Below are 57,671 nucleotides of genomic sequence, written 5' to 3' on the forward strand. Positions count from 1 at the left end.
AGCCCATGCAATATTATTATTTATATAATCTTCCCGTTTATCATTAGCGTTTTTATAAGAATCTCCAAGACTCTTTTTATTAAATTTAATATTTGGTTCAGATTTTTTAATCAACAATGCTCCAAACCTTGGAGCATAAACTAGATTATATTTTGAATTTAAAGTAATCAACCCATAATTTATATCATCTAAATCAGGCAAAGGTATTTTAGATACTGGATGGGAATGCCCAGTTAACCCAAAATATGAACCCTTAACCTGTTTAATATACTCATTAGGAACTTCAATTGAAGTTGCATCAGTACCTTTAATGATACCAAATACATTAAAACTTCTATCAGAAGCAATTACACATTCCTGAGCATGATTTTTAGCTACTTGGATAAACTCAAAAATATTATTAGAAAGCATTTCTAAGTCATCACTTTCATCAACAAAATTTTTAAGACTATTTTGGATATTATCTTGATTCCATTTATTATCATCAACACCAGTTTGATTAGTGTTACCAAACTCATCATGGAATTTTTTCATAACATAATCAGATAAATAATTATTAGGAGTTAAGTTTATAATGTATGGGTCTTTAGGTGGTTCTCCTTTAGATTCCCAAACAGTTAAGTAAGTACATCGGCAATTAGGATGGAACGGAGGGAACTTACCTCCTTTAATTAACTTAATAATATTATGAACTTTTTCTCTTTCCAATAACTCCGGTGAGAAAAGTTTAAATTGAATGTTTTTGATTGAAATATTCAAAACTCAAATTCAAGATTATCATTCTCAACTATAGGGTTGAAGTCAATGCCTGAGTCTTTAATGGAAATCAATATGTATTCATCGCTATCTCTAACAATAATATCAATCGTATCGACATTTTCATTAATGTTAATGATATTGGTTAGCATTTCTTCAATAGCCATACTAACCAATGTTGCAGACTTGTTTTCAGACAAGAACTCCTGAATTTCAGCAGATAGATTAACTGCATCATTAATATTCCCATTAATTGTGTACTCGAATATTTTTCCATTATCATTTTGTTTTATCAAAAAGAAACCTTCATATTCATCATTATACTTTCTATTGGCATATCTTGAGTATAAATATATGAATAGCAGTGTCACAACTTCGCTTACGCAAAATGAAATCCAAAATCCATTTGCACCTAAAAAATAGACCAGGATATTTGCTAATAGTATAGGAAGAATCAGCCCTTCAAGAACAGTTATTGCATTTGATAACCTATTATACTGTACTGATTGAGTGTAAAAAATGTATAGGAAATTAAGTGCATAACCTAAAATACTTAAACTGTTAGTGGCGAATCTGTAATATTTGTCATCAACGGCAAGACCACAACTGCTAAAACAGATAAAAACGGAATAACTAAAATAAAAATAACAGATATTCCTAAAAAATACACTGTAACAACTATTTACAATGGTAAAACCTATGCCAATAAAGTTACAGTAAAACAGGTCTTAACAGCCAGTAAAGTTACTGTTAAAAAGACTGCCAAGAAATTTACCTTAAAAGCAAAGCTTAAAATCAACGGTAAGCTCCAGAAAGGTAAAACAGTAACATTCAAGTTCAACGGCAAAACTTATAAAGTTAAAACCAACTCCAAAGGTATTGCTCAAAAGTCACTTAAGAAGAATGTTATCAAAAAGCTTAAAAAAGGCAAAACTTACACTGTTAAAGTGACTTATCTTAAAGACACAATAAAAACAACAGTTAAAGTAGAATAGTATGATAAGTAAAAAAAGATAATAAATGGATGAGTTTTTCTCATCCAGTTTATATAAAAATATATATGAGTGATAAAATATGTCAATGAAAAATAAAATATCAGACTATATAACATTTCCAACAACTTTTGAGAACTATGCATGGTACAAACCATTAATTGTCATAATAGCAACTATGTTTATAATGCTCCTAATTGGAACGGCAATAATAATGATTACTTATCTGGTAGGTGGCGTTGATTTAGCTAGAACTGTTATGTCTGGAAAATTTGAAGCATTAAACTCTGCGATGCCTATAATTATCTCAGATCTTATTTTAATCATGTTCATTCCTTCATTGTATTTGGCATCAAAAATTGTTAATGACAGACCATTTTCCTCCTACTCATCTTCACGCGGAGGATGGAATTTCAAACTCTATTTCAAGGCATTAATAATACCGTTAATAATGTACATAGTATATCAGGGCATAGATTCTGCTCTTACTGGAGCAAAAGGAACATCTCAAATCTCAATAATGTTCTTAATAGCTATTTGCATCTTCGTGCCTCTCCAATCCATTGCAGAGGAATTCATGTTTCGAGGAGTTCTTTTGCAGACATTTGGATCATGGTTTAAAATACCTGTTTTAGCAATTGTCATTCAGGCAATAATATTTGCCCTATTCCATGGATATAACAGTTTCGGACTCTTTGGAATACTAGTTATGGGTCTTATCTACGGATTTTTCGCTTGGAAAACAAATGGTATTGAAGTAAGTTCTGCCATACATACCGCAAATAATTTTACTGTTGGTTTATTCGTCATGCTTGGACTCCACGCATCAACATCCACTCCGCAATTAGGGAGTGTTGTGGGAACAATTATTTTTGAAATAATACTAGTTATTGTACTGTATTTGGTGGGCAAGAAAACAAATTGGTTCGGAGAAATACCTGAAAGTTCTTAGAATCCATAGATTATTAATAATAAATAACATGAACTTATACAAATGGCTAATAATTAAACAAAGTTGATAATATGACAGTAATAGATAGATTTAAATTTGAAGATGAAGGTTATGATTTTCCGTTTTATAATAAGAATCCATATATTCCCAAATGGGGATGGGTTGTCTTATTTGTTGCATTCATTGCTGGAACATTACTAGCAGTAATCTCAGGAAATCTACCTTTTATAATATTAGGCTGCATAGTGTTTATTGTGCCGGTTTTATATTTTTTAAAATGGGATTATAAAGCAATATTCTGGATGCCGTCCCGTAAAGATCTTGTCCTTATAGTGGCTCTTTTTGTAGGATATATTGTATATGGAATGGTAATGGAGATGATATTGAAGCAATTTGGAATAGTCAGCCCCGGAACTATGGGTTCAGAACCAGTAACAATCATGACATTAGTTACATCAATATTTTCACTGATGGGTGAGGAATTCTTTAAGTTCATCCCATTCATATTTTTCTTAAGAGTGATTTATAAATTATCAAATAATCGTAGATTGGCTGTGATCATTTCCGTTGCTATAATAATGGTGATGTTTGCCTGTTTCCATGCATATAACCCTACCATGTTAATATTTGCACTTTTCGTACAGGGTTTTGGTTCAATATTCGAGTTTTATGGATATATTAAAACCAAAAACCTAATTGTTCCGTACCTTACTCACTTATTAACGGACGAAATTATTTTCATTATTGCATTACTTGGAATTCCATTATGAACTACCCCCAGATTTACAGCTCGAAGATTTTTATTTCACGGGCTGTAAATACTAATGCATTTAAAATAAATAAAAATATTATAATATAACTCAAAAAAATAACTGAAATATAATTTGTGATATAAATTTAAAGTGATACTTATGTTGGATAATATTAAATATTTTGCTGATAAATCAGAATCGTTAAAGGAAGCAAGAATTAATGTTAAAGAGATGTCAACAATAAAAGAGGTAGGCATTTTCATTGGTTTATTTTTGGTGATGTTTGTTATTTTGAACATATTTGAATTCATATTCATGTCAATTAGTCCCATTCCAGATGTAGTATTTTTTTCTATGGGCGGATTCATCATTGTTCCTTTTATAATATATTTCTATGTCACTAAAATAGAAAAGCGCAGTTGGAGAAGCATAGGATTTTCTAAAGGCAATGCACTTTCATCTACATTAAAAGGTTTATTGATTGGTTTTTTAATGTTTTCTGCAGTAGTGGCAATAGGCATGCTTCTTGGGCAGTTCAGGTTCAATGGATATAATTTGTCCTCATTAGTTTATCTGATTCCAGGTTTCATATTATTTGCTATCCAATGTTTTGGTGAGGAAATATATACTCGTGGCTGGACAATGACCTATTTCTATAAACGGCATGGAATATTTGCTGCGATGGTAATCAGCAGCATTGTTTTTGTTATTCCACATTTACTCAATACTGGAATTGATTTATTATCAGTTGTAAATATTTTCATTGTTGGAATAGTATTTGCAGTCCTTTTTTTGAGATTTGACAATATTTGGATTTGCGGCGGTGTTCATACAGCATGGAATTTTTCACAGGGAATCATATTCGGATTCAATGTAAGTGGCATTTCAACACCATCATTAATGAATTTTAGTCAAGCAGGCCAAAATTTAATCAATGGAGGTTCTTTTGGACCTGAATCCAGTTTAATTGCAACTGTTGTATTTGTTATTGTATTGATTTTAGTTATTTACTATCCTAAAAAATAGTCATATTTTCTACCATATCCCTTTTTGTCCGGATATTAATTAAAAAAATTTTTAGAGGATTTAAAAAGAGGATGTGGTGCAAAATTTTAAATTGATTCTCTATTTTTCATGATTATTTTGTCATGTGCTCTTTTTAAGTTGTATCCGGTTGAATATCTCCTTAAAAAGAAAAAAAGATTATTCATAATTGAATAATCATACGTTTTGAGTGTTTTCTGGGATTTCACCAAACCAATTGAATTTTTTATCCAATGCAAAAACAATTATGATTGGGATTACCAGGAAAACTAAATTCATCACAAAATCAATTGCACTGTTTGGTGATACTGTCTGCTGAAGACCTATTCCCAATGCAAGAAATGAAAACGTATTATTTACCGCATGCATTGCTGATGCTGATTCAAGACCTTGACCATACCAGGTTATCAAACCATATAAAAGTCCTACGCAAAATACTCCTATGGCTGCTATTATCGCGTAATTATGCACTATGGAAAATATTGCTGCCTGAAGGATGATTGCCACAATAGGTATTTTAAACCATGATCCGAAGGTTTGCATCAGTAGTCCACGGCACAGGTATTCTTCCGCAAAACCCTGAAAGATTGGCAAAATCAAACACAATATGAGAACTGTAATTGAAGTATTGGTTATGCTTGGCATTCCTGAAGTTAACATAGGTATTAGTTGTAATGCTCCATAAACAATTAAAGTTATAATATATACTTTAATGTAAATGCTCCAATTCCATTTCCTGACAGGCGCTATCTGTGTGGAAAACGGAATTTTATAGACCAATTTAAATCCAATATAAATGCCTGGAATCAATGCAATCATGGTAATTGCTGCATAAATAATTTGTTCTATTTTACTTGCAGTAGGGTTTGCTCCTGTAATTTTTAATGCTGCAAATGATATCACGAAATCAATTATTACTGCTATAATTATTATTAAAAAAGGTTTATACCACGCATATGTTTCTAGAGTTGTTGGGAATGTTGTAAATTCTTTTTCTTCATTTTTTTCAAACAGTTTTGATAAGTTCATAAAATTACTCCATTTTTTTCAAATCAAATAGGATTCACATTTAAAAATAACTTAAACGAACATTGTTATTTTCAATTTTATGTATGTATCACTTTTTAATTTAAATTATATAAAAGTGACTGAAAAATAGATAAATTTCATAACTTAATGTTTAACTGTATGTTTTCAATTAAAAACAGCACAATTAATGGAATCTCCTAATATTACCATCACCTTAAAAAATCACTTTTGGATGACAATCAAATATCTTTTTAATGTTCGAAAACAAAAATTAAAATATGAAAGGGATTTTTGAATTTATTGAAAAATATTTTTTCATTGTAATATTGTTGGCGGTAGCTATTTCTGTTTAAATTGAATGTTTTTGATTGAAATATAAAAAACTATCACTACAACAGGAATGGCGAGGTTTTGATGTTTTCAAAATACGCCATGACGGTCGCATATCTTGCGAATGTTTCCAATGCCATTGTCTAATATTGTTTCATTTACCTTAAAAAATCAGGCCCATGCTCTTTTTGGATGCCGGTCCTGAAGAGTCCCTAATAAGAATCCCATCCCAGAATGGGGAAGATTAAATTTTTTTGATGACTTGAGAAAGATACGTTCAAAGATTGCAAAATTCTGCAATCAGATTAGATAATTATCTTTTCCTTTCTTAAATGGATAAAATTTCTTACATGCCCTTTTTTTTGGTATTAGGTTATGCCATTTTTCATCACAAAATTTTAATTTTATTCAGTTATTTTAAATTTTATTATAAATTAAACCTATTTTTTTAATATCATTGCTTATTTCATCTTCAAATCATCCAGATTGAATTCAAAATGTATAAATAGGTTACTTAATATAATAAATACCAATGTAAATTTAGTTTAAATTTATATTAGAAAATGTTTTAATTACAATAGATTTATTGTAGGGAGTAAATATGAAGAACAAAAAGATTTTAATGGTCAGCATTCTTCTGCTGGCCATTTTAACAATAGGTGCTGTCAGCGCGTCGGAGGATGCCGAGGTGCTGGCAGGAAATTCAACGCTTATAGTCGATGATTCCATAGTTATCGACAATAACGATGTTGAAGAAATAGAAGGTAATTTCACTTTTTCTGATAGTTATATTAGTTTAGACAATGGATATAATACGGTTGCCACTCTTAATCTTAAGGAAGCAACTGAAGGCAGGATTGTCCTGACTAATGACGGCGATGATGTTATAGGTGAGAAAGATCTTACGGTTAATGATTTCACCAAAGTATCTGGAAATTATATCTATAACCTTCAGGTTAGTCATTTGGTTGTTTCCAAGTTCAATAATGGCAATCAGCTGGTAAACTTCATGTTCTACGGTTCCCAGGATGGGACCCCGGCGATTCATGAAGTGTATGATGTTGAGAAAAGTCCTCAGACCAATTCCATTTGGATAACTAATAAACGATATATTGAAATATATAATGGATTTGTCACTGAGGATTATGACGGGCCTATTATTGTCGTTTATTCAGAGGCAAATACAGATGACTTTTCAATTACTGATATTGATGAAGATAGTTACGACATTAAGTATAGCTACTATAGTACCCTTAAAGACTTGAATCAATATGACCATGGAATATACAGTAAAAACAGTAGATCCGGATGGTATTATTATGGAGTCACTGCCAGTGATTTTATTAATAACGGAAATGACTTTAATGAAATCGATGACGGCGATACCTTAAGTTTTCTTGTAAAGAGTACTGATTGGGAAAAGACAGCATCATGTGAATGCAACATCGACCTTGAAGGGGACGGATTCTACTTGGGAGACCATAACGATGAACCTGTAGGTCCGACAGCTATTTTAGAAATTTATGGCAATGAATACACACCAATTTCATATGATAATGGAATGGTTTTCACAATAATCGTTTCAGGTGATGAAAAGAGCGGTTCATGGAAACCTGTCGACGAATTGAGCAATGCAGTGCTTTCCGTCACTTCAGGAGATTACACAACCACCTTATTCAATTCCAAACTCAGCAATTTGGATTTTATAATGCGACCGGCTATATGGGCAACATTGAACACGTGTTCTATCTGAATGACGTGAACAATTTCCAAGGCCTAAGCAATAACGATACAGTCATATTCCAGATTGTAAGGTCCGGTGTTCAGGATGCTTACGAGGAACGTATCATCCGTTTCAATAAGGACAATATAATGTTAAGTGATGCAGATGATGGCAATGACTTTGAAGCCATATTCATGGATGGAAATGTTCAGGAGAGTACTAATGTTCTCATTATTCCTAAAGACCAAATACCTGAAGGAGTGGATGAAACATTCACTATCACTGTTGATGTTTGGGGCAATGTAAGGAGCAGAACATTCTACACTTCAGACTATGAGTGGGACGATGTTTGGCAATGGAGTACTCTTGAATTAGAAATTGAAGACATAATGCAGGATATATTCCCTTCTGCCGAATGTGACATTGCCGTTCAATTCTATAGGGATGGTGAAGAAGCAGAACAGGCCCATGGTCAGGTCAAGATTTACAATTCCCCATTTGTTGATTCACAGATGACATTAGATGCTGATTGGCCTGTTATTACAATTGCATATTTCCCTGAGGATATGGAGGAATTTACAGTTGTAGTTTATAATGAAAATTCTGTTCTATTAAATAACTTTACATTTAAAGTAAGTGAAATGGACCAGTATCTATCACTAGACGACTGTTATGAATTATACTTGAGCGATATTGAAATAGATGAGCTTGGGGACTATGGCGTGGAAGTCGAGTTTCCGAGATTCAGTTGGTACAACCGTGTATCCGTTGTTCCTTTTGTGATTAATATCTATCATAATTGGGATGAGATGACTGAGCCTTTATGCAGAATCGCTTTGCCTGAAGGCAGCGAAGGTAATGTAACAATTGAATTGAATGGAAATAAAGTATATGAAAAAGCCCTAGAAGACATATATTATGATGAGTATTTCAGGGGCCCTGGATATTATGTTGATGTAAACAGTTTGAATATCACAGAGTCAGATAGGTATGTTGTATATATAACTGTAACAACCGAGGAATACAGCAGAACTGTTAGTTCCTTGGAGTATGTTGAAGTATCTGATAACACATTCAGTTTCATGGATTCAATATATGGCGACTTCAATTTCGATGTACATATAGGAACTGCAATTTCACAGGATTCAGTAATAATATTATACCTTAACGGCGAACCTGCAGCCACAGGCGGAACTGACCACGGATTCTATTTCGACTTTGATGAAAGCTACACAGACATTTATGGAAGCTTATTGCCTGGCGAGTATCAGGCCAGACTTGAGATAGATGATGAGGTTGTTGCCGAAGACATGTTTGCAGTTTTGGATGATTCTGGAGATGCCAATGTTGACGTTGTTGAAGATGAAGGCGCAGTCAGCGTTACCTTTAAGGCACCTATGCCATTAGACGCTACTTTGGATGGATATGGCTTAGACATTTATGTTGACGCAACAAATCCTTATTACTGGAATCCTGAAGATGAACCTGTTGCCAGCTACAGATATGAAGATTTAAGGGATTTGCTGGATTATAAAACACATGCAATAGAATTGGGTGAATTGGACCCTGGTGAACATATCATATATGTCGTATACCGTACGGATATGGACTACCCATTGGAAGAACAGGACTTCTTTGTAAGGATTTACAACATCACAGTTGAAGCTCCTGAACTTGTAAACACTGCCTTAACCGCTTCCAAAGTCACTGCGGACTACAACAGCACCAAAAAGCTCACCGCTACTTTAAAGGATATTGACGGCAATGTCATCAGCGGTGCAAAGGTCAAATTCGTTGTCGGTGATATTACAAAGACTGTAAAAACTAATGCAAACGGTAAGGCTTCCTTGGCCATTGGTACTTTACTGCCTGGCACTTATACCGCAACCATCACTTATGCTGGTGATGAGACTTATGCGGCTTCAAAAACTACAGCCAAAGTCGTTATCAATAAACTCAATACTGTTTTAAGTGCCAATGATATTGTTGTTGTTCATAATGAAAGTTCCAAGCTTTATATTTACTTGAAAGATGCAAACGGCAATGCCATTACAGGCATTAAAATCAATGTGGTTTTAGGTGACATAACCAAGAGCATAAAATCCGATGCCAACGGCAGAATTACCGTATCCACTAAAACTTTGGATGTAGGCAATTATACAGCTTTCATTTCATGCGACGGCAATGAAATTTACGCCCCTTCAAGCACCACTGCAAGTGTTGTTGTGACTAAGATGCCTACTGTCTTAACTGCAAAGGATGTTGTCACAGATTATGATGCAAGTTCAAGGTTATATGTTTACTTGAAGGATGCCAACAGCAATCCGATCACTGGCGTTAAGGTGAAAGTGGTTTTAGGCGACATTGTCAAGAACATCAAAACCGATGCCAAGGGCAGTATTTCCGTATCCACCAAGACTTTAGATCCTGGTAATTATACTGCCTTCATTTCATGCGACGGCAATGACTTATATGATTCCTCAAGCACCACTGCAAATGTGCTTGTAAGAGGATTCCCTACAGTGCTGTCCGCCGATGATTTGGTTGCAGAGTATAATGTAGCCTCAAAGTTCTACGTTTACCTGAAGGATGCGGAAGGAAACCCAATCACCGGAGCCAAGGTTAATCTGGTTTTAGGCATCATCAACAAGACAGTCAAGACAGATGCCAAGGGAAGAATCTCAGCATCCACCAAGAATCTTGAATCAGGCACATACACAGCCGTGGCCACATATGCAGGAAGCGACTTATATGCGCCTTCAAGCACCACAGCCACAGTATCTGTAAAATACAGCACAGTGCTGACAGCCAATGATGTCAACGCCATTTATAACGTCGGTTCCAGATTGTATGCAACCTTGAAGGATGCAGACGGCAATCCTATAGCCGGCGCCAAGGTCAATCTGGTCTTAGGAAACATCAACAAGACTGTCAAGACCGATGCCAACGGTAAAATATCAGCATCCACCAAAAATCTGGATATAGGCAGTTACGTTGCAGTTATTACCTTTGCAGGTGATGACATATACTCACCTTCAAGCACCACTGCAAATGTGTTTGTAAGCAATGAATATTCTTTCTTATCCGCCAATGATGTCGTTGCCACATACAATGTCAGTTCCAAAGTCTATGCCACCTTGAAGGATGCAGATGGCAATCCTATTGTCGGTGCCAAGGTCAATATGGTTTTAGGAAACATCAACAAGACTGTCAAGACTGATTCCAAAGGCAGAGTCTCAGCATCCACCAAGAATCTGGCTCCTGGAGATTACACTGCTTCCGTATCATTTGCCGGTGACGGATATTATGCGCCTTCAAGCACAACCGCCAGTGTTGTGGTGACAGACAAGATACCTACCACTTTAACAGCCAAAGATATTGTCGCCACATATAATGTCAGCTCCAGGCTCTATGTCACACTGAAGGATGTTGACGGAAACATTATCTCAGGCGTCAAAGTCAATGTGGTCTTGGGAAACATCAAAAAGACACTTAAGACCGATGCCAAGGGCAGAGTTTCAGTATCCACACTGCCGCTGGAAAGGGGCAGTTATACAGCCGTAATCACATGTGAAGGCAATGACATATACGCGGGATCAGACACTACAGCCAGCGTTGTCGTACGTTAAACTGTGCAAAAAAAATAAGTTTCAATTAAAAGGGAGATTATAAATTTCTCCTTACTTTTTTATTTTTAAAAAAAACAATCAAAACTGGTTTTAAACATTCATGAATGAATTTAAGAACTGCTTTTGAGAACGAATCAAAGATTTTTCCTGTTTTTGACTTCCATGCATTTCATGCTTGCCATGGAGTGAATTGGGGAAGGAAGTATTAAGTCCTTTTTTAAGTCTATTGTTAGCATTGATTGTGTCAATATTGACACGTGCCATAGCTTCAACCCAGGTTCATGTATCTTCTAAGATCGATATCCATCTTGAAGGATGCGATATCGTCTTTTGGAATAAATCAGATGGGATGCGATACTTGTATTGTATCTCCTATTGGATATATAGGGCTTTGAAGTAATTGGTCTAAATTCAACAAAAGCAGCAAAACCATGTTCCGTTCATGTGGGGATTATGATGATGTGGAAAATCCTATTCAGTCTGGATAGATTCTCTTGATATTTTATTAAATTCTATTTTCAAATTTGATTTCGGTTTTCAGAAAAAGAGGATATCCATAAAAAAATTCAAAAAAAAGAAAAGGAAGATGGTTTATACCATCTTATCCATTGATTTCTAAAGTAACATCCTGGGATTAATCAAATTCACCGTTACCGTATAATTCATACCATCTGTCAGGGGTTATGCCTGTCACACCGTTAGGTGAAGCAGTAACCAAACCAGTGTCGTAGCTTACCCAACAAGCAATTTCAGGAATGAAGTACTGATGGTTAGGAGGCATTGGTGTATCAGGTCCTGATGAATTTGAAGAACCGCCTGAAGAACCGTTTGAATAGTTATTATTGGAATCAGTGCTTGCAACTGAAGAACCGGAAGATTGTACAGCTATGTTGTCAGTAAGATCGCTTTCAATAGTTATGGTAGCCTGGGTAGTGGACCCTTTATATTTATCATTTCCATTGAATTTTGCTACAATATTATATTTTCCGGCAGGTTCACCGGAAATCATCAGATAACCTTTACCAGTACTATCAGTAACAACGGAATATTGTTCATTATTATAATTAATATCAATTTTTTCATTCGCAATAGCATTACCTTGAGCATCTTTCAGTACAAATTGAACTTGTTCCCCATTGTGAAAAGTTCCGTTATTTATAATATTGATTTGTGAATCCATTTTGCCCGGTTGAGCAAACATGACTGCAGCAACAACTGCAATGATAACAACAACCAATATTGCTATAATAATATTTTTATTCATAATTTCCACCTATCTCATGTTATATTAGTATAACACTATTCTTAATATATGAATGCACATATTTAAATATTGCTATTATTTTGTTAAGCATTTCCTGTTTAAACTGATATTTTGTACGTAATGTATAAAACAATATTCCATCAACCTCATTCAAAGAATAGGGGCAATATAATGAAAAGTTGTGCTCGAAATAAAATTGAATGTTCGATTGAAATATTCAAAACTATTCGAACCTGCGAAAAATGAAACACAAACTCTTTACTGATTTGAATGTCTAGTTATGATAGTAGATATTAAAATCACCGCAATTCTTGATCTTATGGTAATTTTCCAAATCCTTATCTTCACTGATAATGACATATGAGGTGCTATTGTCGAAATTTTCGAAGTCATGGTCAAGTTCGCTTATGGCCGTTACATTAACATTCAAGTACCAGCGTATTATTCTGGATTGATGATTGAAAGAGGCGAAAGTTTTGTTGTGATAATCCGAATCGTTATTTATAATAAAGTCACATGCATCAATCAAGTCACCCTTATAACCAAAATAATTTATGGCATAAATAACATCATTTGAACGTTCATATTCAATTGGGGCAAGGAAAGTTGCTGTTGAAATCATGAATATGGCTATTAGAATAATTGGAATGCCTTTGTCAAGTTTCAGTTTTGATATGCTATTGAAATTAATGTTTTCAACAATGCCCTCCAAACCTAAGATTATGAAGTATATGACCGGTGGAATGAAAGGCAATGCATACCTTTCCACTTTGATATGATATATGGATGCGAAAATGAAATTGACCAAAAGATATGCCAAGAACAACAGATCCAGAGACAAAAGTTTATTGTCAATCTCATATTTTTCCAAAATAGAATAAATTAACGTGAATGCGATTAAAATACAGATATTTGAAGCCATATGGTTAGTGATTACTTTAAAAGTTAAAAATGAAATAAATAGCAAAGCAACAATTGAAACAATTAATATTTTATCTAGATGCTTTGTTTTAAAAGACCTTTTTTCAGATTTAAATATGGAAAAATTTTTAACGCACTTTATTATCAAACCTATTCCGCAGATTCCATATGCCAGATAGGCTAGAATTGGGCTGATTTTTCTTGATCCAAACAACATGTCCGTAAACCTATCCAAATAATAGGATTTATCAACAATATAATCAATACCCCCTTCTGTAACAAAATTGGTCTTGAAGGAATCTGCAGTTTGGCCAAGGAAGCTTAAAGAACCTCCAAAATCTAAAATTAATGTTTTGCAAATGAGTATGGCTAAAATCAAACTAACCAGCAACGAAAGTATGATATACTTGAATTCCTTGGAAGACAGGTAACTTTTGAATTTTTGATTGAAGGATGTTCTGTCGGTTAGCAAGCAGTCAAATTTATCAACTATATCTCTTCTCATACAGTAATACAGTAAGACCAAAGGCAACATAAAGCCGGAAACATATTTTGTAAAAAAGGCCATTACCAACAGGGGAAATGCAATAAGGAAATATTTGGGGTCCTTGTCAATCGCCTTTATTGCAAATAGCAATGCCCAAATGGAAATGGAAACTGCAGGAATATCAACCATTCCCTTTGACAAATTAAATATTACCAAAAGCAAGCTTCCATATATGATCACTCCGGTTAAACTTAATAATGAATCGAATCGGCTTTTCAACAGGTAATATAAACCAACATATCCTATAAAACTGAAAAAAGCTGTTACAATGATGATTGCATTTTTATCAACATATCCCATCTTAAAAAATAAAGATGTGAAAAAAGATATGACAGGAGTATAAAACAAATCTGCAGGATAGGCCACATTATAAAAATCCAAACCAGCATATTTAAGGGCGCTTAGCAAATAAATGGCAATATCCGGATCCAGAATACAACCAGACATTGCAAACAATGCCATCTTTGCAGTGCATAGAAACGAAAATATAATAACTATGATTAAACAAACCCAATCTTCCTTATTTAAGTCTAATTCATTGAAATTCATATAAAAACCTGTTTATTTCTTTTAAGGGGAAATTATTATATTTTCTTTATTTGTTATCCTGTGAAATTAAATAATTTACAATTAATTTTATTTAATTATTTGATAATAAATTTTTCTAAAATCTATTTTTTCAATTTTATTTGCATTTTTTCAAAATCAGCTTTTTCAGCTTATCAATGTTTCAGATAATCAAGATATTATCTTATTAGTTAACTGAACTGACTATACATAATGCTGATTTAATTTCAAATCAAAAAAAAAGCATTTTGAATTCAATGAAATAGACATACGTGCCCAATCCCTGAAAGCGGGAAAAAGTAATGAACAGATTTGGTGAAATGGTTTGTTCATGATTGTTTTGAATATCTCACTAGAATAGATTCATTTTAAACTATAGGTGCAAGCGAACAAAACATATAATCATATTTTCATTTTAAACTTTTTTAAAAATAATAGAAAAAGGGATTTGAATCCCCCATTTATTTATCTTTTACGATAATAAATAACTATGCTGCATAAGGCCAATCCTAAAAGAGCTAATGGATTGCCTGTTGCAGGCAAGGTTTTAGCTGAAGCATGTTTGGCTCCTCCGGATATGTTTTTTGCAGTTTTAACAACATTTTCTCCAGAAAATCCCTTAATTACTTCATCCACCACATCATGAGAACTATCTTTTGCAGTTACAGTTGGACTTGTAGCAGTGTCTTCAGCCAGATTTGAATCTTCATCCAACTGATCAGGAGCATTAGCCGGTTCCCTATCAGAAGATGAATCATCGCTTGCTGCACCTGCCCGGTTTTGAGAAGTATATTTCATGGACATCCCTGAACTTACAGCATCATACCAAACTAAAATAGCATCTTTAACCACTTGAGGAGGTGTATTAACGTATAAATCAGCTTCATCATCATCATAATCCTCATCATCTAAATCAGAATCATCATCCTCAAAGTCCTCATCATCTAAATCAGAATCATCATCCTCAAAGTCCTCATCATCTAAATCAGAATCATCATCATCAAAGTCCTCATCATCTAAATCAGAATCATCATCATCCTCAAAGTCCTCATCATCTAAATCAGAATCATCATCATCCTCAAAGTCCTCATCATCTAAATCAGGACCATCTAAATCAGGATCACCTAAATTAAAATCATCAATAGAGTATCCATCATGATTGGAATCATCAATTGTATCTGATGCAAAAGCAGCACCGCAACACAACATTAAAACTGTGAAAATAATAAAAATACTTAAAATTCTTTTTATATTCATTACAACCATCCAATGTAATATATTTTAACAATAATATTAATTTTAATTTTATTATATTTAAACCTAATTTAATTCCTCTTTGTGGTTAAAAACATTTTTTAGCAAATGTTGTCAGCAAACTTTTATCAATCAACTGCTTTTATTCATTTTTAGTGAACATTTATAAACATCATGCCCCTCAGTTTGAATATTTCAATCCAAAACATCCAATTTAAACATGGCAGTTAATGTCAAATACTTTTTATATTATAAGAATAAAAATAGGGCAATTAATTTAATTAATGTTAAAAATCAATTATTTATTAAGGAATAAATATATCATTAAATGAAAATTTTCAATAGATTCGCACAGCAGATGACGTTCCAAATGAGGACGGCATCATTTTTGTGCCGTGTGTTATGAGATATAAGGAAATGACAATATGAACATGGAGAATAATCAAAAAGAAACAATGAAGGAAAAATTCAAAAAAATGTTTTCATTATCAGAGGATTCGGCATCAAATGAGGAGATTCGTGCACGTCTTCTGGATGGTGGGAAAGTCACTGGAACTAATATGTGTGTACTGGTATGTGCAATGGTAATTGCTTCTGTCGGACTCAATGTGGGTTCAACGGCTGTGATTATCGGTGCAATGCTAATTTCACCTTTGATGGGAAGCATTCTTGCCTCTGCATATGCAAGCGTATCCACAGATTATCCGCTGCTTCGAAAACATGCTCTCGGTTTTGGAGTGCAGATTGCAATCAGTGTTACTGCAGCAATGATTTATTTTCTTTTATCTCCCGTCAAAGAGCCAACGGTTGAATTGCTTGCAAGAACATCACCAAATTTTTTTGATGTTCTCATTGCCTTTTTCGGCGGACTTGCAGGAATCATCGGACAAACCAGAGAAGACAAGGCGAACACCGTTATCCCCGGTGTTGCAATTGCAACTGCACTAATGCCGCCACTGTGTACCTGCGGCTATTCGATAGCAAACGGCAGGTGGGATATGCTCCTTGGAGCGGGATATCTTTTTATCATCAATACATATTTCATTTTCCTGTCTGCGGGTATTATTTTAAGTGTCTTGAAAATTCCGAAAGTTAAGGAATTGACAGAAAAACAATGGAAAAGACGTCGTTACAGGATGATTCGAAATACAATCATCATTGCGATTCCAAGTATATTAGCTGTATATTCCATGTTGCCTTAGGAATAATTCAAATTTCACCTGCAATTATTATTCCTGCAACGGAGGGCACAAAGGGGTTCTGAAGTGGAAGTTATTTCTTAATTGAAAAATCATGACTTCATACACAAGCAGCAAGCATTGTGGATTCAAGACCTCTTGCTTCAGCCAGAGTATTTGAATTCATAGAAGTATGATTGTCTAGGGGTCCAAGCAGGCGGACTTGATTTAATAACAATTATTGGAAAAGGACTGAAATTTAGAAATGAATATATTAAATTAAATTTATATTAAAAAACATGAAGGGAGTACTAGAAAAATATTTGAACCAACAAATAAAATTAAAAACAAAAAAGAATGATGATACTGGATACACATATACTTTAATTTCAGTTGCCGATAATTATTTTGCACTAAATAACCATGCCATTACATATGAGGAGCATAATTATTATATTCCTTACACTTCAATTTTCCAAATATCTGAAAAGGATTTTGGAATAACCATAGAACTCAATAATTTGGACGATTTAATAGAACTTACCAATAAATTAACAGATGACTTGAATAGTGTAAAAGAGGAAATATGCAATGTTAAAGGCTGCATAATAGGTAATTCAGCGGCTCTTGGTGAACTCATGAGGCAATCAACTGAAATTAATAGCGAATTAGATAATATACAAAATAAAATGGATAATATTAATCGAAGTATAAACAGTGTAGAAACTTCAATTAGGTATATTTAGATGATTTATTGTAAATTCAAATACTGATTTATGATTATGATCTAAAAACTGTTTAAATAGTGGTTACTACAGCAGGATGGTCTGGAGCATCATCTGTAACCGTTATGGTATCTTGAGCACTGCATCCTTCATATTTATCATTTCCAGCGGATTCCTCGCCAAATATATAAATTTTATTATTTATCTGCAACTATTTTTTCTTTTATTCGACGAATCTCAAACTAATTATCATAAGAAGTAATGAGAGCCTATTAGAATACTCTTTACCGAGTTACAGACCTCATTTTTTACAGACTACCCCCTATGTAAAAAAAATATGACAAAATTATAAAATATGATGCAATTCAAAATAACAACATGGAGAATTATAAAAGGAAGGATATCATAGGCATGACTTTTTTCGCATTGAGTATTCTAACGTTATGCTACATGTTCTTATCTCCATTGAATCACCTCATTGTCCATATTGATGAGTATTTTACATTGACACTTCTCAATATGCCTGTAGGTGACCTGATAACCGTCACTGCCGGAGATGTGCATCCTCCACTTTACTATCTGATGGGAAAAGCCTTCGTAAGCATCACCGAACCGTTGGGATGGGACCTTCTATTCAGCTTGAAGATTCTCTCAATAATTCCATACATCCTTATTCTAATCGTTTCAGCAGCCAAAATAAGAAAGGACTTCTCATGGTTCACTGCAGGTTTGTTTGCATTTTCAGTGGGAATAATGACCGAATTCTTTTCACATTTTGTGCGTGCAAGGATGTACAGTTGGGCAATCCTATTTATAGTGCTTGCCTTTATAGCATTTATGGATTTGATTGAAAGCAAGGATAGGAAATCTTGGATCCTGCTCACAGTTTTCAGCGTATTGTGTGCATATGCCCAATATTTTGCTGCAATTACTGCAGGAACCCTTTATCTAGTTCTCCTGGTATATCTGATGAAATTCGAAAGGGAAGAACTTAAGGCTTGGGCATTGTCAGTGGCAGCGGCAATAATCCTATATGTCCCTTGGGCATTTACCCTGCTAAACCAATTGGAAACGATTCACCATACATACTGGATTCCAGCTGTAAACTTTAATGAGATCATTAGAGCACTAGGATATTTCGCATACAATAACGATTTGCTATTCAGTGCGGCGGCAATAATAATTTTAGCGATTATCGTATTTATCCACTCAAAGGATGCCAAAAACACTGATGAAAGGAATCGATTTTTAATCTTAAGCGGAATCGAAATATATCTGGGAACCATCATTCTGTCAGTCATAATCTCAGTTGTATTCAGACCGATACTTGTGATTAGATACCTGATTCCTGCCTCAGCAGTTTTGTGGTTAAGCATTTCAATCCTCCTGAGCAAAATCGAAAACAGAAGGATGTTTCTAATTTCATTTGCATTGATTCTGCTGCTTTTAGTTAACGGAATGGCAACAACAGTTTCCGTTAATGATGACCTATATAAGAATGGCCTTGAACAAAAAGAGGTATTGGACAATATCACACAGGATCAGGATTCAATACTTATCGTGACCAATCCACATCTGATAATGTATTTCCTGCATCTGTCCAAACAGACTGACATGTATTGCCTGAATATGGCCCAGCTATTCGGAGAGAACATGACACGGCTTCACCAGATATATGATTTTGAAAGCTATAACGGAAATGACATCAATAAATTAATTGCAAACAGCACTGCTGAAAATGTATATATCATTAGCTGGAATGAGCCTGTTTTGAATTCACCTACAGTTGAAATAGACAAACGTGGAAATATCGTCTTTTCAAAAGTCAACCGTACACTAAGCCAATAGCCGCCCGATGTGAAATATGGAAATGTCAAGAAACTGCAAAGATTGCTGGCAATCAAGATGAAAACGAACTATAGTGATTATATGGAAAAATGTATAAAAATCAATTCAAATCTTCAAATCACCTGCCGGCAATGTCCTTTATCACTTCGCCTGCAATTATCAGTCCCGCTACAGAGGGCACAAATGAAATGCTGCCCTTCACTTTGAATTTTCTGTTTTGGTTTATGGCACAGTCATTTGTGTTTATCGGATTTTCCTTGGAATAGACAACCTTCAGTTTTTCTATATTCCTTTTTCTCAAATCCTTTTTCATTATTCGGGCAAGCGGACATACAGAGGTCTCATAAATGTCAGCCACTTCAAACATTGAAGGGTCTAATTTGTTTCCGGTTCCCATTGATGAGATGACGGGAACATCGATGGCATCGCAATTGCATATGATTGCAATCTTGGCCATTATCGTATCAACACAGTCAACAGCATATGACAAATCCTCTGTAATGATATCCTCCTTTGAATCCGCCATGTAAAATTCCCTGTATACCTCAACGTTCGCATTAGGATTAATCTCAAGGACCCTTTCCCTCATCAAGTCAACCTTATATTTCCCTATGGTTTTTTCTGTTGCAATCAGTTGCCTGTTGATATTGCTTTTGTCCACTTTGTCATAGTCGACCAGAATGAAACTGCCTATTCCGCTTCTTGCAAGTCCCTCGCAGACAAAAGAGCCAACGCCGCCAAGCCCGAAAACCGCAACCTTGGCATTCTTTAATTTTTCCATTCCATCAGTTCCAATCAACATTTCTGTTCTTGAAAACTTCTCATCCATAGCAGCTCACCAAAAAATATAATTTAATTCGATTAATTATATAATAATTGAAGTCAAAAGAATAAAAACTTAATGCAAAAATCCTTTTAAATGATGATTTTCATGATAATAGATGCACATTGCCATGTTTATAAAAGCGAAATGGAAGATGCGGAAGAAATAATAATGCAGGCCGCAAAAAATGAAATACATATGATATTGAACGGCACTGACCCTGTAAGCAATGAGGAAGTGCTGGAATTGTCAGAAAGATATGAAAATGTTCATGCCGCTATAGGATATTTTTATTCCCTTGCAGATGAAGTAACCGATGAAGACATTCTTCTATTGGACGGGCAGCTCAGCAATCCCAATGTGGTTGCAGTGGGAGAAATTGGAATCGACTATTACCATACAAAGGACAATAGCGATAAGCAGAAGGAATTGTTTGAAAATATGCTGAATCTTGCACAAAAGCATGATTTGCCGGTGATAGTTCATTCAAGAAAGGCAATGCAGGACACTTATGACATATTGAAAAGGCATGATGTGGTTGGATTCATGCATTCCTATCAGGGTTCGGCCGAAATGGCACGGGAGTTCATCAAATTGGGGTTCTATATTGGAATAGGCGGAACAGTCACTCGCAAAAACAACAAGAAAACAAGAAGAATGCTTAAAGAAATTGATATCAACCATGTGCTTGTGGAAACGGATTCCCCTTATCTGACGCCGGAAGAAAAACTGGGCGAACCAAATACCCCGCTAAACATAAGGTATACAATACGAAAAATAGCAGAGGAACTGGATATGAAAGAGGAAGATGTCATGGAAATTACCGCAGAGAACGCTAAAATGCTATTTAGGATATAACATCTTGAATGTTTGCGCTAAACATTCCAGTTACTTAATATTTTTCTAACTCCTCTATTACATCATTTAAATCTTCAATAAAGTTTTCAATCATACTCCTTTCAAAATTCTCTTTGATAACAATCCTGAGTACCTCCATATCCTCGGCATTAGGAGGTAACGTATAAGCTGGTACGACCCAGCCTTTAGTTTTTAACATTGAAGAAACATGATACGCAGTATATTTTTCGGAATTCTTTAGAGTTAACGCAATGACTGGAAATGGAGGGTTTTCATCAAGCAATTCAAACTTATCCAATTTTTTTATGCATTCCTTTAAATATTTCGCATTTTCCATAATATTGGCGATTATATTTTTATATCCATATTTTCCCAGTCTCAGGAAATTGTAATACTGTGCAATAATATGGGTACTCGGTTTGGAAAAGTTTAAAGAATAATTTGGCATGTCTCCACCCAAATAATTAATATTGAAAATCAACTCTTTTGGCAGATATTTTTCATCTTTAAAGACTAACCAGGCTATGCCCGGATAAACAAGCCCGTATTTATGTCCGGAAACATTAATAGATTTTACCTGTTCTAATTCAAAATCCCATTTTAAGTCAGGATACATGAACGGTGCAATGAAACCCCCGCTAGCCGCATCAACATGGATAGGTATATCCCAACCCTTTTCTTTTTTAATCTTTAGCAATTCAGTGTTTATCTCATTTATAGCATCCATTTGACCCACATATGTTGTTCCTAAAACCGCACCCACACATATTGTATTTTCATCAACATTATTCACCACATCTTCGGCATTGATGGTATATTTTCCATGTTCTAAGGGAATCAATCTTAATTCAACATCAAAATACAGGGCAAATTTCTCCCAAACAGTATGAGTGTCAGCACCCATAACAATGTTCGGTTTATCAAAGCTCTTATTATTCTTTTGTCTATTTTTCTTCCAAGACCATTTATGGGCAAGCAAACCCAACAATATGGCTTCAGAAGATCCGATTGTAGAAGCGCCGATAATTTTTGAATCATCTGGTGCATTGAATAAGTTTCCAATTATATTGATGCAATATTTTTCAATTTTATATGTTTGAGGATATTCATGAAAATTTATAAAATTTTTACCAATATTTTCTAATATTAATTGATTTGCTTCCTTTTCCATCCAAGTTGTTACAAAACTTGCTAAATTGAGTGAAGGATTACCATCCAAACTTAATTGATCATGTAAGAGTTCATATGCAAGTTTAGGTGGAATTCCATTGTCCTGTAACTTATCTTTTGGAATCTTATTATCATAAAATCTAGAAATATAATCATTATTCTTACTTATATTTTTTTTATCCATATGAATCATTCTTAAAATTTTGAATATTTGCAATTTAACATTCAATTTAGAGTTAAAACATATTCTCCTTTGTTTTTATTATGTATAAATCTTTTGATATTACATTATAAAAAAACTATAATTCTGCCTTGGGGATTATTTATTTGCAAACCTTCCCTTTAAACAAAATGATATAAGGAACAACCAGCATTAATAAACCAAGGTTGTCACTGCGAATATTCTCATACATATGAATACTAAAGTCAATACCACCAGATAATAATCTATTTCCGATTTGTCGCCCTCCATATGATTAAAACCTAAAAAGATGGGAATCAATGCTATCTTCAATAATATTTTGTTGCAAAGGCAAGTACTAAAGCACCCATAAATCCAATTATCCAGACAACAGAATAATAATCAATTTCTTTTAAGTCCGTCCATTTATTAATACCAAAAATAAGTGGAATCAATGCTAAAAGCGGAAATATCTGGTACTCATTCCAAGATTAATCTTGCCTACACCTGACCAGGTTAACAATTGAATCCAACAAGTCCCAATATAAACAACCAATATTATAAATAATGCACCAAGTTTGGCTTTTAAATCGAATTTAACTTTTCTTGGATACAAGAACCATACAAAAAATAAAAATAACTGCAATAGTGTTGTAATTAATAAATAATTGTCATTATAATGTTCACCATTAGGTCCCCATCCATAAAAATTAAATACACCATTTATTAATGGGATAATTTTAACTGTTGCAATATCAAATAAAAAATTGCCTAATCTTTCAGAACTACTTAAAAAGTACTGTGCCTGTGCAGTTGAGTTAACCTCAAAATATTGTGATCTCCAAGAATGCATTAATTTAGGAGTTGCATAATTACTCCACAAGATTCCGATTACTGCAACAGTTAATATGCACATTACAATTAATTTTTTTGAATTGGTTTTGTCTCTATAATTCTCAAAAGGCACAAATAGAAGTAAAAATATGAATGCAAGGTAAGGAAGTTTACATAATCCTAACAATAAGCTTATAACTGCAAATATCACAATATCCCTATTTTCAACTGGAGATTTTAGCATATAAATGAAATAAGCAACAGCAAGAATGCCTAAACCAAAAATCATAGAATCGATACTTGTAGATGCTGCTTGATAAATCGTGATTGGAATGCAGGCAACAGCCAAAAGAGGTATTTTAAGATAAGGTGTTTTTTTAATAGCAAATGAAATTAATGTAGCATAACAAAAAAGATTAAAAATTCTTCCCAACCACAACATCCAAATTACATTCAAATCAAATAATTTAGCCATTGCAATTCCTATTGCTTGTGGCAAATATCCATAGAATGGATTTTGTTCAAAAGCAGAATGGACGATTACAGGAGTATAATCGATTTTTGCATCATGTCCATCAGTTTCAAAAACAGGTTTGCCAAGATTGTTTGAAAAGAAGTACATGGCTTTTGGAACCGTATAGCCCGCCTGACTATTAAAACCATCCCTTAAATTACCATGGGTGTAGTTATATAATCTTGTTAGATTATAATCTTCACCAGTCCAATGAGGGAATATAACTCCCTCTGAAGTAATTACAGCACGGTTCATGTGTTCAATCTCATCACTGACATCACAAATCAGCACGATGACTGATGTAATCACTCCAAAACACAGAATTATTACAAAAGCAACCTTATATAATTCCTTATCATCATTATGCCTGAAGTAATATGTAATGCAAAATATTCCTAAAAGGACTATGATTGCAAACATTCCCAATTCAAATTGGGATGTGCAAAGTTTTTATTTGTCAAAGTGGATGCGAAGGATATTCCTATGAATATGATGTAGATTAACCAATATTTCTTTGTTTCGAATAGTGTTTCCTTATATCCATTTATTTTTTCATTAAGACCAGTTTCCATCTTCATCCTCAATTAAATATTTATGAAATATGCCCCATTAGATTTTATGGCTTTCATTTAGAAGTGATTCATAATATCATTAGCTGCCCTTTCGCCCATTTCTTTAGACTCATCGCTTAACACGGCAAAGATTATGTCAATATCATAACCTGAATTATTGGTTAAAAAATCCTTGCATGCCCGAACTGCTATTTGCCATGCCTGACTTTTTGGATATCCGTATATGCCGGATGAGATTACTGGAAAACCAATTGAATGACATTCATTTTCTTTTGCCAAAACCAATGATTGTTTATAGGCACTGTATAGGAGTTCCTCTTCGTTTTCATCTCCCTCATGCCAAATGGGGCCAACGGCATGAATGACATGTTTCGCCGAAAGATTAAATCCGGGAGTGATTACTGCATTGCCAGTTTCACATCCTCCAATCTCCAAACAGGCATTTGCAAGTTCAACCGAACCGGCCTTTCGAAATATTGCTCCGCATACACCGCCCCCTTCAAGAAGTTTGCTGTTTGCAGCATTTACGATTACGTCAACATCCAATTCTGTTATGTCAATCTTTCTAATTTCAATACCGCTTTTCATTTAAATCAAACCGTATCCGATTTACCACTCCTTTAAATCATGGTAAGTCATATTGGCATTTAGGGGAGTCAGACTAGGGCATTTTTCAACAATCAATGCATATCCGTCGCTGCCTTTTTCGTATTCCCTGACAAGATTGGAAGTGATCATGACCAGATCGTCACTATCCTGATTTTCATCCAGGGGATAGTTGAATATCTCTGAGTCTTCTGTGTTGTCAATGACTTTCTTATCAAGCATTCTGTGTGACAGATGTGTTATCTTAATGTCCTTAGAGTCATAATTTGAGGGTACATTCAAATTGAATAGGTCAACCCCATCCGGAAATCCTTTATTGATTATCTTTAAAACAAGGTCATGCAAAACTTCCTTTGCCAGACTAAAATCATAATCAATGTACCATTCACCATTTTCATCCTGTTTGTATGAAGTTTTTGGATCCATGAACAATGAAACGGCTATTGCAGGAATGCCTAAACTGACTGCTTCCAGTGCTGCGCAAACAGTCCCTGATGTTGTAATGTCGCAACTTATATTAACGCCGGAATTTATTCCGGTTATGACCAAATCGGGCTTTTCATCCATTACGTAATTTGCGCCAACTATGACCGCATCCGCCGGACTTCCGGAAACCGAATAAGCCGGACTTCCATCTTCAAGTTCACATGAATCCAATTTCAAATGCTTGAATAAGGTAATGCGTCGCCCGACACTGCTGTTATTCTTATCCGGCGCCACGACATAAACATTTGCCAAATCTTCAACAGCCTGTTTTGCAGCCAATATCCCCGGAGCCCTAACGCCGTCATCATTGGATATTAAAATATTCATAATATCAAAACCTTAAAAGACAAAGAATTTTTTTATTCCTAATTCTCCTTTTCTAAAAAATCAAATCCCCACAAACTCCCAGAATATCCCTGTCAATATGGGAATCGCACTTAAAACAGGATAGGCGTATGCTGCGTTTTAGAAACATCCAAAACCCAGAACGATTATCCATGCATTAAAGGGACTGTTTTTCTAACATGACTAACAATAGTTTTATCGATTATAATTTTTATAATTTATTGAAAATTTTCAATTAAAAACTAATGGGGGATTAAGTTGAATATATAAACACATGCATTGGATAAATATCTCCAATGTTCCAAATTCTCTTTTGCAGGATTTCACATCCTAATCATGATGATAGACATTGAAATTGCCATATGTTTTAATTATATGATAATTTTTAAAATCAATATCATCATCAAGAATGACATATGTCGTATTGTCGAAAGTTTCCAGATTAGGGTCGCCGATACCCAAAGTGGTAACGTTAACATTCAGATACCATCGTATGATTCTGGAGTGACCGAAATATGCGGCAAAGGATTCGTTGTGATAATCCGAATCGTTATTCATGATGAAAACACAGGACTCATCCAGGTCATTGCCAAACTCCATCGAATATATGGCGGTTGCTGTCGGAATTAAAAAGATTATCATTAGAATAATGGGAATGCTTTTATCCGGCTTTATTTTTGATAACTTATTAAAGTCAATGTCCTCGACAATACCATCCAAACCCAAAATTACAAAGTAAATAATCGGCGGGATAAAAGGCAATGCATATCTAAGTACTTTGACAGGATATATTGATACGAAAATGAAATTTATCAGAAGATATGCTAAAAATAGCAAATCCAACGATAGGATTCTATTGTCAACTTCAAATTTTTGTAAAATCGAATGGATGAATGTCAATGAAATTAACAGGCATATGTTTGAAACCAAATGATTGGGAATCACATTGAAGGTTAGAAACGAAGCGAATATCAAAACAGCACTGGCAACGATTAAGATTTTTTCTAGATATTTTGTCTTGAAAGGCCTTTTTTCAGATTTAAGGATATTAAAATTTTTTATACCCTTCATTATCAGACCTAAACCGCAGATTCCATATAGCACTACCAAAATATAGCTGAAGTCCATATATTTGAAAAATAAATCGTAGAGATGATCCAAGTAATAAGATTTGTCAATGTTATAGTCAAACCCTGAAGTTGAATAAGCATGGCCATTGAAGGTTTCCGTTGACTGCTGGAAAAATGATAAAGAACCTCCGAAATCTAAAATTAATGTTTTACAGATTATTAAAGCTAAGATTAAACTAATTAATAATGAAAATATGATATATTTAAATTCTCTGGAAGATAAATAACATTTGAGTTTTTGTTTGAAAGCTGTCCTGTCATGAAGGAAACAGTCAAATTTATCAACTATGTTCCTGCTCATGCAATAGTAAAGCAAGATCAAAGGCAATATGAAACCGGCAACATATTTTGTAAAGAAAGCCATTACTAATAAAGGGAATGCAACAAGGAAATATTTAGGATTTTTATCAATCGCCATTATCGCAAACACCAATACCCAAATGGAAATTGAAACAACAGGAACATCAATCATTCCTTTTGATATGCTGAATATCACTTCCGATAAACTGCCGAATATGATTACTCCAGTTAAACTTAATAACGAATTAAATCTATTTTTTAATAAAAAAAACATGCCAACATAAGCAAAAAAACTAAAGAAACTTGTTACAAAAATAATTGCATTTTTATCAACATATCCCATTCTAAAAAATAATGAAGTTAAAAATGAGATTACTGGAGTGTAGAACAAATCTTTAGGGTCGGCCACATTATAAAAATCCAAACCGGCATATTTGAGGGCACTGATTAAATAAAGAGCAGCATCAGGGAATAAAAGACCCCCAGGCATCCTCGATAACATCACTCCTGTAGTGCATAAAAATGAAAATGCAACAAGAATAACCAAATAAATCCAATCCTGCTTATTTAAATTAAAATCATCGAAATTCATTTTTAAAACCCTGCTGTTACTAATAAATATTATTTAATCATTTTCTAATAAATTTTTCTAAAACTTCAATTTCGATTTAATAATTATAAAAAAATAATGGTACGCCGTTCATGCAATTCATCCCAAAATTCAGATAGGATTCAATCATGATTTTCTATGATGATTTCGGCATAACGGCATATTACCCTATTGTTTTCACTTGGATTTGATGAGAAATGTTGGAACACTTTTTCAAAAAGTTTCTATTTGCGTCGTCTAATAAACCTCACAAATCTAAATGCTCCATATGAAACCGCCCCGACAAAAACAATGCAAACCACAATCGCCATAATGTTTAAAGGTGAATCTGCACCCGAAAAATTTAATTTGCCAATGCTTTTGTATTGAGGTGCAATTGGAATGTCCTCCGCTTTGACCTGTTCATCATTGATATAGACATCATCAACACAACCGGTATAGTTGGCACCCAAAAGAGAACCGTCCTCATTGGAAACATATACATCTGCATAGGCATTATCACCTGAATGGTAATCGTAAGTTATTATATCTCTCCTATCAAGTCCGTATTTATCAGATTGTGCCAATTCAACCATCTCTTTTATTTTATCGTCACCATCAAGTGAAAGTTCACCCGCCCTGGATAATGAATAGTCATTTGGCAGGGAAATGTAGTGGCCCGGTTGCAATTGGCCTGTCTTAACCTTATCGACTGTAGCAAAACCATAATTTCCATTCGGTGCCTTAATGATGAAGTGGCCTCTTCCATAGGGTTGCTTTATCTTTTGAATCTCTTCCAGTTTTTCTTCAGATATTGTGAAATCATCGCTAATCATCCCCGAAGAGATATTTTCACATTTTTCACTATCAGCACCATCATCTATTCCGCCGAATCCAATCATCCAACCGTCTTTAGTGATGATTACATGAGAAAAGTATTTCCCATCAGTTTTATATTGCTTAATGGCCGGAATCCCATGCCAATCAATATTTTCTATTTTAATATCGGCGGTTACATTTGAATCACGCCTAAAAGTCATGATGCTGTCGATCCCGTCTTCCTGCAGGATTATTGAACAGCAGCCAAATCCGGCCGCATCATCAACGATTGCCTGTTGATTGTTTTGATAATCTGAAGCACCGGAAACCCCAATTACTGAAACTAAAATAATTGCAAAGCCAATTATCAAGATTTTATTTTTTAAGCCCATAAAAATCATTATTTTAAATAAAAAAAAGAATTATGAAATGAACTTTGTAATCATTCCAAATAATTCCAATGTTTTGCTGGTGGCAGTGTCATTCGTAATGTCTTCAGGCATTTCATAAACGAAAGTTGGATATCCTGCCTGAGCTATCGGTTTTGAAACTAGAACCGCTGAAGTGGATTTGTATGTTTCCTGACCAGTGACCGGATAATAATTAAAATCACTTGAATTTTTGACTTTTTCAGCTATCTTCACAGATGCATCATCCATTTCAGGTGTGGCCAAATAAAATCCTTGTCCATATTCAGGTATATGGGAGTGGCTGATAATCACTGCTCCTGCATCGGATTTTGTAACATCAGGATTGACATGGTCATGTATCAACTTTTCACCATTGTCCCTTCCAATCTTATAATCCTGAGGATGGTCTGTAACATTTACCCGGTAATGAATAACTTTAACAGTGTCATTGCCGTATTCTTTAATCGCCTTTATTACAGGTTCAATTGATAACGGTTCTCTCGGATGAATCCCTGTAATTACGGCAATTGATGTGGCGGCATTATCATTTCCATAAACACCCTTTTCAACTGTACCGATGCTTTCATTTGCAAGTACTTGATATTGTGCTTCCTGAGAAGAAGAGCTATTGTTTTCAAAAAAGAATAATCCTGCAATAACAAGCAAGATTGCTACAATCAATATAATCTTCATATTCCTATGCAATTTATCACCTTATTAACAATTATATTGAAACTTATTAAAATAATTATATTGAAGAAGAGTTCTGTTAAAAAATAGTATTTGCACTATCTAGTAGTGCAAACAGATTCACAATAAATCATATAATTCAGGAATCACCTGTTCAAATTTGACTCCGTATTTATGATTTTCATCACCGACAGTCTTTTCTATTGCCTTTCTAGTAAATTCGCCGGCAACTTTTGCAGCCTCTGTAGGTGATTTGCCTACCATGGTGGATCCAACAAAAGTTGAAGCGAATACATCCCCTGTTCCATGGGACACGTAATCTATTTTGTCATTGTATACAAATTCACAGGTTGACTCTTTTTTATCCAAAACAATCATTCCCAATTCGTTTTCCTTATGTGTATCCCCTTTCAGGATGACATATCTTTTCGTGAACTCGGCAAGTTCATTTGCCATTTCCAACATTTCTTCTTTAGTGAATTCCTCTTTCCAAGGTTTGTGTAATAAGTAACAGGCTTCGGTTGTATTAGGAAGAATGAAATCTCCCAATTTACAAAGTTCACCCATCTTGTCTGCAAATTCCTGATCAAAGCCGTTGTAAAATTCACCATGGTCAGCCATAGCCGGATCAACAAATACAAGGCCTTCCGGATTTAATCTTGAATCTATGATATCCTTGATATAGTCCAACTGTTCTTGAGATGCTATAAACCCTGTGTATATTGCATCAAAGGATATTCCTTCCTTTTCCCAATGTTTTCTAATTTCCGGTAAATCTTCCGTTAAATCCCTAACGGTGAAATCTGTGAATCCCGCAGTGTGTGTGGACAGGACAGCAGAAGGAAGAATCGCGGTTTCTATTCCAAATGCGGAAACGATTGGTAGTGCAACTGTTATTGAACATTGCCCAAAACAGGATATGTCTTGAATTGTTAATATTTTTTTAGTTCCATTCATTTTCTCAGCCATTATAATTTTCAATTTATACAATGAATTTTTCTAATTTTATTTTATTGAAAAACTATATACACTAATTTATATTATGTATAATATAAAACTTTGTAGTACAAAAATATACATTAATGTAAAAAATTATAGTCTTATTGAATTATTAGATTAAAAGTCCAAAAAAGGATGAATCTGCATCAATCGCACGACACAAAAAAACGTATATCTAGTAGTATAGTGCTGTTAAAGATATTATCATTGCAGAGATGAACAGTATTGTCATCGTAATAATAGGATAATCCATTGAATCGCCTTTAACGGAAGAAATGTTTATTCCACAGACGAATGGCAATAATGCAAATAATGGTAGGAAGTATCTTGTATGAATTCCCGCAAAGGTCAGTTGGCCAACAGGACTCCAAGACAGCAGCATGGTAATGCAAATTCCAACAAAAACCACAATAAATGTAAACAATGCCCCAATTTTTGATTTTAAATCAATTTTTTTATCAACAGGATATCCGAAACATAGCAATCCAAAGAAAAGAGTGTTTAAAGTGGATATGAATTGTGATGGAACATATTCACCCCCTCTCGAATATGAATAAAATGCGAACATTGAAAAAATATTATTGAAGCTTTTGGAAATGTAGTTGAAAAAGCCAGTGAAAAGTTCAAATGGATGGCAAATAATGTAATTTAGCTGATTTGAAATATTTACATTATTCTCTATCATATATTGGGCTCTCCAGGAATGTGACAATGCTGGTGTTGCAACCAATTTGCTCCATAGAACTCCAATCAGCAAAACAAGTATTATTCCCAAAACAGCATAGGCGTAATATCGTTTTTTATCATCTTCATTGAAATTTTTAGTCGGTGCAAACAACAACAGCAATGCCAACCCCAAATATGGCAATTTGCACAAGCCGGCAAATAGGGACAGGCATGCAACAATTATAATGTCGCGGGCTGTGAACTTATTTTCGCACATGTTGAAAAAGTAAGCAACGGCAAGAATGCCCAATCCTGTAACGATACAATCGACGCTTACCGAATATGCCTGAAATAAACAAACGGGCAAACATGCTATGGCAAAAATGGGCAATTTATATATCGGTGTCTTTTTAATCGCATAGGAAACCGTTATTGCATAGAATAAAGCATTGAAAATTCTGCCCAGCCACAAGATCCATATAACATTCAAGTCAAGCAATTTTGCAAAAAAGATTCCCAGACCGGAAAACATATATCCAAAAAAGGGGTTCTGTTCAAAAGCGGCCGTTTTATGATCGGCAGTGTGGTTTATTTTATCTGTGTCCCCATCCACCTGCAGGACTGTCAAATCATTAGACTTTGCAAAAAAATTCATGGCCGAAATAGATTCATAAGACCCATTAACATAATCAGGGAACAATACCCCTCTGGAAGTCATTTCTGCCCGCATCAGATGCTCACCTTCATCAGAAACAGAAATGATTGGGGTGACTAAACAGCAGACCAGACCAAATATTAAAATGACTACAAATGCCGTTACATATAATTTTTCATTTCCGTTCTTGTAATGCAGGACTATTGAAAAAATCCCCAATATAACAAGCAGGCCTATTACAATCAATTCAGTTTTGGGATGGGCATAATTATCTGGCCCCAGCAATAAAAATGAAACCAGTGCAATCATAATTATATACATCAAAATGGATTTTTTTGATTTGACCAAACAATCCCTGAAGTCAAATAGGTAATTAACTATTCCACTTTTATTGATGCCCAGTTCCGTGTCCATTTAATCGCCCATTACCGAATAATTGAAGAAAAAACAATTTAACATTAAGTTATCAATTAAAAGTTTATATTTTCACCTATAAATATGTTCTTGTAATCCCTAATTAAAGGAGATTTCTCAAAATTTGGGAATATGACCGTATTCCGATTGCCAAACTTTCTCATTTTAAGGGAAACACCATATGTCCAGTTAAATTTTCAAGTTTAACTCATCCAAATTTATTTCACCATAAATGTCTTCATTTAACCAATGGTTTTTGCATGCAATATGCTCCAGCAATACGCATTGTGGTGGAATTGAAAGATTTTTTGATTTCCATCCTCCAGAAATTAAGTTCAAGACACATGTAACACCAATTATTCCCAATTCATCCTTATCTTGTTTTCGTGCCCCTTTAAATGCCGTTGATTCATGAGATATGATGTAGACTTCATTATTGGGATACCTTTCAGCAATTTTATAGACATTACATTTTGGATTGCAGAAAGTGCAGACATGACCCAGCCTTTCTTCCTTTGCCCTGCATCTTTTATTGTTGGCATTCATGCATGAAGGCAGGAGTATTGCTTTTCTTGGTCTTTTGTCATAATCATCCCTGTATAACCTATTCATTATCTCAGCTCCAAGCATGTTTAAATGATACTCAAGCTCATGACCATGATAAAATATGACATCTTCCTCCATTAAATGAGCAGTTCCATTATTTTCAAGATATTTTTCTAAACTAGATGTATACTCACCGAGATATTTACCGCTATTTTTGCAAAACCATTTTGTCAAACCGATACAGTCATCCAAATCATGTGTGAAATCTCTAAAATGGGGAATCTGATCAATATAATCTCCTGTGGCTTCTAAAAAATTGATCAGTAAATCCAGATTCTCTTTGGTTAGCTTTTCATTATTTTTCTTATATGGCCTAAACAGAAATTTCGTTAATAATTTTCCCCTCAACTCATCAATGAATGGTTTATCCTCAGGAAAGGCTCTTCTATATTCTGCCAGATTGGCCAATGCCTGATGAATGTTACTATTTAAATCCAGAGCTGTTGTGCCATATAAATACCAGTAAATTCCAATGCATAACGCTTCCAAGGATTCTTCATCACTTTTGAAATTGAATCTTTGAGAATATTCTATGAATTCATCCCCAAAATATTTGACTTTGGCATAATAGCCATCATTTAACTCATATGGAAAGATTATCTCATCCATCATTCCACCCCAGCATCCTTTCCACATCATCCTTATGTTCAAACAGAACACAACCTCCCTGATGGTCATCCATGAGAATACCGCCCTCCCTAAGGGATTTGAACAAGTTGGAATCCAATGCTTCAATAAGCGATGTGTCTTTAACGTTGATATCCGAATACGGTGAAGCGGGACAAGGTTCGGCACCTCCCATGGAGTTGATGTGGAAAAATCCCCTGCCTGCTGCAAGACATCCTCCGCTTGTCTTTTCATCCCCCGGAAATGACATGAACAACATGTCAGAATACTCCTGACGCAACATCATGAGTTTCTCAAACAGCAATTCCCTTTCACCATCACCGGGTGCCAAATCCATGGTTTCTCCATTTATCGGAACATATTCAATGAAAAACACTACCTTACATCCGAAATCATGTAATCCATCAATGAATTCATTGGAAAGCAAGTCGGGCAAATTTTCTTTTGTGAATGTAAGTGAAGCGCCAAAGATTATATTGTTCTCTTTCATTGATCGCATGGAATCGGTCAATTGCCTATAAATGCCATCCCCCCTTCTTGCATCGGTTGCCTCTTCATCCCCCTCGATTGATAGAACAGGCACCAGATTTCTGTGTTCATCAAATAATTTCAGGTAATCATCATTTAACATGGTCCCATTTGTAAAGATTGGAAATAAAATTTCAGGAAAATCACAGGCCCCGATTATAACATCCCTTCTAAGCAGGGGTTCCCCACCTGCAAGAACAATGAAACTTATTCCAATCTCCTTTGCCTGTCTGAATATTTCTTCCCATTCCCTGGCCGAAAGTTGATTTAACTGTTCCCCATCCCAGCATTCCTCATTGGCTCTTGAGTAGCAGCCAGTGCAATGCAAATTGCAGCTACTTGTAATGCTTGCTATCAAAAAAACCGGAATGTTCTGGCCATTTTCCGCATGTTCCTGCCTTATTTCAGTGGCTTTTTTGGCATGCTTTGAAAACTTAAGTAGAAACAGACTCTCTTTTGGATTTTTTAGACAGCTGCGAACAGCATCATTCAGTATATATTCAACTCCATTTGCCAGATAATCCTGAAGATTAAAATTCATTTTACTTCACCTTTATGCATTCAAGCAGGAATTTTGCATGTTCTTCCGCTTCTTTGAAGAAATTATCCAAACAGCTTTGCGGAATGTCCTCATATTTTGCACAGATTTCTAAAAGCAGATATATCGGAAAGCTGTAATATTCCTTGGCCAACAGTTTTGGATTACAATCTTTTCTTATTATTCCTTTTTCCTTTAAGATTGTAAAAAACCCGTTCCAGAAAATCAGCGGTTTGACAAGTATCTCATTTTGGAAAAACAGCCTGATGTTTTCGTTGTAATGCATTTGGATAAATATCAATTTCCAAATTTTCAGGTTCCGCTCCTGTGATAGCATTTCCTTTATGGCTTCCGAGCCCATGTGATAGAACTCTTCAGGGTTTTCAAGCAATATCTCATTGTCTTGAGACAACATGTAATCTTTGCTGTTAAGAAGCTCATCATATTTGAACAGATCTGTGAAATACTCGAATATATCCATCAAAATTGCCTCTTTAGAAGGATAATGGCTGTATATTGAACTTTTTTTAATGCCGACATTATCTGCAATTTCCCTGAGTGAAACTGAATCATAACCCTTTTTAGAAAACAGGTCCAATGATACGTCAAAAATTTTTTCTTTAGTGTTCATGATTACCTACCTACCGTTCGTTAGGTATATTATTTCATTCATGATATATAAAGTTAATCAAAAAAAACAAGATTCAATAATTATTTAAAAGCCATCAGACAAATCCAATCGGCATGTTCATCCGTAAATGAGTCTTTGGATTCTTTAACAAATGTTTTCACTCCATTAAAACCGGCATGGCTTAAGGATTCCCTTAATTCAAACTCTGAATAGATGTTCATATCCAACAATTCAATAATATGTTCCTGGCGAGAATCATCTTCTTTTGGAAGAGCTTCATTAGCTATGAAAATAATCCCGCCATCCTTTAAAACTCTCCTGACCTCTTTTAAATCATTGACAAAGTCTGGCCAGAAATAAACGGTTTCAAATGCAGTGGCAATGTCAAAAGTGCTGTCTTCAAAAGGCAAATCAGAAACAGACCCCTGAATGATTTCACATCTGCCCCCTTCAATTGCTGATTTATTTAATTTGATTGACTCCTCAACAGCAACTTCAGAGTAATCAAGGCCGATTACCCTATTTTCACTCATCTTGAGAAAACGGCTGACATTAACTCCCCCGCCGCAACCGATATCCAAAATGACATCCTCTTTGGATATGTCCAAGTGGCTTACACTCCATCTGGCAAGGCCCTCATGATTTTCATTCATGTGATTCAATAGTTCAACGCCCAATTCGCCTTCGGGCCTTCGGGCATTAATCAATAATTCATCATCAAGATAATTCTCTTCAGACATTCAGTTCACTAATTCATAATTTTAAATGGTCAACACCATTAATGAGTTCCAGCATGTGCCTATCCTTAATGTCTTGGGATATGAAACTGTTTTCCTCAAAATAAAATGCGGGAACACCATGTTGATTTAAAGGAATTGTCAGGTAAGGTCCGCTGGTTGTCTGATACGGATTATAATAGGAAACATTTTCTGTGCTTTGTGAAACATTTCTTCCATAGCTTTCACCCAAACCGCCATCAACGGGACTGAACACGAATGTGTTATATGGATATGCCCCGCCATGTGCATGAACATCAACAGCCAGCTCATAACTTCCATTGACGATTTTAGGATATACGTATTTATAAGCCAGATTCTGTCCTGTATCCCTTCCGGGATTATCGTCAGGCAATAACTTCCCGTAAGAACTGAAATCCTCAGTTACATTAATAACATAAATATCATAGCTATAATCAAGATCTGTCTGTTGTGGCAATAATTTAAGCAATGTCTTATGAGTGTCATTTTCCAAAGGATGAACACCGACTACATAAGCTATTTTTTTGGAGGAATCAGGATTTCCAAGGTTTTTAATTACTTCAACAGTCCCCAAATCTTCAGCGGAATTGTTTGCAATTACTTCACGGGCCATTTTGGAATTATTGTTTAAGTTAGTGCCATCGGGATTTGCCATCTGACTGATGCTGACAAAACCGTAAACCGCAATAACAAGTATAATCAATAAAATCAAAAGATATCTTTTCTTAAACATCAATCAAATATTAATACTTTTTAATTAATAAGTTTTGGCCTGTTAAATAAGCAATTACGAAATAGTTTATAAAAAGTTTTTAATAATCGAGTCACATATATAATAATGTTATATTATTAAATTGGATTGGATTTTATGAATATAGAAAAGTTGATTGGTAATACACCAATGATAAAGATTAATTATGAATATGAAGGAAGATTAAGTAGCATTTACACTAAACTTGAATTTTACAATTTTACTGGAAGTATAAAAGACAGAATGGCATTATATATTATCAAAAATGAAAGGGAAAACGGCAATCTGAGTGAAGGTCAGGCCATTGTGGAAGTTACAAGCGGGAATACCGGCATTGCCTTCAGTGCCATAGGTACACTTTTTGGCCATGACGTCCATATTTTCATGCCAGATTGGGTATCCCTTGAAAGAAGAAAGCTTATCGAAATGTATGGAGCCCATGTCCATCTTGTATCCAAAGAAGAAGGAGGATTTAAAAAGGCACTAGAACTTGCAGATGAGTTTGCAAAGGATATTGGTGCATACAAACCACTCCAATTTGATAACGAACTGAATGTGGAAGCACAATATAAAACAACAGGCAAGGAAATTATCGATTCCATACCTGATGTGAATGCTTTTGTTTCAGGCATTGGAACCGGCGGAACACTTATGGGAATTGGAAAAAGATTAAAGGATACCAATCCGAATTCCAAAATAATTGCTCTTGAACCGTCCACATTATCAATCCTTAAAATGGGCATGGAAGAGGGAAGCCATATGATTGAAGGAATCGGTGATGACTTCATCCCTGGAATTATCGATGAAGACCTGATTGACGACATTGTTTTGATTCATGATTGTGATGCAATCAACATGTCCAAAATAATAGCAAAGGAATTCGGCTTAGGCATTGGAATATCAAGTGGAGCAAACTTCCTGGCAAGTGTTTTAATGGATAGTGATGATTTAAAAATAGCTACAGTTTTTCCGGACGACAATAAAAAATACATCACTACAAAATTATCCGAAAGGATAGATGACAATCCGGAATTGCTTTCAAATAAAGTAAGGCTCATTGATTTTGAAGTAATCTAATCTAAACTTATAATGGCAACTAATGAAAATTATAAAGAATATTTCAATAAGCAAAACCACTAATCTGTAATGAAACCATACCTTATTAAGGAATATGAAACGTAAAATGCAATTATCTTATCCATAAACCATTTTACGTACTTCATTAAGGTTATCTTCAACAAATTGCTTATATTTTGGATTTCCCAAAATTTTATACTGTTTCTTATTAGACCGTGAGTATGCTTCATTCATTATTCTTTGAAGCTCATCAACATCGCTGTTTAAAACAATGTCCAATTTACTTTTTTGATGGTCATTTAAACGGCCAAGGTAAGATTCGGCTTTTGATTTGAATTTCAATACAATATTCTTATTCTTTTTAGCAAATCTTTCAAGCAAAAAAGGCGGAATCAATGTGAAAAATTTTTCGTATTCTTTAACATCCTCATATGTAATTTTATTTTCACTCATTTAATCACCTACAAATCGTAATGTATGTTATGCAACTTATACAAGCAAACTGAACTGCTTGATGGGAATGCATAAATCATATAGTCCAGTTCTTCCAGGCTTATTTTCTTATTTATGATAAATGCAAACATGTTCGCTACATTTTCAGCATCTGCAGCATAGATCTCTGCACCTACAATCTGCAAATCCCTATCAACGATCACCTTTGCTTCAGCGGTCAGGTCATTTTTAAGCTCCAGCGAATATGATCTGCCATATCTTATAGTGTGAACCTCATATTCATCGCTTTTACTGGCGGCATGAGCTGTAACGCCCACTGTTGCAATTCTCGGAATGGTATATGCAACTGCCGGAACCACAGGATATGTTATTTCATCAGCTCCGCCCAACAGCTCTTTTGCAAGGTATTTTGAGTGATGAATTGCAACCGTTACAAGTTTTGCGATTCCTGTGTCTGCAACATCCCCTGATGCATAGATGTTTGGAACTTCGGTCTGCAGGTGTCCGTTTACCTTAATCCCATTTTTGGAGTATGTCAGTCCCACATTTTCAAGGCCGATATCACAAACATTGGCTTCCCTTCCCATGGCCGCAATTACATAATCGCCGGTTAGGCTCAATCCGCTTTCGCAGTTGACTGTGAACCCATTTTCATAAGCAAGATTATCTATTTTTGATTGAGGGTCTCTTAGACGTTCATCCGAATTTTGTGCACAGGCAACATTTGAAACCCTTTCTTCAGGATTATCAATCTCTATGTTATTTATGATTTCTTTTACTGTTTGGTTAAAATGGAAGCGAATACCCTTTTCTTTTAGAATTTCAATGACATTTTGAACATATGGCTGGTGGAAGTATTTCAAAGCCATGTTTCCTCTAACGATTACATCTGCCCCCTTTCCCGCTTCGGCCAGTATTGATGCGAATTCCATGCCAACAAAACCTGCGCCTATTATGATTGCATGATCTGGAAGTTCATCGATGTCTAAAAAGTCGGTGCTGTCATGCAAATATTCTTTGCCTTCAATATCGGGGATTACAGGTTTTAGGCCGGTGCAGATAACGATTTTGTCTGTTGTGAATTTTTTATTTGCGACTTGAACGGTGTGTTCGTCTAAAATGACACCCTTTCCATGGGCAACATCAAGGCCATATTCATCAAATTTGCCATCCAAAAAGACTGACATTCCTGCAATTCTTTTTCTCTTAAATTTCATCAACTCTGACCAGTTCACATCAAAGTTACCTGATTTTCCAACGCCTTCAAAGTTATCTGCCAGCGCCTTAATTTCATAAGGAGCATCCAAAAGAGCCTTTGAGTTACAGCCCCTGTTTGCACAGGCCCCGCCATACAAATCCTCTTCAATGATTAATATTTTAAGGCCTTCTTTTCTTAAAAATCGGCCACCTTGCCATGCGGCATTTCCACTTCCAATATAAATAACATCATAATCCATGATTAATCACTTTATTACTATTTATCAAAAATGATATAAATATTCATGTGAAACTCAACCCATCTATAGCCCTGATTAGCTCCATCATATGCGCATCCTTTACATCCTGCGGAGCAAAGCTATACTCTTCAAAGTAAAACGCAGGAATTCCCTTCTCATTTAAAGGAATTGTCAAGTAAGGACCGCTTGTTGTTGAGTCCGGAGTGTAATAAGAAATATTTTCACACATGTTTGCAACTTCCCCTGCATATTCGCCGGCCAGCCCCTCCTTTACGGGGCTGAAAACAAATGTCTTATAGGGATATGCACCCACATTCGAATGAACATCAACGGCCAGGTCATAACTTCCATTTACAATCTGAGGATAGACATATCTATAAGCAAGGTTCTGCCCGTTTTGCCTTCCAGGGCTGTCATCAGATGATCCGTCCCCATAATAACCAACATCCTCCGTGACATTAACAATATAGACATCATAGCAATAGCTCAAATTGGTCATCTTGGGCAACTGATTAACCAAAGTTCTGTGTGTCTGGTATTCCAGCGGATGAAGCCCGACTACATAAGCTATTTTTTTAGAGGAATTGGAGTTGCCAATGTTTCTAATAACTTCAACCGAACCAGGGTCATTGGATGAGTTTGATATGACCTCCCGAGACATTGCAGTTGATGAATTTTCTATTTTTTCATCCTCCAAAAGAGTCTGACTTAAGATGAGCATAGCAATGACAAAAATAACGGTTATCAATATCAGTATTATAATATGCTCCCTTTTAGTCATGGTTTTAATTTTTAGTTTAATAATTTAAATAATTATTTAAACATATTATTAATCAGGTGATATCATGGATGACAAAGAAAAAGTAATCGAAGCATTTAAAAATTCCGAAGAACCGTTGAACGCCAAAAAGGTTAGTGAACTTTCAGGCGTTGAAAAAAAAGAAGTGGATAAAATCATGAAAGAATTAAAAAAAGATGAAACTATCGTTTCACCTAAAAGATGTTACTGGACTCTTGCGGATAAATGAATTTTTATCCGCAACAACATCACTACTTAGTACTATTTGTCTGATTCAATAACTCTTTTTCTATAATTTCCGTTGCATTCAGTGGTGTAATATTGTTTAATTTATTGAACTGCAATAGATTATTGAATGTGTCGCCAAAGTCATGGTCATCCCCTTCAATAGGATCCCATGATTCGACAATGAATCTTTTACCGTCCAATTCAATTAATTCGATACTGCCTTTCTCTTTCAAATGTTTATCAACAAAATTATAGGTATCATTTGTGCCGTTGGATACAACATAGCCGTAATCTGTATCGTTTAAAAGATAGTCGCCTGCATCATGCTCATTGTATTCCAGAATGAAGAAAGTTTGACTTACCTTTTTATTTGAATCATATTTTAAAAAAATCCCATCGCCGGTGTCATTAAATCCATCAATCATGTTGAATTTCGGCAAGTCCGCTGCTGATACACATCCAATTAAGAACAGACTCAAAATTAGACAAATTAAAATTTTTTTCATAATGCGCCTCCTAATTATATAATATAACAATTAATTATATTTAACATTAGCTTTTTCATCTTTGATTAATTTGAATAATGACAGAAAACCGATTGAAGCGGTTATTATCTGGATTATCATTGAAGAGAAGTCATAAATCGCATAGAAATAAACAACATAAATCAAAATATTGACAATGAAACTTATTTTGATTGGTTTAATTGACTTTAAATAATAATTGCAGATTGTCAATTGGACAATGCCTATTATGGGCAACAGACCAATGAATCCCATAGTATTCACCATCAATCCAAAAACAATAGCAAATATGGTAAAAAGAATAGTCCAATTCAGGGTCAGCTTATCCTTATAAACCATCATATTCCGGGTTGCAGCAATCCCCATGGTGGTGACGCCTGTCCATGACAAAAAGAAAACTGATGAAATCGTTAACGTGAAACTTTCCAGGAACTGATACTTATATGCGGTTTTTTCATCGTTGACAATGCAGCTCATGAGGAGAAATATTCCCGCAATAAGAGAAATCCCATTACCTATGAGGATGTTGATTGGCAGATTCATTACTAATAGATTATCTTCAGACATTAATAAATCTTTTAAAAAAAAATTTAATAATAATAAAATCAAAAGTAAATATGGGAAATATGGAAATTACAGCTCGTGAAATGAAGGAATCGATTAGAAAGATATATGAAAGACTTGATGAAGTCTCACCTGTTGATTTCGACTGTGGAAAGCTATGCGGTGAGGTATGCTGCGTATATGATGAAGATGACTCTCACACTGAAGAGCTTGTCTTATACCTTTTGCCGGGCGAAGAGCTAATGTATGAGGACAGCCCCGATTTTGAGCTTTATTATATGGATTCTTCAGAAATTAACTATCCCCATTCCTGGAAGGGCAGCATTTATCTCGTCAGATGCATCAATCCGCCAAAATGCGACAGGACCATAAGGCCAATCCAATGCAGAACATTTCCGCTTGTTCCACATATTGCCAAAAATGGTGAATTTCATTTGATTCTGGATGAAACCGAATTTCCCTATGTTTGCCCAATCATCCGTGACCATATTAAGCTTAATGATGATTTTATTAATGTGACTTTTGAAATATGGCGGATGTTAATCAGAAACCCCTTGGTTTATGATTTGGTTGATATGGACTCGAAGGATAGGGATAAAAGAACCTCCGATTACAGAATAATAATTTAAATATCACTTAACACAAATTATCCACCATGCTTAAAAAAATAACAATCATCATTATTGGGTTATTTATTTTAATGAGTGCAGTTAATGCAATCGACACCTCGAATTGGACCAACGCCAGCGTAGGCTATGAGGAATTCAAGATTCCTCCGGAATACAAAAATCCGTATTCCAGTGATTTTCATATGTATGAGTACGATTATGACATCAACGTGTTCACTGTCAGATATGTAAATCCCGCAATAATGTCCCTATACGGATACTTCATGGAACATAATAAAATTGTGAAAAAAGTTGAGGTTGCAGGCCATGATGCGGTATTCTTTTCAGGATATGACATGTCAAGCCAGATGAACACTTCAAAGCTATGGTTTTCGGCTGGCGATGAATTCTATTACATTGCATGGAACGGCAGTGAAATAACCCCGACCATCGAGGAAGTTGTAAAAAGTGCTTCACCTTCCAATTACAATACTTCAGAGTTCTATTCCCTGTTAAATGATGAATATTCCATATATAAAATTACAGATGCCATTGAATCTCAGAGATATGATAGTCCAGCAGGCGATAAGGGTTCGCATTCCTTTGTTTCGGTTGGAACCAATGGGGTTAATTTCGGAATTATGAGTTAATTCTTAAAATGAATTGAACAACTCAAATTTTAGAAAAATCACTTAAAAAAATTTTAAATAATTTGAATTATAATATTATAATCAGTGAAAGAGAAACAAATTTAATTGACTACTCTCTATTTATCAATTTAAAAATGAGGCATTTAAATGACAAAAGTATCTGTTATAATACCGGTTTACAATACTGAAGACTATTTAAATGAATGTTTGGACAGCATCATAAATCAGACATTGGACGATATCGAGATCATATGCATTAACGATGGGTCAACCGATAACTCATTGTCAATATTGGAAGAATACGAAAGTAAGGATTCAAGAATAAAACTGATTTCACAGGAAAACAATGGGCTTTCATTCTCACGTAATGTCGGTTTGGATATGGCTGAGGGAAAATACATCTATTTCATGGATTCGGATGATGTTCTGGAACTGGAAGCGCTTGAAAAATTATACGCAACCGCCGAAAAGAACGAGTTGGACATGATTATCTTTAAGCTAATCAACCTTAACGATGAGGACAAGTCATTATACACTACAGACTATTATGAAATGGATTTCCTAAAAGAAATCGTCAACGGAAACATCTTCAGTTATGATGATGTCAAAGCCAGAGTCGTTGATATAGCCGTCACACAACAAAGCAAATTTTATAATCGGAATTTGATTTCAGATATGGAATTTCCAAACGGCCTAATATTCGAAGACCATCCCTTCTTTATGGAATCATTTTTCAGGGCTGAAAGAGTGTTCTTTTATGAGGAGCATTTGTGCAAACGCAGAATCAGAAATCAGTCAATAACCACATCAAAAAACCTGAGGTTTGCAGATGCCCTTCCAATCTCCACAATGATAGTCGATTTGGCTAAGAAATACAATCATTATGATGAACTAAGGGAAGTGATCCTAAACAAAAAAATAAAGAGCGCATTCAACAGATTCAATTCTGTTGAAGAAACTTACAAGAAGGAATTTTTTGAAAGAATCAGAAATGATTTTCCATTGGTTAAAGATGATGTGGATAATTCCAACATAGACCATAAGAACAGATATGTCTTCGATACTGCGTTGAAGTCTAAAAATTATAGGGAGTTTGAATTAAAAGTTAACTATTACCTTCAAGGCTACTTCAAAGAAATAAATGCCTATGAATTTATCAGAATAGATATGAAGAATAAGGGCAGTGAAAATAATTCCCTGGAAATTATTGAAAATTCAGATAAGTATCTTCAGTTTGAAAACGCCCCCTGGGCGACTGACGATACCGGTGAGGGATTTTTAATTGAAAGTCACAAAGGGGAATTGGATTTGAAATTAAAAATGATCAATGATGGTGAATTGAGCCTATGGTTTAAGGGCGCCGACATTAGGGATGAAAACAACAACAGAATTGAAATTTTGGTTGACTATACCTCATTGACAATCAATGGCAAGAATTATTTAAGCGGCCATAACTTATATGGCTATGATAAAGCGTTTCCATTTAAAAAGGATGTGAAGGATTGCGAAATAATTGACATCCATATCGAATGGATGACCTATGATAAAATGAACAGCTATGTTGATGAGATTAAGAAAAGCGAAGAGCAGCTGAATGAAAATAAAGAATCCCAATCAGAAAAATTCGGTCTTTCAAAAAAATCCATAAAAAACATTATCAAAAGAAATTAACCATATTGTGAATGGCATAATTATTCCTATTGAAAAGCATATCATCAGATACTTTTGAAGATGGGTGACATTCCCGAAAGCAGCGCTAATCAAAATTTGAAAAGGAAGTTTGGAATGAAAATAAGACTAGAGAATGAAGATGATTACTCAGAAGTTGAAGAACTGGTCAGGAACTCATTTTGGAATGTATATCGCCCGGGTGCATTCGAACATTATATTGTGCATGAATTAAGGGATGATGAAAGTTTCGTCAATGATTTGGCATACGTCATTGAGGATGACAATCAGATCATAGGACATATTAACTATTCCAAAGGATTTATAGAATATGAAAATGAAAAAATTGATGCAGTCATTTTGGGACCCATAGCAGTCCACATTGATTATCAAAATCAGGGTTTTGGTTCTGAACTGATTGAATATACTCTTGATTTGGCAAAAAAAGAGAATATCCCATTTATCCTTGTCGTTGGCGATGAAGACTACTATCGGAGATTCGGATTTGTTAGTGCATCCAAACATGACCTGTATCTAGAAGGAACAGACACTTCACAGGAATGTCCGTTTTTCATGATTAAAATATTTGATGAAAGCAGACTAAAAAAAGAAAAAGGAATTTTCCACAATCCGGATGTATTCGATGTAGCTCAGGATGATGTGGATGAATTTGATAAGCGATTCGATTATAAGGAAAAGAAGGTTTTGGAAAGCCAGCTTGAGGAGTTATGATTATGAAATATTTGATAATTAACGGATCTCCAAGAAAGAAAAACACCTGGAGCATTGTTAAGCAGATTGAATCAAATTTGGATGGGGAATTTGAAGAGGTGCACCTGATAAAAGAGAAAATACCCCTGTGCAATGGATGTTTCAAATGCTTTGAAGAGGGTGAAAGCGAATGTCCCCACTTTGAATTTGTAAACCCCATTGTTGAAAAAATCAAAGAATGCGACGGGCTCATTATAACTTCCCCCGTCTATGCTCTGAATGTGACCGGACTTTTAAAAAATTTCTTTGACCATACTGCCTACTTTTATCACAGGCCATCATTTTTTGATAAAAAAGCTTTGGTGGCTGTATCGACAGCTGGGGCGGGGCATAATAAAGTAGCCAAATACATTGACGAGACCCTAAGGCATTGGGGTTTTAACAAAAACTATAAAATAGCCATTGCATTTGGTGCAAGGGAACATCCCGAAGCAAAGGAAATTGACAAAATTGACAAAACCGCTCAAAGATTCAGGAAAGACCTTGAATCCAAAAAGCTGCACGGCCCGAAATTTATGGACTTAATCTTTTACAATGCATGGAGGGCAATGACACAAGCCGACGAACCAAACCTGGCGGATAAGGAGTACTGGGAAAACACTGATTTGGTAAATCATGAATTTGCACCCATTGTAAAATTAAATATAATACAAAGGATGTGTGGAAAGTTATTCTTCTTTATTTTTAAAAGAATGTTTTGAGAAGTCATAGCTTCCAATCAATTTCTTCCAGTTCATTTTCTTTTAAAAACTCATTGGCATGCTTGAAGTGATTTGAACCTAAAAATCCTCGCCTTGCTGAAAATGGAGAGGGATGGGACGTTATCAATACCAGGTGATTTGGATTTGTAATTAACTCTTTTTTCTTTTCTGCCTGTTTTCCCCAAAGCAGAAACACAATTGGACTCTCATTACTGTTCAACAATTTTATTACATTGTCCGTAAAGGTCTTCCATCCGCATTTGCTGTGCGAATTGGCATTACCCTCCTCAACGGTTAAAACTGTATTCAACAGAAACACTCCCTGCTTTGCCCATTTTTCAAGACACCCTGACTCAGGAATCGGATATCCATATTCACCATTAATTTCTTTGAAGATGTTTTTGAGAGATCTTGGTATTGGACGGCCGTCAGGGGTTGAAAAGGCAAGTCCGTGGGCCTGTCCCTTTTCATGATAGGGGTCCTGGCCTAGAATAACAACCCTAACAGTGCTTAAGGGGGTTAACCTAAATGCATTAAATATTTCCTCATATGGAGGGTAGATTGTTTTTGATTCGTATTCCCCATCAACAAACTCCTTAACTTTTAGGAAATAGTCCTTCTTGAATTCGTCCTCCAAAGCCGGATCCCAGTCGTTGCCAATCATGAAAATTAATATGTCCCTTAATCTATATATTTTTTAGGATGAAGAAGTGTCGATTATATTGAAATAACGGGTGATTAAATGATAAATAAAATTAAAACCTTGATGATTATGATGGCAGTCTTCAATCTGATTAATGCATGGCCACAAATTTAATTAAATGTGCGGCATTATAGATGCAACGGTGAAAAAATCTAACCTGCCCCTGAAACTTTATTGACATAGGGAATCTTGCTCATGATCCAGATGACAATCCATGAAGCCGAAAATACAACAACCACCAATAAAGGTATCCAGCTAGGATAGTAGAAATAATTGAGTGAATATAAGTAGGTTATCTCCAGATATTTCAATATTAGAATATGGGCAAAATAGATTCCATAACTGCACAGGCTTATGGATAAGATAGCTTTAGCAATGTATCTTGATGTCAGGACACCATTAACCTTTTTACCGAGTCCCCCGGATCTAGGCAAATACCTGAAGAGCAACACTATACAAAAGTTAAGTATAATTACAACCAAGGTGAAGTAGGAAGCTGAGAAAAACTTATTCAATTGAATGGTTTTTAAACAAACAGTCATTGCAAAATAAAGATAACAAGCCACGGATAAAATAAATGCGCTAATTACAATCCTATTTGGAGTAATCTTAAAATTGGAAATTCCCATATCTGTAAATTCACTGTGAGTCAGATAATAACCGAATATTGCATATGGAATAAACAAGCAGGAAAAGGAAATCATTTCAAAAGGAATATGAATCAGATTATAAATTGCATAACAGATTACGGATGCTATGACAAGTATATTGATACATTCCTTTTCATAAGATTTGGATTTTGCATAGTCCAATAGCTTATTGATTATGAAGATTGCAACATAAACAATAATTATCATCTTGATAAACCATAATTCGCCTTCAAAACCAACGAACGCATTGAAAATAAATTCTGGCGTCAACTCCATATGCTGAACCATTGAGGAGAACAGTATATTTATGATGACCCAGAATATGTATGGAACGATGACCCTGCTGAATCTTTTCTTTACAAAGGTTGCTAAAGAATACTCCTTATTGATGAGTAAAGCCCCGGAAAGCATTATAAATAATGGGACACCTATGAATCTTCCGGAATTAACTAAGATAGTTGCATAAAAGGTTTTGAAATGCAGCAGCAAATCCGGATTTTTGGTGATGTATCCCATACCACAAACGTGACAACAGACAATAGAGAATATTGCAAGAGCCCTCAATTGATCAAAGTAAGCTTCACGGTTCTTCATTTTATCTTTTTCATGCTATTTTTTAGTTTATTAAATTTATTGTGAAAAGAGTTGATTTTGTTTGATGATGAATCATCTGGCTTGTCCTTTTCATTTGGCTCCTTTTTGGTCTGCTCATCTTTCCGGATATAGACCGATGACTTATTCACGGGATTCCATTCGACATGAATCTCCAATATCTCACCATCATCAACCTCCTTTTCAAATGTGAACGGCTCATCATGGGAACATACGATATTGGAAAAATGTCCCTTGCCGTTGACAGTGAAATTCGTATAATTGATGAAGATAGGGAATCTGCCATTTTCCCCCCAGAAATTGGATCTTAAAAAGACTTTAAGTTTTCCTTTGTTTATGCATCTGATTTTCAAATCGATTGAACCTTTATAGGTTTCAACAATCCATCCATATCCGCTTTTGTCACTGAACCAATCGGGATTGTAATGTATCGAATAATCATCAGAATTTTCAATGATTTCAATATTGTTCTTTTCACCATAATTTTTAATGTCGATACGGGCGGTGGCGAATTTCATTAGCTCCGCCTTGTTTTCATGAATGATTATGTTTTCGGCATAGTCAGGGTTTAAAAAGCTGTTAAGCCAAATAATCTCATTATTATTCTTATTTAATTGGGATATTTCAACATCCTTTGCAATCTTTAAAACCGCAATGGCCGAATAAACAGACTTTAAAGGATAATATTTTGTATTCTTGATTATATTGTAGATTTCATTGTATGTTTTGAATGAGAAATATTTTTTAAATTCCATTTCAAAGGCTCTGGAATTAAATATTTCCTCTAAGAAGTTATTGATATCCTCTTCCCGTATACGGTCATCTTCACCCGAATCATTAGAATCAGTTTTTAATGGGGGAGTTGCAATATCATCAAATTCCTTATTTGATGACGGGAATCTTTCATTAATTTTTTTTGCATATTCTATTGTTTTATCATCAATTCCACGGTTTCCCTCAAATTTAAAATTCAACAAATCCGGACAATATCTTATAAAAATCAGCACCATCAATAACTGTTTATCTCTGCAGATATCATCATGGAGAGTCAGCTTGTATAAATCCGAATCAATTAGAGGGGTTAAGTATATTTCATTGGACATATAAGTTTCAACAGCACCCTTACCGAAATGATGTCTGCATCTCACTTCCATACCATACTCTTCAAAAAGATCAACAGAATCAATGTCCAAATCATATTTATCGCTTATCTGTGAAAATGCAGAGTTATAAATGTTCAGGGATGATTCTATTAAAGGATAATCCTTATAGCTCATACTATTTAAAAATGTTTTAAAATGATCGGAAGGCCTTGTATTATAAAAGCCCCTAACAAGCTCACCGCCAAAGCCTGTGAATGTGAATATCTGGTCATCATATCTGAATGTTCTTAAATGCATTTGCTTGTGAAAACCCAACTTAACATTGAATGAGTTCATTAAAGGTGCCTCAATATCATTATAATATGCTTTAGATTCATTGACTTTGCCCTTATTCAACTCGAAATTGAAATGGTCCGCAATTTGTGAAGCGATTTCATAATCCTCGGCGTGACTATGCAAATCGTCATCAATGGATATTACTTTAATATCGTCCAAATCAAGACCGGCCGACAACCATAATGCCGCAAGCATCCTTGAATCAAAACCGCCTGACAATTCGAAACAGAGATTGTTGGTTTTGGTTTTGATATTCCTGATAATATTGATCCATTTGAAATACCAATTATCCAATATTTCAATTCCTTCCTTGGAATTTAAGGAAATGGAATGTTCATCATAATTGATTTCATCAAAATCAAATTCATTATTAGTTTTATCAATGTTAACAATATAATTTCTAGGTAAAAAACTTATTTCATTTACTAATGTTCCGCCATAGGAACTGGTGGTCAGACTGGCAAACAGGAAGTCATTTGCATAATCCCTATTCAATGAGATTTCATGATTCGATTTGATGTAGTCAACTAACTTGACAAATGAATTGGAAATTGCAAAATAATCTTCATCCTGAAACAGATACAATCCATAAGACCCTATGAAATCCTGATAAATGCTTATTTTGTCATCAGAAACTTCAATAAAAACATATGCTCCATCAGGAGTTAATTCTTCATTTTTTTCGATGGCAGTACTGACAAGACCGTCTTTATTAACTACATACCCATATAAACCTGTGGTTGTTTGATTTAAGTTATTTGAATCAATGACAAAAAACTCATCGTCAATCGGGTTATCCATATTCAATCTCCAGTTATCATGTTTACTTAAATAAATTCATAATGCTTCTTAAGGGTTTTGTGATTTTCCAACTTGCTGATGTCTCATACTCTTCAATATCATCCTTAAGCTCTTTAATCCTATTTAAATATCTGACATTTTTACTTTCCAAACCAAAAGCGTAACCCCTTGCATGTTCAATAACAATTTCTTGCTCTTCAATTTTAGATTTTAACTCATCGAGTTCGCTTTTTTTAATTTTAATGTACTCATCTGCATCATTTGTCATTCTCATTCTCCTCTAGCAACATTGTCAAAATTTCAGGGAACTGATCAAGAACATTTCCAATCTGAATGTCATTGCATTTCTCTTCATTCGTATCCCACAGTTTATATCCGCCGACAATGCCCAATTCCCTTGCAATATTCACATATTTCAACACATAAACCGGCTTTTTGATGGGCTTTATTTTAAATTTATCAAGCAGCATCATTGCCCAGAACCATATGTCATCACCATAGGGGGATAACTTTAAAAACAACTCCTCATCAAAAATTGTTTCGGAAAACATGTTCGGCAAAAACAGTGTTCCCGCACCGTTTGTTGGGAAATTCAGATAGGATGCGTCACAGGTCTCATGAAGCAATTCCCAATCCCCATATTTATTTATCTTATTGTCTTCAAAGGTTATTCTCCTAACCCTTGTAGCTATGACTTCATCTGGATGTTCCTCATGAACTTTCCAAATCTGCTGCAGCCAATTTTTCGGGTAGAATATGTCATCGTCGGCAGTCACAATATAATAATCGGGATATTTCAATAGGGTGGGAATTAGTTTCTTGTATGACCTGATGTCCTTATACCATTCTATTGTCAGGCCATGCTCTTTGAAATCCAATACCTTTTGAGGCAAGTCATCTTCCTTGTTGGGAAACTGATCTTCAGCCAGCCACAGAATCACCTTATGGGGCTTCAGATGCTGGGACAGCAATGAAAATATGCAGTAATGGATATCTTCCATACGCTCCGGAAAGGAGGTTAGGGAAACAATTATTGAATTCTCGTCCCTTTCGGGATTGATGCCCAACCTGGTGAACTTTTTCATTTGTTCATTTTCATACTTTATATTTACAAAATTTTCCCTGCGTTTGGAGACTTCAGTGAAATACAGGTCATAACCGGCGTAGTCCTCATTCATCAGAACACGCATATAAAAAAATTGATCCTTAACCGGGAGTTTATCAAGGGTTTCTATTCCCACATTCATTTCGATGAACTCTTTTCTCGCTTTGTGATAGAATTCCTCCTTGAACTCATCTGTGGTCCGGTCCAAATTAGCTTTTGATTCTGTGATTTTGAATTGCAGGAACTCCAAATAAAATTCATTGAAAAGGGCATGTTCAACTAAAAAGTCTTCAACACCATCAAACACGTCAAAAACAAGCAGTCTTTTATTGGAATTGGATTTTGAAGTCTGAAGTGAATCCTCATTCAATTTATTATAATTATATAGAATTTTAGGAACATAAGACATTCTTTCAGCAAGAAGCATTGATTCGATATGGAACTGCACATCATTAAAAATCTTGTATGTGTCGAATTTGATATTGCTTTCCTTTAAAAATGATGTCTTGTATATCTTGGACCATACGACAAACATTGCATTCATCACTAACTTTTTGGAGTGATTGTAATCAAAGGCAAAGTTAGCATAGTCAACATCATCATCATTCGGCATGTAAATTCTTTCTTTCCTTTCCCCGTCAGGCAAGCGCTCAACCGAATTGAACAGAACCATGTCCGAATCATTATTTATGGCATTTTCATATAATTCCTTAAGGGCATTTCTTTCAAGCCAGTCATCAGCATCAACAAATGATATGTACTCCCCTTTTGCAATGTCCATCCCGTTATTCCTACTTGCACCGGCTCCCTGATTTTCTTGTGATACAACAATGACCCTATTGTCTTTTTCCTTATATTCATTAAGGATATCCTGAGAGGAGTCATCAGACCCGTCATTTATGCATATAATCTCAATATCCCTCAACGTTTGTTTAGTAAGACTGGATAAACACTTATCCAAATATTTTTCATTATTATAAACCGGAACAATAACAGAAATCTTTACCATATTAACACTTGAATAATTTTAAATTTTTTAATACTTATGTAACTTGCTTATGAATTATATTAATAAGCATATTTAATTGTTTTGTAGAATTTAGTGTGTTTATCTCAATTTTTAGATTTTTTATTGAATTTTAAATATTAATCAAGATATTTTTTTCAATCAAGTTTAAGGAATGGCATTCATAATATCCCTTGAGGACATATTCATTTTTCCCGGACAACCTTTCCCGTCATATGCTCAATGCTTATCTCAAACACTTCTGTCTTATCCAGAAGCCTGTTTATCTCATCTTCTGTTTCCTTGGGTGTTGGGAAAAATTTGTTTCCCAAATGGGTCAATTTGTCAATCCTGTCTTCCCTATCAGTTAATGTGGTGATTTTTCCAAATGCAATCACGCTTTTAAAGGTATACCACCATTCATCTTCCTGTTTAACCCCTTTGTCAAGCACGCAGTATGACACCTTAGGGTTCCTTTTGATTGCATCAATTCTGTGACCTGTCTTTGCACCATGGAAATATATCTTTCCGTCAACATAGACATGGCTCATCGGAACGGCATAGGGATAGTCACCATCACCCAAAATGGCCAAAACGCCACGGGGGCTCATTAATTAAAATTTCAATGCACTCCTCATCAGATAACTGTTGTCCAAGACGTCTCATTTTTCTAAACATGATTATAGTTTTATTAAATCATTTTAAAATATTTTAGCAATTATCTAAAATTTGTATATCAAAAGAACTAGCCAATAAATGTCAATAGGATAGATTTATTAAAAATAAATGATAGAAACATAATATGACATACTTGAATAAAAAGATTAAAAGGTGTTTAAATGGACTTTAAAAATAATAGTAAGGATTATGGTTTTGTTAAGATATTGCCATTGCTTATCAGTTTTATATTTTTAATAATTCTTTTTTATGTTTATATCAAATATCCTTTTTTAAGTATTGATGAAGGTTATACAAGAGGATTATTGAATTTAAATCTTGCAGATATGGTGACTGTTACTGCAAGTGATGTGCATCCGCCATTATATTATTTTATTTGTTTTCTGTTTAAAAAATTAGTTAGTGTTATAGGTTTGAATATGGGCATTATGCATTTACTTGAATTTCCTTCATTAATCCCATATTTAATTATATTAGTAATTTCATTGACCAAAATAAGAAAAGACTACGGATTATTGAGTGCAGGCATATTCTCTTTAGCACTTATCGCAATGTCCGAATTCTTTACATACTACCTGACTGCAAGGATGTATACCTGGGCACTGTTATTTATGGTGATAGCATTCCTTTTTGTAAAGGACATACTGGATAAAAACGATTATAAATCCTGGATTTTATTTGCGGTATTTGTAACTTTGGCTGCATATACCCATTACTTTTCAATTTTAACAACAGTTGTAATTTATATAATGCTATTCGTTTGGATCATATTCTTTAAGGAAAGAGAGAACATTACAAGCAATCTTAAGAAACTATTCATTTCAGCATTGCTCTGCGTTATTCTATTTATCCCTTGGATTCCATCATTATATAATCAACTGCATTTAGTTCATGGAAATTTCTTTATAACTAAAGTTACATTCAATAATTTAGTATACTACATTAGTTACGCTTTTACAATTTCTGGAAATAAGTTAATTCAGTTATTTAGTGTTTTAGCTATGATTGCATTATTTATAATGCTATACAATAAATTCAAAGAAACCAGAAGTAAAGAAGATGCATTTTTACTAATGGGATACGGCGCATTTGTAGGAACAATATTTTTAGGATTCATTGCATCCATTGTATATAAACCAATCCTATATGACAGATACATATTGCATGCTATTGGAATATTATGGATAGCAATCAGCATCAAATTAAGTGATTTGAAACTTAATAAGACACATCTCCTGTTGATCATCATACTGATTTCAGTTGTCGGCGCATTTAATGTTTATCATGAGGTGAATGAAATCAAGAGCATGCACAAGACTTTGATTAATGAGACTGAATTTTTCTCCGGAATCAATAACAACGATACTGTTATCATCTACGATACAGACAACCATTTTATCCGTACACATACTGAATTAGATAAAGTGTATAAGCAGTTTAATGGATTTAAAAATGGTAATATGACGTATAAGCTGGCATATCTGGGAGAAAATGTCACCAATCACACATTTGTTATTCCGGATGACTTGAATAACTATACCGATAAAAACGTTTATCTGATGAGATTTTATACAATGAACATAACCTTCCCAGATAATGTTAAAGCGCAGAATATCAGTACCGCACAGCATGCAACACTTTATAAACTAACACTCAAATAGAATACTCGTCAATCGAGTATTTTATTCTTCTTTTTTTAGGCAATTATAAATTAATGTTAACGGAGCCGAATAATGAGCGAATTAACAATTTAGAATATGGTATTGGCTTAATTTTAGAATATATTAACAGACTAGTTGAATAATGAAAGGTGATTGAAATGGAAGATAAGGAATTGAAATTGGAAACAAAATGCTACGATGCGAACGAATACGGTTATCTTTATGGATTGAACAAAAGGATACCTGATGAAGATTTTGAAAAAGTCAAATCTTATATGCGTGATTTTAGAAGAAAGGATTTTGTTGACGGCATCGTCAAGGTTACAGGAAGGCCTGAAGGATACAGGTGCCTTGAAGAGGATGTGCCGAAAGTTGAGGAGATACTCGGAATCGAAAACACCCTTGAAAAAAGACAAAACAAGATTAAAGAAGCATTTGCCGATCCGATAGCTAAAGTAAACCTTAAGGACAATGCCTACAGCTGGCTGAATACCTTATTCAAAAAGACCGGGACCCATCCGAAACAGGATTTGTCAAGACTGGCAATCCATTCCACCAAAATATACGACCCCGAAGACAGCTTTAAGAAAGGTGCTGAAATGGGTGAGGGCGAACTGTTCATCTACACCCCCCACGGAATGTGGTACATAATAAATAACTGTGGTGAGAATAGCGACACCTCCATCAATAACGTGAAATCGGATGCCGGAGGGGCCATCGGCTATAGATTGATGTATGATGACACTGTCGACACATTGATTAGGATTTACACTGAAGAAAATGAGTACAGCGGTGAAAAATTATATTAATCACCATATTCCTTTTCAAGCAGGATTGTCACAGGACCGTTGTTTAATAAGCTGACTTTCATGAAAGCGCCGAAAACGCCCGTTTCAACTTCAACGAATTGCCGGCACTGCTCGGTGAAATAGTCAAACAATACTGTAGCCTCATCCGGATTTAATGATTTGTGAAATGATGGCCTGTTCTTTTTGGTCGATGCGTATAACGTGAACTGGGGAACAAGCAGTAACCTTCCCCCAATATCGCGAACAGACCTGTTCATTCTTCCGTCTTCATCCGGAAAGACCCTTAATTTCACTAACTTTTTTGCAAGGTAATCCGCTTCCCTGGTGGTGTCGTTGACTCCAAAGCCAACCAAAACCGTTAGACCGTCTCCAATCTGGCCGGTGATCTCACCATCAACTTCCACACTTGCATCGGATACTCTTTGAACAACCAGTTTCATCAATTTCACCTAAAGAATTGTAATTATCGCAAATATTATGAATATCAGAACCAGACATCCGCAACATGCAGGCCAGTTGGAATCCTTATCCTTAATGGAAGTTTTGACGGAGCCGGATGAGCCTGTCTGGGTAATTTTTGGACTGGCCTCATTATCATATACATCAAGAAGCTTGATGGCAAGCATTACAGATCTGATGAATGCAACTAAAACTGCTAAAAGCATTAGCACCACATAATAAGGTGCCATCGCCCCAAAGGAATATATTGCCGAAGTCAAAAAGTAAAAAAAGAGCGGCAATTCATATGTAATGCCTTCCAGTACCCAGTTCTTATTATCTGACTTCAGTCCAATGTAGATGAAACCAAAACCCGGCAGGGCTAATGTGAATGGGAACAAAACCCACCAGGATCTTTTAAGCTTTTCAAACGTATCCATAATATCAAAGTTAATCTATTAAATTATTGTTGCCTGTTTCGAGCTTTTCTACAACTTTTTGACCTTCGTCGGCCATGTCACTAAACATCAGTATGGTTTCCTTCATTTTAGGAAGTGCCTGTTCCTTATAGGTGCTTACATCTTCAATGGCGGAAATCGCCTCTGAAAATGAAGCCTTCAAGACCTCCGGTGAAATCATTGCTTCGGCACTGTGCTTCTGGATTTCGCTTCCCTGTTCCTTAAGCATGTGTGAAGTTGACTCGATTATGCTTTCGGTGGTTTGGTTAAGTATGTTGATCTTATCCATTACAATTTTCTGGTCATATAAAGCACTTGCAACCATCACTCCAGTTCTTAGGGCTGAAACTGTTACATTTTTAGCCCTGTCAACGCCGCGAATCAATTCCTTATTGTTTCTTCTGATTACATTAAGTGACACAATTCCCTGCTGGTTTACAACAATCATCTGCTGCATGTCCATAATCCTTTGTCTGAGCGGGAACAACACCTCTTCTCGAACAAAAGCTATCTTGTTAGGGTCTACTCCCTCAAGTTCCGCCTGTTGGATTTGCGCTTCAATGGAATCGTCCATCTGCTTACCAAGCTCAATGTCAGCCAAAAGCTTGTTTGTAACTTCCCTCAGGTAGTTTTCCTCATTCAATAATGTCACATTATCATTTTGCAAGACCTTACTGCTGTTGTTTAAAGAGTCTATGATGTTTGATATTGCGGTTTCTGCCTTTTCATATTTTGCAAAGTATTTGCGAACAGGATTCATCAAATCTCCCAAGAAACCCTTTTTAGTGAAATCGACTTTG

At 34.9% G+C, this 57,671-nt stretch carries 56 protein-coding genes (1 of these 56 running past the window's edge); 18 read left to right on the plus strand and 38 right to left on the minus strand.

Features of this window, described 5'->3' with window-relative positions; genetic code table 11:
- Window positions 1–708, minus strand: a 708-nt coding sequence (locus ACKI4K_RS08825) for a hypothetical protein (RefSeq protein WP_407424292.1), incomplete at its 3' end; no start/stop codon positions are given.
- A 47-nt stretch (window positions 709–755) separates the two neighbouring features.
- Window positions 756–1,127 (minus strand): hypothetical protein, encoded by a 372-nt coding sequence (locus tag ACKI4K_RS08830; protein ID WP_407424294.1) that lies wholly within the window; start codon window positions 1,125–1,127, stop codon window positions 756–758.
- 703 nt (window positions 1,128–1,830) lie between these two features.
- Between ACKI4K_RS08830 and ACKI4K_RS08835 the strand changes: the two genes are divergently transcribed.
- From ACKI4K_RS08835 to ACKI4K_RS08845, 3 genes are all read left to right on the plus strand, one after another.
- Window positions 1,831–2,700 (plus strand): CPBP family intramembrane glutamic endopeptidase, encoded by an 870-nt coding sequence (locus ACKI4K_RS08835; RefSeq protein WP_407424296.1) that lies wholly within the window; start codon window positions 1,831–1,833, stop codon window positions 2,698–2,700.
- 71 nt (window positions 2,701–2,771) lie between these two features.
- Complete coding sequence (locus ACKI4K_RS08840; RefSeq protein ID WP_407424298.1) at window positions 2,772–3,470, plus strand: hypothetical protein; 699 nt, start codon at window positions 2,772–2,774, stop codon at window positions 3,468–3,470.
- 141 nt (window positions 3,471–3,611) lie between these two features.
- Window positions 3,612–4,478 (plus strand): CPBP family intramembrane glutamic endopeptidase, encoded by an 867-nt coding sequence (locus ACKI4K_RS08845; RefSeq protein WP_407392502.1) that lies wholly within the window; start codon window positions 3,612–3,614, stop codon window positions 4,476–4,478.
- Between the two features lie 195 nt (window positions 4,479–4,673).
- Here the strand turns inward: ACKI4K_RS08845 and ACKI4K_RS08850 are convergent, their stop codons facing one another.
- Window positions 4,674–5,525 carry a CPBP family intramembrane glutamic endopeptidase gene (locus ACKI4K_RS08850; protein ID WP_407424300.1) on the minus strand — a complete coding sequence of 284 codons (852 nt, stop codon included), beginning with the start codon at window positions 5,523–5,525 and terminating at the stop codon, window positions 4,674–4,676.
- A gap of 931 nt (window positions 5,526–6,456) precedes the next feature.
- Here ACKI4K_RS08850 and ACKI4K_RS08855 point away from each other — a divergent pair.
- Together ACKI4K_RS08855 and ACKI4K_RS08860 are read left to right on the plus strand one after the other, a co-directional pair.
- Window positions 6,457–7,608, plus strand: coding sequence for a hypothetical protein (locus ACKI4K_RS08855; RefSeq protein ID WP_407424302.1), 1,152 nt, complete (start codon window positions 6,457–6,459; stop codon window positions 7,606–7,608).
- Window positions 7,578–11,207 (plus strand): Ig-like domain repeat protein, encoded by a 3,630-nt coding sequence (locus ACKI4K_RS08860; protein ID WP_407424304.1) that lies wholly within the window; start codon window positions 7,578–7,580, stop codon window positions 11,205–11,207. Before ACKI4K_RS08855 ends, ACKI4K_RS08860 begins: the two co-directional genes overlap by 31 nt.
- 90 nt (window positions 11,208–11,297) lie before the next feature.
- On the opposite strand, the gene ACKI4K_RS08865 is transcribed toward ACKI4K_RS08860, so the two are convergent.
- From ACKI4K_RS08865 to ACKI4K_RS08880, 4 genes are all read right to left on the minus strand, one after another.
- The gene (locus ACKI4K_RS08865) at window positions 11,298–11,471 is read right to left on the minus strand and encodes a hypothetical protein (protein ID WP_407424306.1); all 174 of its coding nucleotides are present in this window, start codon (window positions 11,469–11,471) and stop codon (window positions 11,298–11,300) included.
- A gap of 370 nt (window positions 11,472–11,841) precedes the next feature.
- Window positions 11,842–12,471 carry a carboxypeptidase-like regulatory domain-containing protein gene (locus tag ACKI4K_RS08870; RefSeq protein WP_407424308.1) on the minus strand — a complete coding sequence of 210 codons (630 nt, stop codon included), beginning with the start codon at window positions 12,469–12,471 and terminating at the stop codon, window positions 11,842–11,844.
- 274 nt (window positions 12,472–12,745) lie between these two features.
- Window positions 12,746–14,488 (minus strand): glycosyltransferase family 39 protein, encoded by a 1,743-nt coding sequence (locus tag ACKI4K_RS08875; protein WP_407424310.1) that lies wholly within the window; start codon window positions 14,486–14,488, stop codon window positions 12,746–12,748.
- Between the two features lie 483 nt (window positions 14,489–14,971).
- The gene (locus ACKI4K_RS08880; protein WP_407424312.1) at window positions 14,972–15,763 is read right to left on the minus strand and encodes a hypothetical protein; all 792 of its coding nucleotides are present in this window, start codon (window positions 15,761–15,763) and stop codon (window positions 14,972–14,974) included.
- Window positions 15,764–16,185: 422 nt separating this feature from the next.
- On the opposite strand from ACKI4K_RS08880, the gene ACKI4K_RS08885 reads away from it, so the two are divergent.
- Together ACKI4K_RS08885 and ACKI4K_RS08890 are read left to right on the plus strand one after the other, a co-directional pair.
- Window positions 16,186–16,962, plus strand: a complete 777-nt coding sequence (locus tag ACKI4K_RS08885) for a DUF389 domain-containing protein (RefSeq protein WP_407424314.1) — start codon at window positions 16,186–16,188, stop codon at window positions 16,960–16,962.
- A 275-nt stretch (window positions 16,963–17,237) separates the two neighbouring features.
- Window positions 17,238–17,684 (plus strand): hypothetical protein, encoded by a 447-nt coding sequence (locus ACKI4K_RS08890; protein ID WP_407424316.1) that lies wholly within the window; start codon window positions 17,238–17,240, stop codon window positions 17,682–17,684.
- Between the two features lie 52 nt (window positions 17,685–17,736).
- On the opposite strand, the gene ACKI4K_RS08895 is transcribed toward ACKI4K_RS08890, so the two are convergent.
- Entirely contained in the window at window positions 17,737–17,874 is a 138-nt protein-coding gene (locus ACKI4K_RS08895) for a hypothetical protein (protein ID WP_407424318.1), read from the minus strand.
- Window positions 17,875–18,041: 167 nt separating this feature from the next.
- Here ACKI4K_RS08895 and ACKI4K_RS08900 point away from each other — a divergent pair, with 167 nt between their 5' ends.
- Window positions 18,042–19,511, plus strand: a complete 1,470-nt coding sequence (locus tag ACKI4K_RS08900; RefSeq protein ID WP_407424320.1) for a hypothetical protein — start codon at window positions 18,042–18,044, stop codon at window positions 19,509–19,511.
- Between the two features lie 118 nt (window positions 19,512–19,629).
- Here the strand turns inward: ACKI4K_RS08900 and ACKI4K_RS08905 are convergent, their stop codons facing one another.
- A complete protein-coding gene (locus ACKI4K_RS08905; RefSeq protein ID WP_407424322.1) occupies window positions 19,630–20,340 on the minus strand; it encodes a ThiF family adenylyltransferase in 711 nt (236 codons plus the stop codon).
- A gap of 102 nt (window positions 20,341–20,442) precedes the next feature.
- Here ACKI4K_RS08905 and ACKI4K_RS08910 point away from each other — a divergent pair, with 102 nt between their 5' ends.
- Window positions 20,443–21,192 carry a TatD family hydrolase gene (locus ACKI4K_RS08910; RefSeq protein ID WP_407424324.1) on the plus strand — a complete coding sequence of 250 codons (750 nt, stop codon included), beginning with the start codon at window positions 20,443–20,445 and terminating at the stop codon, window positions 21,190–21,192.
- Between the two features lie 34 nt (window positions 21,193–21,226).
- On the opposite strand, the gene ACKI4K_RS08915 is transcribed toward ACKI4K_RS08910, so the two are convergent.
- The 15 genes from ACKI4K_RS08915 to ACKI4K_RS08985 all read right to left on the minus strand — a co-directional run bounded on the left by ACKI4K_RS08915 (window position 21,227) and on the right by ACKI4K_RS08985 (window position 36,993).
- Window positions 21,227–22,546 carry a glutamate decarboxylase gene (locus tag ACKI4K_RS08915; protein WP_407424325.1) on the minus strand — a complete coding sequence of 440 codons (1,320 nt, stop codon included), beginning with the start codon at window positions 22,544–22,546 and terminating at the stop codon, window positions 21,227–21,229.
- Window positions 22,547–23,000: 454 nt separating this feature from the next.
- On the minus strand, window positions 23,001–24,311 hold the full coding sequence (locus ACKI4K_RS08920) for a DUF2142 domain-containing protein (protein WP_407424327.1): 1,311 nt from the start codon (window positions 24,309–24,311) through the stop codon (window positions 23,001–23,003).
- A complete protein-coding gene (locus ACKI4K_RS08925) occupies window positions 24,296–24,463 on the minus strand; it encodes a hypothetical protein (RefSeq protein WP_407424329.1) in 168 nt (55 codons plus the stop codon). The genes ACKI4K_RS08920 and ACKI4K_RS08925 overlap by 16 nt, the downstream gene beginning before the upstream one ends.
- Before the next feature lie 57 nt (window positions 24,464–24,520).
- Window positions 24,521–25,051, minus strand: coding sequence for a macro domain-containing protein (locus tag ACKI4K_RS08930; protein ID WP_407424331.1), 531 nt, complete (start codon window positions 25,049–25,051; stop codon window positions 24,521–24,523).
- 21 nt (window positions 25,052–25,072) lie between these two features.
- On the minus strand, window positions 25,073–25,882 hold the full coding sequence (gene surE, locus ACKI4K_RS08935) for a 5'/3'-nucleotidase SurE (RefSeq protein ID WP_407424333.1): 810 nt from the start codon (window positions 25,880–25,882) through the stop codon (window positions 25,073–25,075).
- A 348-nt stretch (window positions 25,883–26,230) separates the two neighbouring features.
- Window positions 26,231–27,922: an ArnT family glycosyltransferase gene (locus ACKI4K_RS08940; protein ID WP_407424335.1), complete on the minus strand. Its 1,692-nt coding sequence runs from the start codon at window positions 27,920–27,922 to the stop codon at window positions 26,231–26,233.
- A 242-nt stretch (window positions 27,923–28,164) separates the two neighbouring features.
- Window positions 28,165–29,130, minus strand: a complete 966-nt coding sequence (locus tag ACKI4K_RS08945) for a hypothetical protein (protein WP_407424337.1) — start codon at window positions 29,128–29,130, stop codon at window positions 28,165–28,167.
- 30 nt (window positions 29,131–29,160) lie between these two features.
- Window positions 29,161–29,853 (minus strand): hypothetical protein, encoded by a 693-nt coding sequence (locus tag ACKI4K_RS08950; RefSeq protein WP_407424339.1) that lies wholly within the window; start codon window positions 29,851–29,853, stop codon window positions 29,161–29,163.
- 105 nt (window positions 29,854–29,958) lie between these two features.
- A complete protein-coding gene (locus ACKI4K_RS08955) occupies window positions 29,959–30,795 on the minus strand; it encodes a pyridoxamine kinase (RefSeq protein WP_407424341.1) in 837 nt (278 codons plus the stop codon).
- A gap of 217 nt (window positions 30,796–31,012) precedes the next feature.
- Complete coding sequence (locus ACKI4K_RS08960) at window positions 31,013–32,572, minus strand: DUF2142 domain-containing protein (RefSeq protein WP_407424343.1); 1,560 nt, start codon at window positions 32,570–32,572, stop codon at window positions 31,013–31,015.
- Between the two features lie 189 nt (window positions 32,573–32,761).
- Window positions 32,762–33,787 carry a DUF116 domain-containing protein gene (locus ACKI4K_RS08965; protein ID WP_407424345.1) on the minus strand — a complete coding sequence of 342 codons (1,026 nt, stop codon included), beginning with the start codon at window positions 33,785–33,787 and terminating at the stop codon, window positions 32,762–32,764.
- Window positions 33,780–34,874, minus strand: coding sequence for a radical SAM/SPASM domain-containing protein (locus ACKI4K_RS08970; RefSeq protein WP_407424347.1), 1,095 nt, complete (start codon window positions 34,872–34,874; stop codon window positions 33,780–33,782). Before ACKI4K_RS08970 ends, ACKI4K_RS08965 begins: the two co-directional genes overlap by 8 nt.
- Before the next feature lies 1 nt (window position 34,875).
- Window positions 34,876–35,502 carry a TetR/AcrR family transcriptional regulator gene (locus ACKI4K_RS08975; protein WP_407424349.1) on the minus strand — a complete coding sequence of 209 codons (627 nt, stop codon included), beginning with the start codon at window positions 35,500–35,502 and terminating at the stop codon, window positions 34,876–34,878.
- 80 nt (window positions 35,503–35,582) lie between these two features.
- Window positions 35,583–36,242: a class I SAM-dependent methyltransferase gene (locus ACKI4K_RS08980; RefSeq protein ID WP_407424351.1), complete on the minus strand. Its 660-nt coding sequence runs from the start codon at window positions 36,240–36,242 to the stop codon at window positions 35,583–35,585.
- A gap of 13 nt (window positions 36,243–36,255) precedes the next feature.
- Window positions 36,256–36,993 (minus strand): hypothetical protein, encoded by a 738-nt coding sequence (locus ACKI4K_RS08985; protein ID WP_407424353.1) that lies wholly within the window; start codon window positions 36,991–36,993, stop codon window positions 36,256–36,258.
- 135 nt (window positions 36,994–37,128) lie between these two features.
- Between ACKI4K_RS08985 and ACKI4K_RS08990 the strand changes: the two genes are divergently transcribed.
- A complete protein-coding gene (locus tag ACKI4K_RS08990; RefSeq protein WP_407424355.1) occupies window positions 37,129–38,088 on the plus strand; it encodes a PLP-dependent cysteine synthase family protein in 960 nt (319 codons plus the stop codon).
- A 117-nt stretch (window positions 38,089–38,205) separates the two neighbouring features.
- Here the strand turns inward: ACKI4K_RS08990 and ACKI4K_RS08995 are convergent, their stop codons facing one another.
- The 3 genes from ACKI4K_RS08995 to ACKI4K_RS09005 are packed head-to-tail and all read right to left on the minus strand — an operon-like array spanning window position 38,206 to window position 40,779.
- On the minus strand, window positions 38,206–38,541 hold the full coding sequence (locus ACKI4K_RS08995; RefSeq protein ID WP_407424357.1) for a hypothetical protein: 336 nt from the start codon (window positions 38,539–38,541) through the stop codon (window positions 38,206–38,208).
- Window positions 38,542–38,549: 8 nt separating this feature from the next.
- The gene (locus tag ACKI4K_RS09000; protein ID WP_407424359.1) at window positions 38,550–39,998 is read right to left on the minus strand and encodes a dihydrolipoyl dehydrogenase family protein; all 1,449 of its coding nucleotides are present in this window, start codon (window positions 39,996–39,998) and stop codon (window positions 38,550–38,552) included.
- A gap of 43 nt (window positions 39,999–40,041) precedes the next feature.
- Window positions 40,042–40,779 (minus strand): hypothetical protein, encoded by a 738-nt coding sequence (locus ACKI4K_RS09005; protein WP_407424361.1) that lies wholly within the window; start codon window positions 40,777–40,779, stop codon window positions 40,042–40,044.
- Window positions 40,780–40,843: 64 nt separating this feature from the next.
- Between ACKI4K_RS09005 and ACKI4K_RS09010 the strand changes: the two genes are divergently transcribed.
- Window positions 40,844–41,026 (plus strand): MarR family transcriptional regulator, encoded by a 183-nt coding sequence (locus ACKI4K_RS09010; RefSeq protein WP_406531561.1) that lies wholly within the window; start codon window positions 40,844–40,846, stop codon window positions 41,024–41,026.
- A gap of 22 nt (window positions 41,027–41,048) precedes the next feature.
- On the opposite strand, the gene ACKI4K_RS09015 is transcribed toward ACKI4K_RS09010, so the two are convergent.
- Window positions 41,049–41,531 carry a hypothetical protein gene (locus ACKI4K_RS09015; protein ID WP_407424363.1) on the minus strand — a complete coding sequence of 161 codons (483 nt, stop codon included), beginning with the start codon at window positions 41,529–41,531 and terminating at the stop codon, window positions 41,049–41,051.
- 30 nt (window positions 41,532–41,561) lie between these two features.
- On the minus strand, window positions 41,562–42,116 hold the full coding sequence (locus ACKI4K_RS09020; protein ID WP_407424365.1) for a YgjV family protein: 555 nt from the start codon (window positions 42,114–42,116) through the stop codon (window positions 41,562–41,564).
- Between the two features lie 59 nt (window positions 42,117–42,175).
- Between ACKI4K_RS09020 and ACKI4K_RS09025 the strand changes: the two genes are divergently transcribed.
- The 5 genes from ACKI4K_RS09025 to ACKI4K_RS09045 all read left to right on the plus strand — a co-directional run bounded on the left by ACKI4K_RS09025 (window position 42,176) and on the right by ACKI4K_RS09045 (window position 46,511).
- Window positions 42,176–42,742 carry a hypothetical protein gene (locus tag ACKI4K_RS09025; protein ID WP_407424367.1) on the plus strand — a complete coding sequence of 189 codons (567 nt, stop codon included), beginning with the start codon at window positions 42,176–42,178 and terminating at the stop codon, window positions 42,740–42,742.
- Between the two features lie 71 nt (window positions 42,743–42,813).
- Window positions 42,814–43,371, plus strand: coding sequence for a hypothetical protein (locus tag ACKI4K_RS09030; RefSeq protein WP_407424369.1), 558 nt, complete (start codon window positions 42,814–42,816; stop codon window positions 43,369–43,371).
- Window positions 43,372–43,518: 147 nt separating this feature from the next.
- Window positions 43,519–45,042 carry a glycosyltransferase family 2 protein gene (locus tag ACKI4K_RS09035; RefSeq protein ID WP_407424371.1) on the plus strand — a complete coding sequence of 508 codons (1,524 nt, stop codon included), beginning with the start codon at window positions 43,519–43,521 and terminating at the stop codon, window positions 45,040–45,042.
- A 114-nt stretch (window positions 45,043–45,156) separates the two neighbouring features.
- Window positions 45,157–45,771 (plus strand): GNAT family N-acetyltransferase, encoded by a 615-nt coding sequence (locus ACKI4K_RS09040; RefSeq protein WP_407424373.1) that lies wholly within the window; start codon window positions 45,157–45,159, stop codon window positions 45,769–45,771.
- A gap of 2 nt (window positions 45,772–45,773) precedes the next feature.
- Window positions 45,774–46,511 carry a flavodoxin family protein gene (locus ACKI4K_RS09045; RefSeq protein WP_407424375.1) on the plus strand — a complete coding sequence of 246 codons (738 nt, stop codon included), beginning with the start codon at window positions 45,774–45,776 and terminating at the stop codon, window positions 46,509–46,511.
- A gap of 4 nt (window positions 46,512–46,515) precedes the next feature.
- On the opposite strand, the gene ung is transcribed toward ACKI4K_RS09045, so the two are convergent.
- The 6 genes from ung to ACKI4K_RS09075 all read right to left on the minus strand — a co-directional run bounded on the left by ung (window position 46,516) and on the right by ACKI4K_RS09075 (window position 53,438).
- Window positions 46,516–47,175, minus strand: coding sequence for a uracil-DNA glycosylase (ung, locus tag ACKI4K_RS09050; protein ID WP_407424377.1), 660 nt, complete (start codon window positions 47,173–47,175; stop codon window positions 46,516–46,518).
- Between the two features lie 191 nt (window positions 47,176–47,366).
- Window positions 47,367–48,458 carry an acyltransferase gene (locus tag ACKI4K_RS09055; protein ID WP_407424379.1) on the minus strand — a complete coding sequence of 364 codons (1,092 nt, stop codon included), beginning with the start codon at window positions 48,456–48,458 and terminating at the stop codon, window positions 47,367–47,369.
- Window positions 48,455–50,716 (minus strand): hypothetical protein, encoded by a 2,262-nt coding sequence (locus ACKI4K_RS09060; protein ID WP_407424381.1) that lies wholly within the window; start codon window positions 50,714–50,716, stop codon window positions 48,455–48,457. Before ACKI4K_RS09060 ends, ACKI4K_RS09055 begins: the two co-directional genes overlap by 4 nt.
- 22 nt (window positions 50,717–50,738) lie before the next feature.
- The gene (locus tag ACKI4K_RS09065; RefSeq protein ID WP_407424383.1) at window positions 50,739–50,984 is read right to left on the minus strand and encodes a hypothetical protein; all 246 of its coding nucleotides are present in this window, start codon (window positions 50,982–50,984) and stop codon (window positions 50,739–50,741) included.
- Window positions 50,974–52,830, minus strand: a complete 1,857-nt coding sequence (locus ACKI4K_RS09070) for a glycosyltransferase (RefSeq protein ID WP_407424385.1) — start codon at window positions 52,828–52,830, stop codon at window positions 50,974–50,976. Before ACKI4K_RS09070 ends, ACKI4K_RS09065 begins: the two co-directional genes overlap by 11 nt.
- A 203-nt stretch (window positions 52,831–53,033) precedes the next feature.
- On the minus strand, window positions 53,034–53,438 hold the full coding sequence (locus tag ACKI4K_RS09075; protein WP_407424387.1) for a pyridoxamine 5'-phosphate oxidase family protein: 405 nt from the start codon (window positions 53,436–53,438) through the stop codon (window positions 53,034–53,036).
- A gap of 228 nt (window positions 53,439–53,666) precedes the next feature.
- Between ACKI4K_RS09075 and ACKI4K_RS09080 the strand changes: the two genes are divergently transcribed.
- Window positions 53,667–55,166, plus strand: coding sequence for a hypothetical protein (locus ACKI4K_RS09080; protein WP_407424389.1), 1,500 nt, complete (start codon window positions 53,667–53,669; stop codon window positions 55,164–55,166).
- A gap of 158 nt (window positions 55,167–55,324) precedes the next feature.
- Window positions 55,325–55,975: a hypothetical protein gene (locus tag ACKI4K_RS09085; RefSeq protein ID WP_407424391.1), complete on the plus strand. Its 651-nt coding sequence runs from the start codon at window positions 55,325–55,327 to the stop codon at window positions 55,973–55,975.
- Here ACKI4K_RS09085 and dtd read toward each other — a convergent pair.
- The 3 genes in view from dtd to ACKI4K_RS09100 are tightly spaced (at most 10 nt apart) and all read right to left on the minus strand, a layout consistent with a single transcriptional unit that may run on beyond the window.
- On the minus strand, window positions 55,972–56,415 hold the full coding sequence (dtd, locus tag ACKI4K_RS09090; protein ID WP_407424392.1) for a D-aminoacyl-tRNA deacylase: 444 nt from the start codon (window positions 56,413–56,415) through the stop codon (window positions 55,972–55,974). The genes ACKI4K_RS09085 and dtd overlap by 4 nt on opposite strands.
- 9 nt (window positions 56,416–56,424) lie before the next feature.
- Entirely contained in the window at window positions 56,425–56,853 is a 429-nt protein-coding gene (locus tag ACKI4K_RS09095) for a hypothetical protein (RefSeq protein ID WP_407424394.1), read from the minus strand.
- 10 nt (window positions 56,854–56,863) lie between these two features.
- Window positions 56,864–57,671, minus strand: partial view of a toxic anion resistance protein gene (locus ACKI4K_RS09100; RefSeq protein ID WP_407424396.1) — the 3' portion only. Its footprint extends 335 nt past the window's final position; only the last 808 of its 1,143 coding nucleotides appear in the window; the start codon falls outside the window, past its right edge; it ends in the stop codon at window positions 56,864–56,866.

This window comes from Methanobrevibacter sp. (genome assembly GCF_045644645.1).
Taxonomy (GTDB): domain Archaea; phylum Methanobacteriota; class Methanobacteria; order Methanobacteriales; family Methanobacteriaceae; genus Methanocatella.

Coding starts and splice junctions, on each gene's coding strand:
- ACKI4K_RS08835 (WP_407424296.1), top strand. CDS start 1,831: ATGTCAATGAAAAATAAAATATCAGACTATATAACATTTCCAACAACT.
- ACKI4K_RS08840 (WP_407424298.1), top strand. CDS start 2,772: ATGACAGTAATAGATAGATTTAAATTTGAAGATGAAGGTTATGATTTT.
- ACKI4K_RS08845 (WP_407392502.1), top strand. CDS start 3,612: ATGTTGGATAATATTAAATATTTTGCTGATAAATCAGAATCGTTAAAG.
- ACKI4K_RS08850 (WP_407424300.1), bottom strand. CDS start 5,525: ATGAACTTATCAAAACTGTTTGAAAAAAATGAAGAAAAAGAATTTACA.
- ACKI4K_RS08855 (WP_407424302.1), top strand. CDS start 6,457: ATGAAGAACAAAAAGATTTTAATGGTCAGCATTCTTCTGCTGGCCATT.
- ACKI4K_RS08860 (WP_407424304.1), top strand. CDS start 7,578: ATGGGCAACATTGAACACGTGTTCTATCTGAATGACGTGAACAATTTC.
- ACKI4K_RS08865 (WP_407424306.1), bottom strand. CDS start 11,471: ATGGCACGTGTCAATATTGACACAATCAATGCTAACAATAGACTTAAA.
- ACKI4K_RS08870 (WP_407424308.1), bottom strand. CDS start 12,471: ATGAATAAAAATATTATTATAGCAATATTGGTTGTTGTTATCATTGCA.
- ACKI4K_RS08875 (WP_407424310.1), bottom strand. CDS start 14,488: ATGAATTTCAATGAATTAGACTTAAATAAGGAAGATTGGGTTTGTTTA.
- ACKI4K_RS08880 (WP_407424312.1), bottom strand. CDS start 15,763: ATGAATATAAAAAGAATTTTAAGTATTTTTATTATTTTCACAGTTTTA.
- ACKI4K_RS08885 (WP_407424314.1), top strand. CDS start 16,186: ATGAACATGGAGAATAATCAAAAAGAAACAATGAAGGAAAAATTCAAA.
- ACKI4K_RS08890 (WP_407424316.1), top strand. CDS start 17,238: ATGAAGGGAGTACTAGAAAAATATTTGAACCAACAAATAAAATTAAAA.
- ACKI4K_RS08900 (WP_407424320.1), top strand. CDS start 18,042: ATGGAGAATTATAAAAGGAAGGATATCATAGGCATGACTTTTTTCGCA.
- ACKI4K_RS08905 (WP_407424322.1), bottom strand. CDS start 20,340: ATGGATGAGAAGTTTTCAAGAACAGAAATGTTGATTGGAACTGATGGA.
- ACKI4K_RS08910 (WP_407424324.1), top strand. CDS start 20,443: ATGATAATAGATGCACATTGCCATGTTTATAAAAGCGAAATGGAAGAT.
- ACKI4K_RS08915 (WP_407424325.1), bottom strand. CDS start 22,546: ATGGATAAAAAAAATATAAGTAAGAATAATGATTATATTTCTAGATTT.
- ACKI4K_RS08920 (WP_407424327.1), bottom strand. CDS start 24,311: ATGTTTGCAATCATAGTCCTTTTAGGAATATTTTGCATTACATATTAC.
- ACKI4K_RS08925 (WP_407424329.1), bottom strand. CDS start 24,463: ATGGAAACTGGTCTTAATGAAAAAATAAATGGATATAAGGAAACACTA.
- ACKI4K_RS08930 (WP_407424331.1), bottom strand. CDS start 25,051: ATGAAAAGCGGTATTGAAATTAGAAAGATTGACATAACAGAATTGGAT.
- surE (WP_407424333.1), bottom strand. CDS start 25,882: ATGAATATTTTAATATCCAATGATGACGGCGTTAGGGCTCCGGGGATA.
- ACKI4K_RS08940 (WP_407424335.1), bottom strand. CDS start 27,922: ATGAATTTCGATGATTTTAATTTAAATAAGCAGGATTGGATTTATTTG.
- ACKI4K_RS08945 (WP_407424337.1), bottom strand. CDS start 29,130: ATGGGCTTAAAAAATAAAATCTTGATAATTGGCTTTGCAATTATTTTA.
- ACKI4K_RS08955 (WP_407424341.1), bottom strand. CDS start 30,795: ATGAATGGAACTAAAAAAATATTAACAATTCAAGACATATCCTGTTTT.
- ACKI4K_RS08960 (WP_407424343.1), bottom strand. CDS start 32,572: ATGGACACGGAACTGGGCATCAATAAAAGTGGAATAGTTAATTACCTA.
- ACKI4K_RS08965 (WP_407424345.1), bottom strand. CDS start 33,787: ATGGATGAGATAATCTTTCCATATGAGTTAAATGATGGCTATTATGCC.
- ACKI4K_RS08970 (WP_407424347.1), bottom strand. CDS start 34,874: ATGAATTTTAATCTTCAGGATTATCTGGCAAATGGAGTTGAATATATA.
- ACKI4K_RS08975 (WP_407424349.1), bottom strand. CDS start 35,502: ATGAACACTAAAGAAAAAATTTTTGACGTATCATTGGACCTGTTTTCT.
- ACKI4K_RS08980 (WP_407424351.1), bottom strand. CDS start 36,242: ATGTCTGAAGAGAATTATCTTGATGATGAATTATTGATTAATGCCCGA.
- ACKI4K_RS08985 (WP_407424353.1), bottom strand. CDS start 36,993: ATGTTTAAGAAAAGATATCTTTTGATTTTATTGATTATACTTGTTATT.
- ACKI4K_RS08990 (WP_407424355.1), top strand. CDS start 37,129: ATGAATATAGAAAAGTTGATTGGTAATACACCAATGATAAAGATTAAT.
- ACKI4K_RS08995 (WP_407424357.1), bottom strand. CDS start 38,541: ATGAGTGAAAATAAAATTACATATGAGGATGTTAAAGAATACGAAAAA.
- ACKI4K_RS09000 (WP_407424359.1), bottom strand. CDS start 39,998: ATGGATTATGATGTTATTTATATTGGAAGTGGAAATGCCGCATGGCAA.
- ACKI4K_RS09005 (WP_407424361.1), bottom strand. CDS start 40,779: ATGACTAAAAGGGAGCATATTATAATACTGATATTGATAACCGTTATT.
- ACKI4K_RS09010 (WP_406531561.1), top strand. CDS start 40,844: ATGGATGACAAAGAAAAAGTAATCGAAGCATTTAAAAATTCCGAAGAA.
- ACKI4K_RS09015 (WP_407424363.1), bottom strand. CDS start 41,531: ATGAAAAAAATTTTAATTTGTCTAATTTTGAGTCTGTTCTTAATTGGA.
- ACKI4K_RS09020 (WP_407424365.1), bottom strand. CDS start 42,116: ATGTCTGAAGATAATCTATTAGTAATGAATCTGCCAATCAACATCCTC.
- ACKI4K_RS09025 (WP_407424367.1), top strand. CDS start 42,176: ATGGAAATTACAGCTCGTGAAATGAAGGAATCGATTAGAAAGATATAT.
- ACKI4K_RS09030 (WP_407424369.1), top strand. CDS start 42,814: ATGAGTGCAGTTAATGCAATCGACACCTCGAATTGGACCAACGCCAGC.
- ACKI4K_RS09035 (WP_407424371.1), top strand. CDS start 43,519: ATGACAAAAGTATCTGTTATAATACCGGTTTACAATACTGAAGACTAT.
- ACKI4K_RS09040 (WP_407424373.1), top strand. CDS start 45,157: ATGAAAATAAGACTAGAGAATGAAGATGATTACTCAGAAGTTGAAGAA.
- ACKI4K_RS09045 (WP_407424375.1), top strand. CDS start 45,774: ATGAAATATTTGATAATTAACGGATCTCCAAGAAAGAAAAACACCTGG.
- ung (WP_407424377.1), bottom strand. CDS start 47,175: ATGATTGGCAACGACTGGGATCCGGCTTTGGAGGACGAATTCAAGAAG.
- ACKI4K_RS09055 (WP_407424379.1), bottom strand. CDS start 48,458: ATGAAGAACCGTGAAGCTTACTTTGATCAATTGAGGGCTCTTGCAATA.
- ACKI4K_RS09060 (WP_407424381.1), bottom strand. CDS start 50,716: ATGGATAACCCGATTGACGATGAGTTTTTTGTCATTGATTCAAATAAC.
- ACKI4K_RS09065 (WP_407424383.1), bottom strand. CDS start 50,984: ATGACAAATGATGCAGATGAGTACATTAAAATTAAAAAAAGCGAACTC.
- ACKI4K_RS09070 (WP_407424385.1), bottom strand. CDS start 52,830: ATGGTAAAGATTTCTGTTATTGTTCCGGTTTATAATAATGAAAAATAT.
- ACKI4K_RS09075 (WP_407424387.1), bottom strand. CDS start 53,438: ATGAGCCCCCGTGGCGTTTTGGCCATTTTGGGTGATGGTGACTATCCC.
- ACKI4K_RS09080 (WP_407424389.1), top strand. CDS start 53,667: ATGGACTTTAAAAATAATAGTAAGGATTATGGTTTTGTTAAGATATTG.
- ACKI4K_RS09085 (WP_407424391.1), top strand. CDS start 55,325: ATGGAAGATAAGGAATTGAAATTGGAAACAAAATGCTACGATGCGAAC.
- dtd (WP_407424392.1), bottom strand. CDS start 56,415: ATGAAACTGGTTGTTCAAAGAGTATCCGATGCAAGTGTGGAAGTTGAT.
- ACKI4K_RS09095 (WP_407424394.1), bottom strand. CDS start 56,853: ATGGATACGTTTGAAAAGCTTAAAAGATCCTGGTGGGTTTTGTTCCCA.